The organism is Xanthomonas sp. GPE 39, assembly GCF_000963005.1.
Classification (GTDB): Bacteria; Pseudomonadota; Gammaproteobacteria; order Xanthomonadales; family Xanthomonadaceae; genus Xanthomonas_A.
The window spans coordinates 2,435,511-2,477,711 of record NZ_JZHZ01000007.1 but is presented as its reverse complement, the minus strand read 5'-3'; the positions used below and the strand labels follow the sequence as shown (position 1 = coordinate 2,477,711).

Below are 42,201 nucleotides of genomic sequence, written 5' to 3'. Positions count from 1 at the left end.
CACTTCGTTGTCTTCTCAATGCTCATGCTTGGAAATGCAACGTCTCTACTTCAAAGTTCATAACACGCTCTAAGCTTGTTATAGAGCCATATGTGCTTGGAACTCATCGAAAAGGTGGATTCTTTGAAAGCAAGAAGCGTGAGCCGGGCCGAAGCTTTGCCGGGAAAAGAAATCTCCTTGTTGGACTTGAGTTTTTGAAGCGTTATGCACCTGGGCTGAGATCAAAAGAAAAGGCTGCGCCAGGGAGAATAAATTTTGAAATGCCAGAAAACTGGTCCCCTGCTCAGTTTTTTGGGTTCGCCGTTGCTATGCTTGATTTAGAAAAAAAGTATGGCGAAAGGTGGGCGTGAATATAGACGAATTTGATCGTTATATCCAATTCCTCTGCGACGGAAAGGATGAGCAGATGAGCGCCATAGTTGCAACAGCCAACGGTTCTTTTTTTGCATTTAGTGAGAGCACAGCAGATTTGCGTGAGCTGATCTTTGAGTTGCGAGAACATCTCACATCAAAGGCTAAACTAAGCTCAGAGCTGAGTCGTTTGCCTGGAATGCGCTTTGCAAAGCGGCGTTAGTATGAAAATTTGCGGACAGACTTCCTGGGCATGGAAACGATGTCTCGTCTAATCTTTTTTTTTGGAGCTGCAGCTTGAATCGTTTTTTTACGGTCTGGTGTTAGCTTGGCGGCGTCCCCATTCCTGTTGTCGCGCCTTCCTTTGCGAGGAGCTGCTTTTATGGATGCTACCTCCGTCGATGCACAAACTCTGCCGGGGTTGATGCTGGGTCGAGAGATGGTTTCGTCGTGCATATTCGCGAGCGCTAGATGTTGCTCAAATACCCTGGTCGCCTTCAATGCCTCCCGCTCTGCGCGCTTGGGCGAAACGCGCGTAAGAGCGGCTAAAAAGGCCTTTGTCCAAAATTCATCGGGTGTCATGAGGTTATTTCCGTTTTCGTAAGGCAACACCTATAGGGCAGCGTAAAGCGCTGTCAAGGTCGGCAAACCACGATGGTTGTCTTGGGCTGGTATTCCATGCCTTAGGCATACATCCTCGCCCCCTTCCTCAGCCGTTCTCTGAACTGTCCGCGCATATAGCTCGGCAGCGTCACAGCGGGCTGATAGTGGCCTAATGCTTCAACTTGGATCTTCCGTGTGTTTCCTGCCGATTTGTGGACATAGTTGTCCTGCAGCACGGGGGCTTTCTTGTTGAGGGCATGGCCGGTGATGAGGGCAATGTGCTCAACCCGCACGCCTTTGGCATCCAGCTCCGTGGCAAGCGTATGCCGGAAGGCATGCGACTCGATGCCTTTGCCAAAGCCTAAGCCCTTTAAGTAAGCCGCAAACTGGTTGACGAAGCCCTGGCTGTAGCGCCCGTTCGGTTCACCCGTCTTGCGGCAGGTGCCGGCCGATAGGTTAGGAAAGAGGCGAGGGTGCCCAGACGCCTTGACGTCGGCCAAGAAGTCGAGAAAGCCGGCCTGGATGAGGCTTGGGTGGATCGGCACCTTACGGATCGCGCTCTTGCCTTTCAGGCTTTGCCGGCTGCGCTTACCCGCACTTTGCGCGAGATCTTCGTCCACGGTCTTCTGGATCGAGAAGCACCACACGCCTTGATCTTGGACGACGTCGTTGGCTTTGAGCTGCGCGATCTCATTAATCCGAGCGCCCGTGAAAAGCGCAATGAGCGGACACCACCAGCGGTGCGGATACTTCTTGGCCCAAGGCACGAAGGTCTCGGGGTTGAAGATCTTCTGGATCTCCTCGGCTGAAAGCAGCCGCTCGGGCTCATCCTGATCAGCCAGTAGCTCTTCTCTGGCCGGCTTGAACGCATCTATCGGAGAGTGTGGGATGGCACGAGCTTTGACCAAGGTGTTGAAGAAGGACGCGAGGAAGCGCCGATGCAGTTCCAATGTTGCGTTCGCCGGTTGCGCCCGTCCCTGCTGCTGCCCCTTGGCAATCAAGGCTTCGACGCTCAACCACTGATGCTTTGGGTTGGCCATGAAGTCTTGGGGAGCCCATCGCAGCAAGTCCCACATCTGGTAGATGTGCGTATGATCAATCCGAGCAACGGAGGTGTCGCCACTCACGCGTTGCAGGATGGCAAGCGTGCGGCGGTAGGCTTCAATTGTGGCGGTGCGAAGGTTCTGCCGTTCCTTGTCTTTCAGAAAGTCATCGACCTCCTCGGAGAGCAACCGAGCCGGAGTGGCCAGGGGCAGTGGTTCGGGATAGCGCGTTCCAGATCGGCGAAGCCGTCGCAGCTTTTCATGATGGTCGTAAGTCGCTTGGACCAGATCCTGAAGGTGAAGTGCGCCAGCCCGGTCTTGAACGACGATATCTGTGAATTCGACTTTGCCGATGCGAATGCTTCGGATAAATAACTGGCCTTTGGGGTGTTGCAAATATTGATGAAGTTGGGAATGTTTAAAGCGCATCTACGATCTAATGTTGAGGAGGTAGACGTTTGATAAGGGGAGGGAATTTTCTGTCAATGATAAAATAAGACAGAAATTTCGTGCGTGTGCTTGCCTAAGGTGGTCTCGATAATTCTTGTTCAAACACCTCAATTTTCAGTTTGAATTCGATAAGTTATTTTATCGAGAAACTATATACGTCAATGATTGCGGCTTTATAAATGAGCTTGAAACCATCAATGCGCGTGTTGTTTTTGGGTTCCTTGTTCCGCTTGAAATCTAGGTGGATCAATGGGGTGGGGTGAGTCGGGTTCTGTTCCCATCGCCCGCTCCATGTACTGCAAGCGTTTCGGATAATTTTGGCGCTCCGCAATATTCGAACCGCTCCGCAATCATCGAGTCGGCGTGGTCTTTGCGCCCTTGCGATGGCTTGCAAACGCTCTGTTGTGGTCACCGACGACGGATCGCTCAGCGCATACCACTGCTATAACAAATCAGTTCGTAGCATCGTGGCCAAACTTATGTCAGGCCGGTGAATACTGCCGACGATCAGCATTGGCTAAATACCGTAAGCTGCCGTCAGCCTGGCCTGAAATTCGTACGCCTGTACACCGCCATCGGCTGCGCCCAACGCTGAAGATGCAGGCCCCGCAGTGCGCGGCTTACGCAGCTAGATGATTAGCCGCATCGCCTGAGTAGGCATTCGGTAGGCATTTACAAACCGCCAGAGCTGCGGTTACCAGCCAAATGGCGGTGGGCCGTAGCCGCCTCCTGGATAATAACCACGACCGAATAGCGAGCCTGCACCGCGCTCGACGCTGATGCTGATGCCCATGTGCCGTGGCTTGCCGTCGTCGTTGTAAGAGGTCTTGCACATGTTCAGGTTGGCGGCCTGGTAGTTGCTGTTGCCGCCTTGCTTTGAATAACCGATGCCAGTGGCGACAGCGCCGTGGAGGTCGCCGTTGCAGCGCTCGGCCTGCGCCTGTTCCGCTTCGGCCCGTGCCCTGGCCGCCGCTGCTTTCTGGGCAGAGGCCGAGGTGCCGCTGGTATCGCCGTAGTAGGCGCCCGGCGGGTCGGCTTTGTAGCCGGGTTGGGAGCCGTAGGTGATCGGTGGCGGCTGCGGTACGCTCAGGTCGAGTTTGCGCTTGGCCGCTTCGCTGGCATTGTCGGAAGCGGCGGTCTGGGCCAGTGCCGGACCGGCGAGCAGGGCGCTGACAAAGAGAAGAAGGCTGCGTTTCATCGGGCGTCTGCCAGGGCAAGGAAAGCCGGATGCAGCCGCCATGGACGCACTCCATCCTGTGCCGACGCTACCAAGATCACGTTGAACCCGGCCTGTCGGTGGTGGTGCGGCATGGTTCGTCTGCACTGCCGCAGGGGAGGTTGCATGAGCCGCCGTGCTCGCAAGTCTGGCGGGGCGAACTCAGCCTTGCCCACGTACTACCTCGATCAATTGCTGGCCGTAGCGGGCTAGTTTGCTGCCACCGATGCCGCCGACACGCGCCAGTGCATCCAGGCTGGTCGGGCGTTGCTCGGCGATGTTGCGCAGGGTGCTGTCGTGGAAGATGACGAAGGCGGGTACGTTCTGTTCTTTGGCCAAGCCGGCGCGCAGGTCGCGCAGTGCGTTGAACAAGCCCAGGTCCTGTGGCTGCACCGGCAGGCCGGTGCGCGGGCTGCCGCTGCGGTCGCCGCGTTCGCGGCTGCGGCTGGGCAGTTCGCGGCGCATCATGATCTGGCGCTCGCCCTTGAGTACCTGGCGGCTGGCGTCGGTGAGGCGTAAGCCGCCGTATGCGTCGCTGTCCACTTCCAGTAGGCCGGTGGCGACCAGTTGGCGGAACACGCCACGCCAGGCGCGCACGTCCAGGTCCTTGCCGATCCCATAGGTGCTGAGGCGTTCGTGGCCGAATTGTTTGATCTTGTCGCTGGCGTTGCCGCGCAGGATGTCGATCAAGTGGCCCACGCCGAAGCGCTGGCCGCTGCGGTACACACAACTGAGCGCCTTCTGCACGGCCACGGTGGCATCCCAGGCGTCGGCCGGTTGCAGGCAGTTGTCGCAATTGCCACAGGGTTGCGGGTAGGTCTCGCCGAAGCTGGCCAGTAGCACTTGACGGCGGCACTGTAGCGATTCGCAGTAGCCCAGCAGTTGGTCGAGCTTGCGTCGCTCCACGCGTTTGCGTTCCTCGCCGGCTTCACCCTGTTCGATCATTTGCTTGAGCAGCACCACGTCGCCCAGGCCATAGCACAACCAGGCTTCGGCGGCGTCGCCGTCGCGACCGGCGCGGCCGGTCTCCTGGTAGTAGCCTTCCAGCGATTTGGGTAGGTCGGTGTGGGCGACGAAGCGCACGTCGGGTTTGTCGATGCCCATGCCGAAGGCGATGGTGGCGCACATCACGATGCCGTCTTCGCGCAGGAAGCGGCGCTGGTGTTCGGCGCGCATCTCGGCAGGTAGTCCGGCGTGATAGGGCAGAGCATTGAGTCCTTCGCGGACCAGAAAATCGGCGGTTTCCTCGACCTTACGCCGCGACAGGCAGTAGACGATGCCGGCACTGCCGCGGTGGCCGCGCAGGAAGTCCAGCAATTGCCGGCGGGCGTTGTCCTTCTGCACGACGGTGTAGCGGATGTTAGGGCGGTCGAAGGAACTGACGAAGTGGCGCGCCTGGGCCAGGTCCAAACGTTCGGCGATTTCGCGCTGTGTCGGCGGATCGGCGGTGGCGGTCAGGGCGATGCGCGGGGTGTGCGGCCAGCGCTCGTGCAGCACGGTGAGCTGGCGGTACTCCGGGCGAAAATCGTGGCCCCACTGCGACACGCAGTGCGCCTCGTCGATAGCGAACAGGGCGATGCGGCTGCGTTCGATCAACGATAAAAAGCGCGGTGTCAGCAGTCGTTCCGGTGCGACGTAGAGCAGGTCCAGTTCGCCGGCCAGCAAGGCGCGCTCGACGCGTTGCGCGGTCTCTGCGTCCAGGGTGGAGTTGAGGTATTCGGCGCGCACGCCGACCTGATGCAGCGCTTCGACCTGATCCTGCATCAATGCGATCAGTGGCGAGACCACGATGCCGGTACCCTCGCGCAGCAGCGAGGGGATCTGATAGCACAGCGACTTGCCGCCGCCAGTGGGCATCAGCACCAGTGCATCGTGTCCGGCGGCGACGTGTTCGACGATGTCCTGTTGCAGGCCGCGAAACTGGTCGTAGCCGAAAACGCGGCTGAGCAAAGCGTGGGCGGGGGAAGGCATCTGCCTAGGATACCGCGTGGGTCAAGCGTGGCTGTTGGATGCAGGCGCTGCGTGGCGTCGGGTCGCAGTGATCGGCCGTGGGTCAGTCATTGCGCGGTCAGCGCCGTTGCGATCAGCAGCGGCAACGCCCCGCCGCCGCCGGCAACCTCGGCGTCAAGCGAACGCAGCGTGGATTCCTGCGCGGCCACGCCTGTCTGGCAGGCGTGGCCGTGTGCGGTTTATTGCAGCAGCGAGCGCAGCATCCAGGCGTATTTTTCGTGGGTTTGCAGGCGTTGCGTCAGCATATCCACCGACGGGTCGTCGCCAGCGTTGTCGGCGGTCTTGAGCGCCTTGCGTGCGGTGCGGCATACCGCTTCGTTGCCGACCACCAGTTGGCGCACCATCTCGCGCCAGTCGGCGCTGTCGCTGAGTCCGGCTTCTTCCGGGATCGAGGTCAGCGCGGCGTACTCCTTGTACGAGCCCGGGGCATTGAAGCCCAGCGCACGGATGCGTTCGGCGACGTTGTCCAGCGCCGCCCACTGCTCGGTGTACTGGGTCTCGAACATCAAGTGCAGCGAATTGAACATTGGCCCGGTCACATTCCAGTGGAAGTTGTGGGTCTTCAGGTACAGCGTGAAGGCATCGGCCATGAAATGCGACAGGCCCTCGGCGATCTTCTTGCGATCGCCGCCGCCGATCCCGATATCGATGTTGGGTGCCGATGGCGCCAGGGTTGCCAGCGGTTGGCCTGTCGTGGTCTTGCTGGAGTGCTTGATCTTGTCGTGGGTCTTGGGCTTGGCCATGGTGGGATCCTTATGAGGGTTACGGACGAGATGGCGTCACAATAGACAGACTAAAGCATGTGCGCTGATTCAACGTTCAATGGCATCGGATTGATGAACGCTATCGAAAAACATCCTCTGGCCGCACACCTGCGCGAGCGCCGTGCGGCGATCGACGGTGCGCTGACCCGCGACCGTGGCCGCCTGCTCGGCCTATGGTCGCGCTGGCAGGCCGCGCCTGGCAATGCCGCGCTGGAAACCGCATTCGAACAGGCGCTGGAGGCGTCGCGCACGCGCTGCGCTGCGCGGGCATCCACGCAGCCGGCCATCGTGCTGGATGCGCAATTGCCAATCGCGCGCGAGGCAGAGCGGATCGTCGCATTGATCCGCGCACATCAGGTGGTGGTGATCGCTGGCGAGACTGGCTCGGGCAAAACCACGCAGTTGCCGAAGTTGTGTCTTCTGGCCGGTCGCGGCGCCGCCGGCATGATCGGCTGCACCCAGCCACGGCGCATCGCCGCGCGCGCGGTGGCCGCACGGGTGGCCGAGGAATTGCACACCCCGGTGGGTGACATGGTTGGTTTTCAGGTGCGCTTCAATGATCGGATCGGCGAGCAGACCCGGATCAAGTTCATGACCGATGGCATCCTGTTGGCCGAGATCGCCAGCGACCGCTGGCTGTCCAACTACGACACGATCATCGTCGACGAGGCGCACGAGCGCAGCCTCAATATCGATTTCCTGCTCGGTTATCTGAAGCAATTGCTGCGCAAACGCCCGGAACTGAAAGTCATCGTCACCTCCGCCACGATCGACACCGCGCGTTTCGCCACGCACTTCGACGATGCGCCGGTGATCAGCGTGGAGGGCCGCACCTATCCGGTGGAGGTGCGCTACCGGCCGCTGGAAGGTGAAAGCGGCCAGGACGATAGCAGTGGCGATAACGCCGGCGAGCGCACGGTCAACGAGGCGATCGTGGCGGCGTTGGACGAAATCACTCGGTTGGACCCGCGCGGCGATGTGCTGGTATTTCTGCCCGGCGAACGCGAAATTCGCGATGCGCACCAGGCGCTGGAACGGCGCAAATATCGCGAAACCGAGGTGTTGCCGTTGTACGCGCGGCTGTCGGCCAGCGATCAGGACCGGGTGTTCAATCCCGGCCCACGACGTCGCCTGGTGTTGACCACCAACGTGGCCGAGACTTCGCTGACCGTGCCGCGGATCCGCTACGTGGTCGATCCGGGCTATGCGCGGGTCAAGCGCTATAGTCCACGACAGAAGCTGGATCGGCTGCACATCGAACCAATCTCGCAAGCCAGCGCCAACCAGCGCAAGGGCCGTTGCGGACGCATCGCCGAGGGTATCTGCTACCGCTTGTACGCCGAGGCCGATTTCCAGGCGCGGCCTGCGTTCACTGATCCGGAGATTCGCCGTTCCAGTCTGGCTGGGGTGATCCTGCGCATGCTGCAATTGGGGCTGGGGCGCATGGAAGATTTCCCGTTCCTGGAGCCGCCGGACGAACGCGCCGTCGCCGACGGCTGGCAGCAACTGGTGGAACTGGGTGCGGTCGGCGAACCCGACCGCCACGGCGCGCGCAAGCTCACCGAGATTGGCCGCAAAATGGCGCGGTTGCCGGTGGACGTGAAACTGGCGCGGATGCTGGTGGCGGCGCAGCAGCATGGTTGTCTGCGGCCGATGCTGGTGATCGCCGCGTTCCTGGGCATCCAGGACCCGCGTGAGCGACCGCCGGAAGCGCGCGAAGCGGCGGACAACGCGCATGCCAAATTCGCCGATGCGCGTTCGGAGTTCGTCGGCATCCTGCGCCTGTGGGAGGCTTACCGCCAAGCGCACGAGGAACTCACCCAGTCCAAACTGCGCGACTGGTGCGCACGGCATTTCCTCGGGTTCCTGCGCATGCGCGAGTGGCGCGAGTTGCATCGTCAGTTGCACCTGCTCTGCGCCGAGCTGGGCTGGAGCGAGGAAGCGGCGTCTGCGTCGCTGCAACCGTTGTTGGACGCTGCCGCCGCGCCAGCGCCGGGGCGTGATGCGGAAACCGCGGCGCGCATGACCCGTGGCCAATTGCATCGTGCCGCGCGGCTGGCGCGCGAGGGACGCGGCGCGGCGCAGGCGCTCGCACTCACGCTGAGCGACACCCGCGCGGCCGCACCGATTGCAGACCCCGAGACGCCGCGCGCCAGCGAGCGCGTGCGCGCCGCAGCCTACCAGTCGCTGCATCGCGCATTGCTCGCCGGACTGCCGACCCAGGTCGGCCACCGCACCGAGAAAGGCGATTTTCTAGCGCCCCGGCAGCGACGTTTCCTGCTGTTTCCCGGCTCGACGCTGGCGCGCAAGCCGCCGCCGTGGGTGCTGCCGGCGACCCTGCTGGACACGCAGAAGATTTGGGGCCTGACCAATGCGGCAATCGAACCGGACTGGGTCATCGCCGAGGTGCCGCACCTGCTGGCGCGCAAGCATTTCGATCCGCACTGGTCGCGTGCGCAAGGTCAGGTGTTGGCCTCCGAGCAGATCAGCCTGTTCGGGCTGGTGCTGGCACCGAAGAAGCCGGTGCACTACGGCCGCATCGATCCGTCGGCTGCGCACGAGTTGTTCGTGCGTCAGGCACTGGTGCCGGGCGAGATCAATACCCGTGCCAGTTTCGTCGTGGACAACCAAAAGGTGCTGGCGCAGGCGCACGAAGAGGAAGCCAAACTGCGGCGTGCCGGCATCGTGGCCGACGAGGATTGGCAGGCGCGTTGGTATCTGGACCGGATTCCTGCCGAGATTCATTCCGCCACGGGACTGGATACTTGGTGGAGCGCGTTGTCGCCCGAACAGCGGCGCGCGCTGCACTGGTCCTTGGTCGATTTGTTGCCGGGTGAGGGCAGCGAAGCCGACCGCTATCCCAAGTATTTCGCGCTGGGCGATGCGCGCTTGGCGCTGCATTACCGTTTCGAGCCGGGTGCTGCCGACGATGGCGTGACGTTGGAGGTGCCGGTACATCTGCTCAACGCGCTGGACCCGGCACGGCTATCGTGGCTGGCGCCGGGCTTCGTCGCCGACAAGGCCGCTGCGCTGATTCGCAGCTTGCCCAAGGCGCTGCGACGCAATTATGTCCCCGCACCGGATTTTGCGCGCGCCTTCCACGAGGCGTTCGCGCAGCCCAGTGCCGATGACCTGCGCGGTGAACTGGCGCGGTTTCTGCAGCGCGCGACAGGCGTGCCGCTGAGCTCGTTGGACTTTGACGAAAGCGCGCTGGAGCCGCATCTGCGTATGAATCTGCGCTTGCGCGACGAGGCCGGCAAGGTGTTGGCCGAATCGCGCGATCTGGATGCGTTGCGGCTGCGCTTCGGCGACCTTGCCGGGCGCGCGTTCGCGGCGCGTGCCGGTCGCGAGATGGCAGCGACTGGGCTGCGCGAATTTCCGCTTGCGCCGATCCCGCCGCAGGTGCCGGGCGAAGCTGGCGTGCCGGCGTATCCGGCCCTGGTGGATGAGGGCGATAGCGTGGCCTTGCGCATTTTCGCCGACCGCGCCCAGGCCGAGGCGATGCACCCGCACGGCGTGCGGCGGTTGCTGGAAATCGCCCTGAACGACAAGCTCAAACAGGCGCGCAAGCAATTGCCGGTGTCGCCCAAGACCGGCTTGCTGTACGCGGCCATCGAATCGCAGGAACGGCTGCGCGGGGATCTGGTGGATGCGGCGTTGAACGCACTGTTGGAGCAGGGGCTGGAGACGATCCGCGATGCCGACAGGTTCGCCCAGCGTCGCGACGCCGTCGCCAAGCAGCTATTTGGCGAAGCGATGGAACGGCTGAAGCTGGCCGAGGCGATCATGAGCGCGGCAGCGGAATTGAAACCGCAGTTGGAGTCGCCGCTGATGGGCTGGGCCAGCGGCAACCTGGACGACATGCGGGCGCAACTGGCGGCACTGATGCCACCGGGGTTCCTGCGCGAGACGCCCGCTCACGCGCTGGCGCAATTTCCACGCTATCTGCGTGCGATGCTGCTGCGCGCCGAACGTGCCAAGCGCGATCCGGCGCGCGACCAGGCGCGGATGCTGGAACTCAAGCCCTTCGTCGATGCCCTGGCGGAAGCGGCTGCAGCGGGGCAGTGTGACGATCCACAGTGGCAGGCGCTGCGCTGGGATCTGGAAGAATTGCGGGTCTCCGTGTTCGCGCAGGAGCTGGGTGCCAAGTCCGGCATTTCGGCCAAGAAGCTGGCGCAGCGCGTGGCGGCCCTGCGCTGAGGCGCGCGATTGCCGCGCCATGCTTTTGTCGGCGGTGCTCAGAGTGGTTCACAAAACCTCGCCAGCCGCTGTCGGGCGTGCAGGAATCGCAGCGATGGGGTGTCCACGTCCGTCCGGCGGCGAGGCAGTTGCCCTTGTCAGTGACGCTTACTCGTCGTCCACCCGCTCGCCCATCAGTTCGCGTTGGCGCTTGTCCAGTTCTTCGGCGTAGCGTTTGCGCACGAAGCTTTCGCTCAGCACGCCCAGCACTTTGCCTTGTTCGTCGACCACCGCCAGTTCGTCGCTTTGGGTCAGGTCGAACTGACGCATCGCGGTGACCACGTCGGTGTCGAGGCGCAGGGCGACGTCGCGGTTGCCGGCATAGTCGACGATCGCCGCCTCGGCGTTGGCGCCGTCGGCATAGACGGCGGCCAGGGTCACCAGTCCGGCGTAGTGGCCGTCTTCGTTCTCCAGTATGACCCGGGTTACCGATCCTAGCGGGAAGCGGCGGCGGAACTGCGCCACTGTGGTGGTGGCGGCGAGCGGGTGCACGTCCTTGCGCATCATGCGTCCGGCGTTCAAATGCTTCACCCAGCCCACGTCGCGCGCGCTCTTGATCGTTTCCCCGCGCAGGTGCAGGCGCCAGGTGGAGAACGAGTAACCGAAGATTTGCCGCACGATGGTATTGGCGACCAGAACCGCGACCATCACCGCGCTGGCCAGGACGAAATCATGCGTCCCTTCCAGGACCAGCATGGCCATCGTCATCGGCGCGCCGACCACCGCAGCGGCCATGGCGGCCATGCCCGCCAGTGAGGCGGCGGTACCGTCGATCAGCGCCATGCCACTGCCCAGGTTCAATACCCCAGCGTACAAACCGCCGATCAGCGATCCAATGAACAGCGAGGCGAAGAACAGGCCGCCACGGAAACCGAAACCGAGCGAGATGCCCGATCCCAGGCATTTGAGCAGCAACAGCACGCCCAACCAGCGTAGCGAGGTCGGGCTGGTCAGATCCAAATGCAGGGCCCCATGGCCGGAGGACAACACCTGTGGGGTGATTATCGCCAATGGGATCAGCAGCGCCCCACCGACCATCGGCCGCGCCCAGCGCGGCAGCGGGCTACGGTTGATCGTTTGCTCGATCGCGGCGATCAGGCGCATCACCGCCACCGCCAGCAGCGCACACAGCACGCCCAACAGTGCATAGAGCGCATAGTCGCGGGCCTCTAGTGCCGCTGCCGCGGAGGCTGGCAACAGGTACGGCGGTGTTCCGCTGGCCTGGGCCACGAATACCGCGCCAAGCGAGGCCACCGCCACCGGCGCCAGCGCCGATGGGGAGTACGCGCCGATTACGATCTCGAACGCATAGAACGCGCCTGCCAGCGGTGCGCCGAATGCTGCGGCGATGGCTGCACCGGCCCCAGCACCGACCAGGGTACGGATGTCGGCGCGGCGCAGGCGCAGGATGCGGCCAAGGTGCGAGCCGGAGCCGGCGCCCATCTGCGTGTATGCCGCTTCCAGGCCGACCGAGGCGCCACAGCCGTTGGACAGCAGTGTTTGCGCGGAGACGATCAGGTTGTCGCGCATCGACATGCGTCCGCCGTACAGTGCGTTGGCCTCCACGGCGTCGATCAACTGACGTTTGCGCGCGCGCGCGGCCATCCCCAACAGGCCGACGACCAGCCCGCCCAGCGGCAGCACCAGCAACTGGCTCGTGCTCAGTTCCGGCACCGCACTGAGCCGCGCATCGGCATCCAGGCCGTACAGCCATGCCTGTACGCCGTGGGCCAGACTGCTCTGTAGCAGGGTCAGCAGGCCCGCGATCAGCCCGACCAGCAGCGCGAGTGCGATGAACCACACATCGCTGGCGCGTATCCGCCGACGCAGTGCATCGGTCAGGCTGTGCGAGGCGTGAGCCAAGCCTGGCACGGAGGGCAGGTGCACGGTACGCGTTCCTATTTTATCCGGCGGACTTTGGCGCGGGTGTTGTAACTATCGATTTGCAGATACCACACGCCCATGATGCCCGGGAGGATTTTCACCTTTGGCGCGCTGCGGCGCACGCCGGGCAGGCTGGCCGGTTCGGTCTGCTCCCACTCCTGTCCGTTGGCCAGTAGGTAATGACGCCCTTTGGCGAAGCCAGTGAATTCGCCGACCAGGGTGCTTTCGATGGGGTCCTTGCTGCCGAAATCGAAGAAACCGCGATTGTTGGAAATCACTTCGCGGCGGCCTTCTTCCTTGGCGTTTTCTAGCGCAATGGCGGTTTCCTTGGCGACCTTGCCTTGCAACCAAGCGTTCAGTGCGGCCAATTCCTGTGGCGAAAGTTTGTCCAGGCCGGCGGCCTTGAACGCCTGCGGCGACATCTGCGTTTGCAGGTCACCGGAGACGTGTTGCTGAGCACACGCTGGTGCGGCGGACACGGCGAGCGCCGCGCACAGGACCAGAGGAGTGAGGCGCGCGAGGGACATGGCGGAAATCCAGCGGTGGAATGCGCCGTAGTGTATTCGCAAGTCATGATGCGGGCGCTAGCGCGGCCGATAGCGGCCTGGTTGAGATTGGGTCTGCGCTCAGTCGCCGATGGGCGTAGCGGTGGCGGATGTGCTGCGCGGCGGGCGCCGGTAGACGAAAGCCGGCGCTGGCGCGCTTGCTTCGCGTTGCGTCAATGCTTGCAGGTGCGCATGTTCTGGCGCGCGCTCGCAGACCGGGTCCAAGGTGGCGGCGTTGCCGCTCAGCGCCAGCGCCTGGCAGCGGCAGCCGCCCCAGTCGATCTCGCGCTTCGGACAGTCCTGGCACACCTGCGGCATCCAGGCGCTGCCGCGGAAGCGCACGAACGCTTCGCCGTCTTCCCAGATCGCCGCCAGCGGCCGCGTGCGCAGGTTCTCGAACACCATGTCCGGCAGGGTCTCGGCGGCGTGACAGGGCAGCACGTCGCCGCGCGGGGAAATGTTGACGAAGCGTTGGCCCCAGCCGCCCATGCACGCCTTGGGTCGGTGGGCGTAATAGTCGGGACTGACGAAATCGATGTGCAGGCGATCTTGCAACTGTTCGCGCGCGGCATTCACCACAGCCACGGTGGCCTCGATCTGCGCGCGGCTTGGCAGCAGCGCCGCGCGGTTGCGCAGGCCCCAGCCGTAGTATTGGGTGTGCGCCACTTCCAGGCGTTCGGCATCCAGTTCCAGCGCCAGGGCGATCATCGCCGGCACTCGCTCGGCATTGTGGCGGTGGATCACCGCATTGATCGTCAGCGGCAGGCCGAGTGCGCGGACCGCGCCGGCGAATGCGCGCTTCTTCGCCAGGCTGTCGCGATAGCCCGCGATGCGATCGGCACCAGCGGCATCGGCGTCCTGGATACTTAGTTGCACGTGTTCCAGCCCGGCCTCGGCCAACTGCGCCAGCATCGGCGCGCCGCCGGCCACGCCGGAGGTGATCAGGTTGCTGTACAGGCCCAGTGCGCGCGCATGCGCGATCAATTCGGGCAGGTCCTTGCGCAACATCGGTTCGCCGCCGGAGAAGTGTGCTTGCAGCACGCCCATCGCGGCGGCCTGCTCCAGCGCCGAGCGCCAGCCGCTGGTCTCCATTTCCTCACGCAGGCTCGTCAGTGCGATTGGATTGGAGCAATACGGGCAGGCCAGCGGGCAGCGATGGGTCAGCTCCAGCAGGATCGACAGTGGCGGCGGCACTCGGGCATTCATAGGCGCAGCAGACGCTTGTCGTGCAACTGTTGGATCAGTTCGCACACGTCGCGCTCGACTTCGTCCACGTCGGCGTCGAACGCGTCGGCCAGTTCGGCGGCGATTGCCGCCAGCGGGCGTTCGCCATCGCAGCGCGACACGATCGCATGGGCGAGCTCATCCAACTCGATCACCCGCTCCGGTGCCAGTAGCACCCACTGCGCACGGATCTTGTCGTGCTGCAGGCGTACTCCGGGGGCGAGCCGTGGCTGGCTGTTCGGCATTGCCGTGTTCATGCCACCGCCTGCGTCCGCACTGCTGGGGCGAAGGCGTCCGGCCAGGCGATGCCTGGCTGCACGTAGGCCAAGTGCAGGGCATCCAGTTGCGACCACAGCACGCCGCACTTGAAGCGTAGCGCCTCCTTGACCATGTGTTGTTTCTCTGGCGTATCGGCGTTGCGCTTGACGTAGTCCAGGGCGAAGTCGGAATCGCGCGGCGCTTCGTGCAGCCGATGCTCGAAGTAGGCCAGCGCCTCGCGCGAGACGAAGTCGTAGTGTTGCAGCATGCCGGCGACGCGCCGACCGATGATGCCCGGCGCGAACAGTTCGGTCAGCGAGGAGGCGATGGCTTCCAGCATGCTCTTTTCACGCACGAAATGCAGATACGCTTGCACGGCGAAGCGGGTGCCGGGCAGCAGCGCGCGTCCGGATTGGACCAGGTCGCGGTCCAGGCCAAGTGCATCGGTCAGGTACAACCAGCGGGCGATGCCGCCTTCGCCCTCGGTACTGCCATCGTGGTCGACGATGCGCTGACGCCAGATCCGCCGCAACGCCGGGTCGTCCATCCGCGCCAGAATCGCTGCGTCCTTGAGCGGGATGCAGCGCTGGTATTCGTAGCGGTTGAGTGCCCAGGCCTGGACCTGGCCGCGATCCAGTCGCCCGCTGTGCAGCAGTGCGTGGAACGGGTGTTGGTCGTGGTACAGGCGCGCGCCGATTGCACGTAGCTCCGCCTCGAGTTGGTCGGGACTCAGCAATGTGCTCATGGATTTAGGTTTCCAGACAGTGCATGGTCATAGGGTGATCTCCATGCCATCGTGGGCCACTTCCCAACCGTGCGCGGCCACCGTGGCACGCTCGGCCGAGCCGGCATCGAGGATCGGGTTGGTGGTGTTGATGTGGATGAAGATCTTGCGCGCCACGTCCAGGTCGGCGAACGCACGCAAGGTGCCAGCCTCGCCGTCGATGCTCAGGTGGCCCATGCGCTGGCCGGTCTTTGCGCTGACCCCGAGTTGCACAAGTTCGTCGTCGCGCCATAGGGTGCCGTCGAAGAACACCAGTTCCGCGCCGCGCAGATGCGTGCGCAGCGCGTCGGTCATCCTCGCGCAACCGGGAATGTAATGCAGGCGGTGGCGGCCATCGTCGATGGTCAGGCCCAGGGTTTCCTCTGCCGAACCGGCTAGATCGCCGTTGTGGCGGCATTCCATGAACAGTGGAACCTTGCCCGACACCGCGAACGGCGTCACCTGCAGGCCCAGTAATGACAGTGGCGTGTTCAACGCGAAGGCGTGGCGTTGCACGTAGGCCGGATGCAGTGCGTCGAACACAGGATTCTGCGCGAGCAGATCCAGCACGCGTCCGCTGGCGTAGAGGTCGAAACGCTGGCTTTCGCGCATCGATAACAGACCCGCGATGTGGTCGATCTCGCCACTGGTCAGCAGGACCGCCTCAATCGGCGAATGGCGCAGATCGCGCTGCGGCCACAGCGCCGGTGTGGCCAGCACCTGCTGGCGGAAATCGGGCGAAGCATTGATTAACAGCCAGCGCTCACGGTCGGTGCTGACCGCGATGCTGGCCTGGGTACGGCGTAGGGCACCAGCATGTTGCTGCCACGCGCGTTGACTTGCCGGCGTGTGGCAGTTCCATTGCGGATGCCCTCCGCCTGCCGCCGATCCCAATACGATGAGGTGCATCCGGTCTCCGTGTCTGGCGCTTGGCCGGTCGCGCTCGGTGTCGGGAAGGGAGGGTGCGCGGGCTCAGAGCTCGCCGGAGGCGTAGCAGTTGATTTCCGCGCCGACACAGATCTCGCGAATCACCGGCTTGTTCCACTTCTTCATGGCAGAGTTCCTATTGGTTTGGTCGGGGAGGCGTAGCCGGTCAGAGCGTGTGCACGCGTAGATGCTGATGCGCTCATTGAAGGCGGCGACGCCGTTCTGAGGATAGGCTTCCCTCGCTGCCTGGCATGTAAAATTTTCGTGAGAATGGCTCAAGTCGCAAGCCGGTCACAGTGAGATTGCGGTACGTATAGGCTGCGGATGTGGGCGCGCGTTTGGCACGGTGCAATTGTGAGAACACGGACAAGCGCGCTAGTGTAGATAGCATCGTCTGCTCATCTCCCGTCCGGCCTTGAATCACTCACCTCACACCGGTCTGGACGCATTGCTGCAGCGTCCGGCTGCGGCGACCCTGGCGCCCGCGTTGCGCCAGGCGTTGCTGCAAGCTTGGCAGGCGCATTCCGAGCCGCTGCCGCGACTGCCCTGGCCGGTGCTGGCCGATACCCTGGATGCGTTGGCGTTGCTCTCGGCGGACGAGGCGGCGTTGTTGGCCGCGCTCTTGTTCGACGTGCCGGCGCTGCGTGCGCAGTTGCCGCACTTGCCGGTCGCACCGACGGCGCGTGCGCAGGCGGTGGCCGGCCTGCTGGATGCCCAGGATGCTGCCGACCAGGTTTGGGCGTTGCACGCTGGACGCGAGGCGGGACGCAACAGCGAGGGACTGCGTCGGCTGCTGCTGTCGATCGTGCAAGACTTGCGCGTGGTACCGATCCTGCTGGCGCGGCAGTTGGCGCAGATGCGTGTGGCCGACAAGGCGGGCGAAGAGCAGCGTCGCGCGCTGGCGCAACTCACCCGCGACATCCATGCGCCGCTGGCCAACCGGCTGGGCATCTGGCAACTGAAATGGGAGCTGGAGGATCTTGCATTCCGCTACTTGGAATCGGACACCTACCGGCGTATCGCCCGCGAGGTGGACGAAAGTCGGCTGGCGCGCGAACGCTATATCGAAGCGGTCAAGAAGGCCTTGTCCAAGGCGCTCGCCGCGCAGGGGCTGCGCGCGGAGATCAGCGGCCGGCCCAAGCACATTTACAGCATCTGGCGGAAGATGCAGAAGAAGCGCCTGGCTTTCGATCAACTGTACGACCTACGTGCGGTGCGGGTGATGGTTGACGATGTCGCCGCCTGCTACGCGGCGCTGGGTGTGGTGCATGCGTTGTGGGCGCCGGTGCCCAGCGAGTTCGACGACTACATCGCCCGGCCCAAGGCCAACGATTATCGTTCGCTGCACACAGCCGTGGTCGGCCCGGAAGGGCGCACGATCGAGGTGCAGATCCGTACCCACGAGATGCATGCGCAAGCCGAACTGGGTGTTGCCGCGCACTGGAAATACAAAGAGGGCGGCAAGGGCGCGGAAAAGGCGTTCGACCGCAAAATCACCTGGATGCGGCAGTTGCTGGAGCAATCGCAGGACGGCGAGCAGGGCGGGCTGGCCGGCGCACTCGATGCCGAACTGGTCGAGGATCGGGTCTACGCGCTGACCCCGATGGGCGAAGTGATCGATCTTCCACAGGGCGCGACCCCGCTGGATTTCGCCTATCACGTGCACACCATGGTCGGGCATCGCTGCCGTGGCGCCAAGGTCAATGCTCGCATCGTGCCGCTGACCCACAAGCTGCGCAGCGGCGACCGGGTCGAGATATTGACCGGCAAGGAGGCCGAGCCGCGTCGTGACTGGTTGTTGCCGGCGCATGGCTACCTGGCCAGCGGGCGTTCGCGCGATAAGGTGCGCGCCTGGTTCCATAAGCTTGATCGTGCGCGCAACGTGCAGGCCGGCAAGGAGTTGCTGGAGCGCGAACTCAAGCGCCTTGGGCTGCAACACGCCGATCTGCTGCCGGCGGCCAAGAAATTCCATGCCGATAGCGTGGAGGAGCTTTATATCCAGGTGGCGTTGGGCGATGTCGGCCCCAGCCAGGTCGGGCGCGCCCTGCACGAGGCCGAGCGTGCGGCGGCGCAACCGTCTGCGCCGGCCTTGCCAAGGCCGACCGCGCGACGCACTGATTTGGGCAAGTCCAAGTTCACGGTGCAAGGCGTGGGCAACCTGTTGGTGCAACTGGCGCGCTGTTGCCAGCCGGTGGCCGGCGAGCCGATCGTCGGCTATCTGACCAGGACCCGTGGCGTCACCGTGCATCGCAGCGATTGCGCCGCGTTCGCGCGCTTGGCCGCCAGCCATCCGCAGCGGGTGTTGCCGGTGGAATGGGGGCAAGCCGGCGGTGGTTACGAGGTCGATGTGCTGGTCCGGGCAGTGGATCGGCGCTGGCTGCTCAAGGACATCGCCAATCTGATCGCGCAAGAAGAGGCGCATGTGCTGGAGATCAACAGCGACAACCTGCGCGACAGCGGACGCGCGCAAGTGCGTTTGCGGCTGAAGGTCGGCGATTACGGGCAATTGTCTACTCTGCTCGGTAAGCTCGACGCACTGCCAGGCGTGCACGAGGCGCGGCGGCTTGGCTGAGCGGTTGGCGTCATGGGTCAGTCAGCGTCGATTCCGCTTGTCTCGTCGACGCGGCCGCTGCGTGGGTGCAGCGGCATGTATTCGGCATTCCTCATCACTGCAGCGCTAAGCTTGTGCGGTGAATATGTCGCCAGATCAGCGCAGAGAGGGATCCCCACGCAGGTGGCGCTCGGTGCCGCTGTGGCGTGATCGCCGCGTCTGGCGTTTGGCGCTGGCGTTGCTGCTGTTGGCGGCTGCCGCGTTGGTGGTGTTTCGGCGCCCGCTCGCTGACCTGATCTGGCCGGAGACGCGGATCCAGCAATTGCTCGACCAAGGCCGTGCCGCACTGCACGCGGGTCGGCTGACAGCGCCCGATGGCAGTGGTGCGCGCGAGCGCTTCGAGGCCGCCCTGGCGCTGGATAGCGACCGCATGCAGGCGCGCAACGGGCTGGCCGCGACGGGACAAGCTGCCTTGGGCCAGGCGCGCGTGGCGTTGGCGACTGGCCGTTATGCGCAGGCGCGCACGGCGCTGGCGCTGGCGCGCGAACTGCAAGTGCCACGCGCCGATGCCGATCGCATCGAGGCGGCATTGCATGCACGCGAAGCCGCGCATGCCGGAATCGCGCATCTGTTGCAACAGGCGGCACAAGCGCGCCGCGATGGCCACCTGGACGACGGGCCGGATGCGGCCCTGCCGTTGTACCAACGCGTGCTGGCGTTCGCGCCCGAGCGTACCGACGCGCTGGAGGGACGCGAGGATGCGCTGTCGGAACTGTTGCAGCGTGCCCGTGATGCGTTGGCGCGTGGTGATCTGGCGGCGGCCGCGGCAATGGTGGAGCACGTCCGTACTTACGATCCCGGCCACGTGGAGCTGCCGGAGACGGAGGCGGCGTTGAGCCAGGCACTGGATACCTTGCAGCGCGACGCCGAACAAGCGCTGCGCAGGCAACGTCTGGATGCGGCGGCACGCGCCTTCGCGCGCTGGCGTGCGGCGGTGCCGGATGCCGCTGGCGCGCGCGATGGGATCGAGCGGGTCGCCGCGGCCTATGCGGCGCAGGCCACCCATGCCGCTGCCGATTTTCGTTTCGCCGAGGCCGAGCGCGCCCTGCGCAAGGGCGAAGCACTGGCGCAGGACAATCCTGCGCTGATCGATGCGCGGCAAGCGTTGCGGCGGGCGTTGCAGACGCAGGCGACGCGTTTGTCCTCGACCGAACGCAATCGTCGCTTGCAACGCGTGCTGGCCGATCTGCAGGCGGCGCAGGCGCGGGGCGATTGGCTGACACCGCCGGGAGCCAGTGCCTACGACACCTTGCGGGCGGCGCAGTTACTGGCGCCGCGCGATGCGCGGGTGCGTGCGGCCGAGCAACGGGTGTCGGTGATGTTGCGGCAGTGCTTCGACGATGCCTTGCGCGGTAATCGTGTGCTGGCGGCGAGTGCGTGCTACGACGCCTGGCGCACGTTGGCGCCCAATGGCGCGGGCGTGGCGACGGCGCGGCGGCGTCTGGCGCAGCGCTGGCTCGCGCTGGGCGATGAACGTCTCAGTAGCGGCGATGCTGCATTCGCCTACGAGGCACTGCGGCACGCCCGTGCGATCGATCCAGACACGCCGGAACTGGTTGCGTTCCAGCGGCGGCTACGCAGCGTGTTTCCACAGCGCTAGTGCCAGCCTTGTTGATTCCTCAGTCGAGAAACACCTCGCGCACCGTCTCGCGCGCGGCATCCAGCGAGAAATGCGTGGCGATATTGCGCAGGCCATTGTCGGCCAGCGTCTGCCACAGCGTTGCATCGGTGTAGAGCTGTGCGATGGCGTCGGCGAAGTGCGCCGCGTCGTCGGCGATCAGGACATCCTGCCCATTGCGCAGATGCATGCCCTCCACCGCGCAGGTAGTGGCGACCACCGGCTGGCCGTGGGCCATGCTCAGATTGATCTTGCCCTTGACGCCGGCACCGAAGCGCAGCGGTGCCACCGCGATGCGCATGCCGTCCATGTAGGCGGCGATGTCCGGCACGTGACCGAGCAGTTCCACACCCGCGCTGGCCTTGCCGAGGCTGCGCAGATCCTCGGGGATGTCCGCGCCGATGCAGTGAAAACGTACTTGTGGCAGGCGCGCCCGCAACAGCGGAAATACTTCCTGCAAAAACCAGCGCACCGCATCCACGTTGGGCGCGTGGCGGAAGCCGCCGACGAACACCAGGTCGCGGCGCTGCGCCCATGGCAGGCCGGGGCCGGCGACGTCGTGCAGGTTGGAGATCAGCGCGGTCCGGACTTGTGGCGCTTCGCGTTGCAACTGTTCGCGTTCGACGGCACTGACCAGGATAGTGACGTCCACCTGCGCCATCACTTCCAGCTCGCGCGCGCGGGTGCGTTCGGCCTCGCGCAGCAAGCGCGCATCGCCGCTCAGTTCGGCGCCGCGGCGCTCGCGCAGGTAATGCAGGTCCACGGTGTCGAACAGCCGTCGCGCTTGCGGCGCGAAGCGGCGCAGCAGCGGCAAGCAGGCGTGCGCGAGGTGATGGCGTACCAGCAGTACGCTGTGGAAACGGGGGCCGTGTTGCTGCAGGAAAGCCGTCATGTTTTTCAGGTACGGCGCGTACCACACTTCGACACCGAGCCGTTGCAGCGCTTCGCTGTAGCGGCTGGCATAGGTGCGGCTGCTGGGGACGAAGACCACGTGCGCGCCGTGCTGCAACAGCAGGCGGATCAGATTGAGCTGGCGCAACGAGGCCGAATCGCGATCCGGCTGTGGCAGTGCCTCGTCGACGATCAGCACCTGGAGTTGGTGTCGGTGCAGCCGCGCCGGTGTCGGCAGTTCGCCGGGGGAGAGTTGCCGTTGCAGCGCTGCGGCCCACTTGGTGGCGAAGATCGCGCGGTTGCGCACCTGGTAGGCTTTGATGCCCGTGTTGGTGTCGGTGCCGTTGCTGGTGCCCTCGTCGTGCACCACCCGGCTTGCCGGTTGCAGCAGGGTGCGGCGTCCGCTGGCACGGACCGCAAAGGCGAGGTCGGTGTCTTCGTAATACGCCGGCATGTAGCGGGTGTCGAAGCCGCCGAGTTCCATGAACAACGTGCGCTCGATCGCCAGTGCCGCGCCGCTGCCGTAATCGACCTCGCGCAGATAGGCGTAGCGTGGGTCGTCCGGGGATTCGAAGCGGCCATAGCTCCAGGCGCTGCCGTCGGCGAACACGACACCGCCGGCATCCTGCAGACGCCCATCGGGATACAGCAGTTGTGCGCTGACCAGGCCAGCTTGCGGGACCTGCGCGAAGGTTTCCAGCAGCGCATCCAGCCAACCCGGTTGCGGCACCGTGTCGTTGTTGAGGAACACCAGATAGCGTCCCTGGGCGCGGGCCGCACCGTCGTTGCAGGTAGCGATGAAGCCGCCGTTGCGTTCGCGCACGTGGTAGCGCAGCCCGGGCAACTGGACCAGCCATTGCGCGGTCTCGTCGCCGCTGCCGTCGTCGACGACCAGAATCTCGCAGGGCACGCTGGGCGGATGTGCGGCCAGTGCGCGCAGGCAGGCGAGGGTATGCGCCACGTGGTTGTAGACCGGGATGACAATGCTCGCCACCGGTGCCGGGCTGTATGGCAGCGCGAACGGTGCGAATGGCGCTGGTATCACCGTGTACAGCGCGCGATGCGCTGGCGGCAGGGGTTGCGCATGCACGCGCAGCCGCTGCAAGGTGCTACGCCAGCCGCGTGTGCGCAGGCTTGCCAGGCCGCGCCGCAACAGCCCGCTCAGGCGGTTCAGGGCGTAGCGTGCGTTCGCCCAGGACATCGACATCCGTTACTACTCCAAACTAAACGAAGAGGCCATCGTGCCGCGCGACCTGCTGGGCTGCGCTAGACTCGGCGGAATTTACATTCTCGCATCCCCGTGCCACGACGCTACGACGACCACGATACCGACGCTCAGCACGACGATCACGATAGCCCTGCGGCGCTCTGGCGTCGGCGCTTGCTCACCTGGGGGCTGGCCGCTGTCGCATTGGCGCTGGGGTTCCTGATCCCCTATACGGCGTATCTGAACAAGCAGGTCACGCAACGCTTCGGTGAACTGCGCTGGCAGATTCCCACCCGGGTCTATGCGCGCCCGCTGGTGCTGACCCCGGATGCGGCGATGGATGCGCAAACCTTGAAGACCGAACTGGATGCGGCCAGCTATCGTCCCGATGCCGGCGCCACCCGTCCGGGCACCTATCAGCAGGACGGGGCGCGCTTCTTGATCGCCAGTCGCGGCTACATCGATGTCGATGGCCGGGTGCCACCAAGGCGGGTGGAGGTCGCGCTGGCCGGTGGTCGCGTGACCCTGCTACGCGATCTGCAGACGCGCGCCTCGCTCAAGGCCGTGCGCCTGGATCCGGCGCGCATCGCCACCTTGTACGGGCAGAAACAGGAAGAACGGCGTTTGGTGCGGGTGGAGGAAGTGCCCGAGTTGCTGGTCACTGGTTTGCAGGCGGTGGAAGACCGCGATTTCAATTCCCACCACGGCATCGATCTCAGCAGCATGGTGCGTGCGGCCTGGGTCATGGTGCGTTCCGGCGGCAAGAGTCGGCAGGGGGCCAGTACCTTGACCCAGCAGCTCGCGCGCAGCGGTCTGCTCGGGATCGGCAAGGAACAGACGCTCGCCCGTAAGTTCAACGAGATCCTGTACGCGCTGATCATCGAGGCACGTTACGACAAGCGCACCATTCTGGAGGCCTATCTGAACCAGGTGTACCTGGGCCAGCGCGGTAACCAGGCGGTGCATGGCGTGGCCTCTGGCGCGGAATTCTGGTTCGGTCGCGAACTGGATGCGTTGACCCCGGAGCAAATGGCCTTGCTGATCGGCCTGGTCAAAGGGCCGTCCTATTACGACCCGCGACGCGCTCCCGAGCGTGCGCTGGACCGGCGTAATTTCGTCCTCGGCAAGCTGCGCGAAAGCGAGTTGATCGACGAGCCGACCTATCGCCGCGCCTTGCTCGCGCCGTTGGGGGTGCCGGCCAATCCAGGGCTGGTCGCGGCCAACCGCTTCTCGGCCTATGTCGACCTGGTGCGCCGTCAATTGGCCCGCGATTACCCTGAAAGCGCATTGCAGGGTGCCGGGCTCAGCGTGTTGACTGGTATGGCGCCATCGGCGCAGGCCGATGCCGAGGGCGCGATCATGCGTACCCTCACCGCGTTGGAGACCAACAAGAAACGCCCGCCGTTGCAGGCAGGGTTGGTGCTGACCGACACCCACAATGGCGAGGTGCTGGCGGTCGTGGGCAGTCGCGATGTGGCGCAGCCGGGCTTCAATCGCGCGATCGAGGCGCAACGCCAGATCGGTTCGTTGATCAAGCCGTTCGTGTACCTGTTGGCGCTGGCGCAGCCGAACCGCTACTCCCTGGCCAGTTGGGTCGACGATGCGCCGGTGACGGTCGAACTGGGCCGTGGCAAGCGCTGGACTCCGGGCAACTCCGACGGCCGCAGTCATGGGACGGTGCGCCTGATCGATGCGCTGGCGCATTCGTACAACCAGGCCACCGTGCGGGTCGGCATGCAGGTCGGGCCGGAGCGGGTGGCGCAACTGGTGCATGTGCTCGCCGGCATCGAGGCCGAACCCAATCCCTCGCTGATTCTCGGCGCGACCGACCAGAGCCCGTATGCGATGGCGCAGCTCTACCAGTTCCTGGCCTCCGGTGGCGAAATCCAGCCCTTGCATGCGGTGCGTGGCGTGCTCGATCCACAGGGCAAGCTGCTCAATCGTTACGACAAGAACCCGGCACCGGCGCAGGAGGGTGATTCCATCGCCGCTAATCTGGTCGGCGTGGGCTTGCAGCAGGTGGTCAGCACGGGTACGGCGCGGCAGTTGCTGAGCGACGGCCTGGGCAAGCTGTCCCCGGCCGGCAAGACCGGTACCAGTAACGACGGTGTGGACAGTTGGTACGCCGGTTACACCGGCGATCACCTGGCGGTGATCTGGGTCGGCAACGATCAGAACAAGCAGACCGGCCTGTACGGTGCAACCGGTGCGATGCGGGTGTGGTCGGAGATTTTCACCCGTCTGCCGAGCGCGCCGTTGCAAGTGCAGGGCAAGGGGATGGATTGGCAATGGATGGACCCGGTGGGGTACAACAGCACCGATCCCGGCTGTCCCGGCGTGCGTCGGTTCCCGTTCGTGGTCGGTTTCGCACCCGCTTACGCGCCATGCACGCCAGCGCAGGCGCTCCCTGAACCCGACGCGCCGGCGTCTGCGTCCACGTCGACGTCCACGTCCACTGAGAGCGAACATCCCAGTGGCGGCTGGCGTCACTGGTTCGGCTTGGACAAAAAGAAAGACCCGCCCGCCCAAGCGGCTTCCACGCCGCCCTCGCATTGATTCCTGGATGCCGCTCATGACCCGACAGATTCCCGCCATCGCCGTCCTCAGCTTGCTGCTCGCCTCTTGCGCCAGTGAGCCGCCCCCGCCGCCGCCAGCGCCAGTGGACACCACGACTCCGGCGCAGCGCATCGCCGCGATCGATGCCAGCGGTGGCGTCGACGACACCGAACTGAACGTGCAGCCGTTGCGCGATCCCGCCGTGCAGGATCTGCGCGATAGCGCCAAGCGCAAGCGCGCCGCTGGCGATCTCGCCGGTGCCGCAGCGGCGCTGGATCAAGCGCTGAAGTTGGTGTCCGACGATCCGGCGTTGCTGCAGGATCGTGCCGAAGTGGCCTTGCTGCAGAAGGACAACGCGCAGGCGGAGGCTTTCGCCAAGCGCGCCATCGACCTGGGTTCGCAAACCGGCCCGTTGTGCCGTCGGCACTGGGCGACCATCGAGCAAGCGCGTCTGGCGCTTGGGCAGAAGGAAAATGCGGCCTCGGCGCATACGCAGATCGCCGCATGCACGGTGCCGGGGATCAAGCGCTATTGAGTCCGGGACGCAGGCGCGGGATACCCCGTGCCTGTCGAATTATCTTAGCTCTGGTTTGCGTTGCAGGTGCAATGTGCGTCGCGATCATCGTGCTTTTGCAGAGATCCTCGATCGCGGTCAGGCTGTTGTACAACGCGGCAGCGGTGTCTGCGACCGAGGTGTCTGTATCGAGTCCGCAGGGTGTCTCTGCGCATACGCGGCCACATGCTTGGTTTCCTTGCCTGGCAGCGATAGGGCTGCCGATCGCCTGCTGTGGTTCCGCGTTCCCTCCCGCTCCTGCCGGTGATCCATGTCGCTCGCCCATGCCAGCACCCAAGCGCTCAGCGAAGGCGGCGCACTTGCCCGTCAGTTGGATGCCTTCGTGCCGCGCGCGGCGCAACTGCGGCTGACCGCGGCGATCGCCGACGCATTCGCGCAGCGCGATGTGCTGCTCGCCGAGGCCGGCACCGGCACCGGCAAGACCTATGCGTATCTGGTCCCGGCGTTGCTGTCGGGGCTGAAGACCATCGTCTCCACCGGCACCCGCGCGCTGCAGGATCAGCTCTATCATCGTGATCTGCCACGGGTGCGTGCGGCGCTGGGCATCGGCTTGAACAGCGCGCTGTTGAAGGGGCGCGCCAACTACCTCTGTAAGTACCGTCTCCAACAGGCCAAGGGCGAGCCGCGCTTCACCGCACGCGAGCAGATCGACCAGTTCCAGCGCATCGTCGCCTGGAGTGGGCGCACCCGCTTCGGTGACATCGCCGAACTGGAGGCGTTGCCCGACGATTCGCCGCTGCTGCCGATGGTCACCTCGACCATGGACAATTGTCTGGGCACCGAATGCCCATTCTGGGGCGAGTGCTTCGTGGTGCAGGCACGGCAACGCGCGCAGGCGGCCGACTTGGTCGTGGTCAACCACCATTTGCTGCTGGCCGACCTGGCGCTGAAACAGGAAGGCTTCGGCGAAATCCTGCCAGGCGCGCAGGCGTTCGTCATTGACGAGGCGCATCAGTTGCCGGAACTGGCGGCGAACTTTTTTGGCGAGGGGTTCGGCATGCGCCCGTTGCAGGAATTGCTGCGCGATTGCCTGGACGAGAGCCGCCATGTCGCTGGCGCATTGGCCAGTGTGCAGGCACCGCTGCAGGCGTTGGAACAGACGCTACGCACGCTGCGTGCGGCGATGGAGGGATTGCCCGCACGCGGTACCCAGTGGCGCTTGTTGGCCAAACCGCAGGTGCGCGATGGGTTCGATGTGTTGCTGGCGGATCTGGCGCGATTGCACGAGGCGTTGGCCGTCTTGCGCGAGGCATCGCCCGGTTTCGATGCGTGCGCGGCGCGCGCGCAGGAGATGCGCACGCGGCTGGGTCACTGGCTGGGCGACGAAGCGCCGATTCCCGATTTCGATGCGCCGCCGGAGCCGCCGTCCAACGATGTGCTGTGGTACGAATTGACCACGCGCGGGTTCCGCTGCCAACGCACACCGTTGGATGTCTCCGCGCCGCTGCGCGCGCATCGCGAGGCTTCGCATGCGGCGTGGGTATTCACCTCGGCGACGCTGGCGGTGAAGGGCGACTTCGCGCACATCGCCACTCGCCTGGGCTTGCGCGATCCGATGACCTTGCTGCAACCCAGTCCATTCGACTGGGCACGGCAGGCGCTGTGCTATCTACCGGCGTTGCCGGACCCCAGTGCGCGTGGCTTCGGGACGGCGCTGATCGCCGCGCTGCTGCCGGTGCTGGAAGCGTCGCAGGGGCGCGCATTTTTGCTGTTCGCTTCGCACCGTGCATTGCGCGAGGCGGCCGAGGCGTTGCGCGATGGTCCCTGGCCGCTGTTCGTGCAGGGCGAAGCACCGCGTGCGACCCTGTTGCAACGTTTTCGTGCCTCGGGCAATGGCGTGCTGCTCGGCTCGGCCAGTTTCCGCGAGGGCGTGGACGTGGTGGGCGAGGCGTTGAGCGTGGTGGTGATCGACAAGTTACCGTTCGCCGCGCCGGATGATCCGGTGTTCGAAGCACGCCTGGACGCGATCCGGCGCGAGGGTGGCAACCCGTTCCGCGACGAGCAATTGCCGCAGGCGGTGATCGCGCTCAAGCAAGGCGTGGGTCGCCTGATTCGCAGCGAGACCGATCGCGGTGTATTGGTGCTGTGCGATCCGCGGCTCTTGTCCAAGTCCTATGGCCGCACCTTTCTGGAGTCGCTGCCGCCGTTCGCCAGAACCCGTGACGTGGAAGAGGTAAGGGCATTCTTTGCGCAACCGGCAATGCCATCGGAGTTCGGAGGCGCGATAGCGTATATGGACGCGCATGATGCGCAGGATGTTCCATGAGCGTGCGGTGGATGTTCTATTGCGCTGGCAGTGGTGATGATGCGCAGTGGCAAGGCACGGCGATTTTCTGTGAAATGGCGGGTGTTCTTCGCTTGCGTCGTCCGAGTGTGTGTATTGTCCAGCGCGCGCGGCCGTTTTGCGTTGCGTGTCGCGGCTTCCTCGTCTCGATACAATCGGCATCCCTAGCGCTTTTCCCCGGTCGCGCGGCCTGAGTTCCGGCATCCCATGAACATCCTCGCTTTCGAAACCTCCACCGAAGCCTGTTCTGTTGCGGTCCACGTTGGCGGCCGCGTGCTGGAACGCTTTGAGCTGGCGCCACGGCGGCATGCCGAGCTGGCGCTGCCGTGGGCTGAGCAGTTGCTGGCCGAGGCGGGTATCGGTCGCCGCCAACTCGATGCGATTGCGTTCGGACGCGGTCCCGGTGCGTTCACCGGCGTGCGTCTGGCGATTGCGTTGGCGCAAGGCATCGCCCTGGCGCTGGAGCTGCCGGTGCTGCCGGTGTCCACGTTGCAGGCATTGGCGCTGCGTGCGCCGACGGCGGCACCACGGGTGCTGGCGACGATCGATGCACGCATGGGCGAGGTCTACACCGCCACGTATGCACGACAGGCCGATGGCACGTTGCAGGCGTTGACCTGCGAGCAGGTGCTGCATCCGGACACATTCGTGTTGCCGGAGCCGGATGCGGCTTGGAGCGCAGTCGGCACGGGTTTGGCGGCGGTCGAGGCGACCTTGCAGCGGCGCTTCGGCGCGCACTGGCATAGCGCTGACGCGCAGGCGTTGCCGCATGCTGCGGACGTGTTGACCCTGGCATTGGCTGCGCAGGCGCGCGGCGAGGCGGTCGCGCCGGAACAGGTCGAACCGGCCTATTTGCGCGACAACGTCGCGCTGACCCTGGCCGAGCAGCAGGCGCAGCGCGCCGCTCGGTGAGTCTCATCGCACCGCAGCGCGGCTGCTTCTGCCGCGTTCGGCTGCCGCAGCGCTCAATAGTCGTAGCTGACGCTCAGACGTATCGCTCGCGGATCCTGTCGTACCAGCGCCGCGCCGTACAGGGGATCGCGCTGGCCGGGGTCGGTTTCCGAATACGGGTATCTCCATAGTGGCGTTTGGCTGTTGAAGACGTTGAAAACGTCCAGTGCGAAGGACAGTTTGTGGTCGGCGGCCGCTGGTCGCCAAGACACGCCCAGATCCAGTTGGGTCAACCATGGCAGGCGTCCCTGGCTGCCTGGGGGCGCTGGCTTGCCTTGGTAATAGTGGTAGGCGATGCCGTAACCGGATGGGTCGCTCTGTTGTGGACCGTAGGAGCCGAGCGCACTGAACGGCGTACCCGACAGTAGCTTGAGGTTGCTCGACACCAGCCACTCGGGGGTGAGTTGGTAGTAGCCGTAGAACTTGAACTGATGGGTGTGATCGTTGCTTTGCGGGCCGTTGCTGTGCTCCATCAAGGGCGCGAAATCCCAGGCTTGGGTCGTCGATGCCGCAGTCTGGCCAATGTTGGAGAGCAGTTGGCCTTCGCTGGTGCCGTAGCTACGCGACCAGGTGTAATCGATGCGGCCATACCAGCGTTGGTCGAAGGGATGTTCCAATGACAGGTTGAGCGCGTAGTAGTTGCGTTTGAACGCAGGAAAGCCGAATTGCGCCTTGCTCAGCGGCACACTGACGCGATTTCCCGACGTGTCGATCAGGGTAAAGGTGTTGCTCCTGCCTGGATTGATCAACCAGCAACTGACCGGGTTGCTGTCCAATGTCACCGGATGCCCTTGCGCGGCGGCGGCGGCGAACACGGTGGTGCTATCGCAATAGTCGTCCACGCCGCTACGCAGGATGCGGTAGGTGGCTTTGGCACCGTAGACCCAGGCATCGCCCCAGGCTTTGTTGAAGCCGAGAATGAACTCGTCCTGGTAGGACGGCGCGATGCCCTGGGTGGCGACTGTCTTTGGATCGGGCAGGATGCCGTAGTTGTTATTGGCCGAAACCGCGCCGGAGATTTGGGTCAGGCCGCTCGGGTCGCCATGCGCGTCGATGCCGCTGTAGGTGTAGTACGTCGAAGTTGCCAGGGTCGCGCCGGCGGCGTTGAATGCTGGGTTGAGCGGCAGCGCCAGATAGTAGCGGCCGGCGTTGGCGTACACCTTGAAACGCGCATCGCCGGCGACATCCCAACTCAATCCCAGGCGCGGCGCCCACTGTCCGCTGGTCTGTTTGATGTAGGGGGCGCCGTCGCGGTTGTCGTTGGTGAACTGGTCCAGACGCAGGCCAAGACTGAGCAGTAAGCGGTCGTTGGCCTGCCAGTTGTCCTCGATGTACTGCGCGCGCTGCGCCGAGCGGACCGAGGCCAAGGAACTGTAGACATAGCGACGCACGTAGTAGCCATCCTGGCCGTTGGGATAGCCGCCGGTGGCGGGTACGCCCAATCCGGTATTGATCGGCAACTGCGGATTGGACTGGCCGTAGATCCAGTAGTAGCCGTTGCCCGAGGCCACCGAGCCGCGGTTGAGGGCGCGTGCGTTCTGGTTGTCGATACCGGCGGTGAGGGTGTGTGCGCCGATGGCGTAGTTCAGTTCCAGGCGCAGGTTGTCGGTGCGATTGCCCCGGCGCGGGTCGATCAGCAGCGCGGTGGTCTGTGCGTTGGTGATCGGCGTGCCGCCGGTGTAGGCGGGATTTTGGAACGAAGCGCCGGAGATGTAGGTCAGGCTGCCGTCGTAGCTTGGATTGCCGCTGTAATCGTCGCTGCGCTGTTTGCCGTACTGCGCGCTGAAGGTCAAACGGTCGGTGAGGTAGTTGGTGTATTTGGCGGTCCATAGCTCGCCACCGGTCTTGGTGGTATCGGCGCTGCCGCGCAGTGTGCCGATGTCATCGCCGTTGTAGCCGTAGTACCTGCCGCGAGTGATGTAACGGCTGGAGGCGCCGGTGATTTCCAGCAATTGGCGCTCGCTGATGTTCCAGTCGAGCTTGGCGTACCAACTGGGCTTGCGGTAGCGATAGTCGTAGTAAGACGGATTGGGGTCGCGTGCGCCATAGAATTGGCCGCCGTTTTGCTGCTGTAGTTCGTAGGATCCGAAGAAAAACAGTTTGTCCTGGATCAGGGGGCCGCCCGCGTACACGCTTTGGGTCAAGCGTGTGCTTTTGTTCTCGCTGTCCGGCCGGTACAAGGCGCCATTGCCGGGGAAGGTCGCGTCGCGCTGCGCGCTACGCAGCGCGTTCGGTTCCCAGCTCGTCTGGCCGCCGAAATGCCAGGTGTTGCTACCGCGTTTGCCGACCGCGTTGATCACGCCGCCATCGGAGCGGCCATATTTGGCGCTGTAGCCGCCGGTGTACACCTCCAGTTGTTCGATGCTGCCGTAGGGCAGGGTGAGTCCGCCCAGTCCCCGCAGCGGATCGGTGGTGTTGAAGCCGTTGATGTAGTACGCGTTCTCCGCCGCAGAAGAACCGCCGAAGCTCAGCAGTTGCGCGCCGCTTGGGCCAATGTAGTTTCCGTTGCCGCTGTTGCCGGCCACGCCAGGGGCCAGTTGCGCGATTGCTTCGGCGGAATGTCCCAGTGGCAAGCGCTGCAATTGTTCGGCGTTGATCACGGTGCGCGAATCGACGCTGCCGGTCTCGATCGTTGCGGCGGCGCGGTCCACCTTGACGTTGACGCCGGCCAGGCGGGTGACGGCGGTGAAGGACACATCGGTGACTGTGCCGACGGTCAGAGCCACCCCCTCGCGGTGGTCGAGGACGCTGCCGTCGGCGGCCTCGGCCAGGACGGTGTAAGTGCCCAAGGGAAGTTGGCCGATGCTGTAATGGCCGTGCGCATCGACCTCCACTTCGCGGCTGAGGCCGCTGTCGTTGCGGACCAGGATGCGCTGCGCGTTGGCGGGGGCCTGACCGGCGAGCGCACCTGTGGTGGACTGGGCTCGCGCCAGCGGTGCGCTCAGGGTGGCGCTCAGCGCCAGGGCGAGTAGGGCGGGTCGACGCAGGAGCTGAGGCGTTTTCATCAGGGCATTGGGCTCGCAGGGCGGGGACGGTGAGGCGTTCGCCAAGTGCCGCTCCACTCGTCTGTCGGGTCGGGCGGTGCACGCGGTTACGTTCTCGCCTTATTAACCTTAAGACAAGGCCTGTTCAGAAATGCCGGGTGGTGATGTCGATGGTACGAATGGTTATCTCGGGTGCACCATGAAGAGCCGCGCCGCGTAGTTGCGGCGCAAGCGCGCAGCGTCATTCGACAAGTGGGGTAATGACGGCGGCGCGAAACATCGGCCGTTTGGCTGTGCTGAATCCGGCGCGACTTCGACGCATCGCGCAGCAGGGGTGTCGCTCAGCGGTCGTCGCGCAGGCCGCCATCGGGCAGAAACACCCAGGTGCGGGTGACCTGCAGAATGTCGACGTTGTCTTGGGTGTGTGGCAGTGGTGGGTATGGCTGCGCCAGTCGCACGATCCGCAGCGCGGCGGCATCGAGCATCGGCACGCCGCTGGAGCGCAGGATACGGCTGCTTTCCACGCTTCCGTCGCGGCGCACGCCGACGCTGATCACCACCTGGCCGCCCAATTGGCGGCGGCGGATGTCGTCGGGATAGTTGAGGTTGCCGACGTGTTCGGCACGATCGACCCAAGCGCGCAGGTAATTGGCGTAGGCGTACTCGCGGGTGCTGGCGGACACGAATTTGCGGTTTGGGCGCTTGGCGTACTGCTCCGAGCGCAGATGGACTTCGGCGGCCAGTCGTGCCATCTCCGCGTCGCGCTGTTCGCGCTGCGCGTCCACCGGGCGCAGCGGGTCGTCGGTTAGCGGTCGTGTCTGCGCCAGCGGCAGTGGCTCCTCGCCACGGACGCTGCTGACGACGCGCGGTGTCGGTTCTGGGGCTGCGGCTGCGGTCTGCGCGCGCAGCACCTGCGGTGCCACCCCGTCCTGTTGCTGTGGCACCACGCCGGGCTGGCTCTCGCGTGGACGCTGCGGCGTGGGGTGGTCGCCGCCGCCCTGTTGGTTGGCCTGGGCGAGGAAGTCGGCCTGCTTCGGGGTCAGCGGGGTACTGGTTTGGCTGAAGATCACGTCTAGCGTGGGCACCAGTGGGGCGTCGTCGTCGATTGCAAAGCCGATGCCGAGGATCAGCAGGCCATGCACGATCAACGACAGCACCAACGTGGCGCCGAGCCGTTCGCGCTCGCCGATGCGCGGCGCAGGCATCGCGGTCCCCGCAGTCATCGCGCCGGGTGGGCCTCGATGGCGTCGAACAGCAGTCCGGCGATGTTGAGCCCGTATTGCGCGTCCAGTTCGCGCACGCAGGTGGGGCTGGTGACGTTGACCTCGGTGAGGTAGTCGCCGATCACATCCAGGCCGACGAAGCGCATGCCGCGCCGCTTCATCTCCGGGCCGACCTGTGCGGCGATCCAGCGGTCGCGCTCGCTGAGCGGGCGGCCTTCGCCACGGCCGCCGGCGGCGAGGTTGCCGCGGAACTCGTCGCCTTGCGGGATCCGCGCCAGACAGTAGTCCACCGCGACCCCGTCCACCAGCAGGATGCGCTTGTCGCCTGCACTGATGGCCGGGATGAAGCGCTGCGCCAGCGCCAAGGTGCGCCCGCCGTCGGTGAGCGTTTCCAGGATCACGTTAAGGTTAGGATCGCCGTTGCCGCTGCGGAAGATCGAACGTCCGCCCATTCCGTCCAGCGGTTTCAGCACCGCCTGGCCGTGTTCGAGGACGAAGGCTTTCAGCGCCGCCGCGTCGCGGCTGACCAAGGTTGGCGGGCAGCATTGCGGAAACAGCAGCGCTGCCAGCTTCTCGTTGAAATCACGCAGGCCCTGCGGATCGTTGACCACTTGCGCCCCGGCACGCTGCGCCACGCTCAGTACGTGGGTGTCGTAGAGGAACTCCGCATCGAACGGTGGATCCTTGCGCATCAAGACGACCTGTCCGGGGCCGAACGTCAGGTCGGTGAATGCGTCCAGTTCGAACCAGCCGGCCTTGTCCTCGCGCACCCGCAGTGGCGCGGCCTGGGCCAGGGCGTGGCCGTCGCGCAGGCTCAGACCGCCGGGGCGCACGTAGTGCAGACGATGGCCGCGGCGCTGCGCTTCCAGCAGCATCGCGAACGTCGTGTCTTTGGCAATTTTGATGTTGGCGATGGGGTCCATCACCACGATGACATCGAACGGCATGGCCGGCACTCGAGAGAATCAATCGAGAATGGTAGCGGGTCGGTGGCGATGCCGCGCAACGCTCGCTGCGCGGGTCAGCACGCTGTCACACTGCATCGGTCAAAATGTGACGTGGTTAGCGCTGGGAATTGCTTTAATGCAGACCTGTGATGGCAACCTTGACAGTCATAGCCGGTCCTGTGAAACATGGTGTTTCGCAGCGATGTCCGATTCGATGCAGCATCGCGTTTAGGGGTAAATAAATGAGTGAAAACACGACTGCGGGGCGGGCACTCGCAGGACTTCGGGTCATGGTCATCGACGATTCGAAAACGATTCGTCGTACCGCCGAGACGTTGCTGAAGCGCGAAGGCTGTGAAGTCGTCACCGCGACGGACGGTTTCGAGGCACTGGCCAAGATCGCCGATCAGCAGCCGCAGATCATCTTCGTTGACATCATGATGCCGCGCCTGGACGGGTATCAGACATGTGCGCTGATCAAGGGCAACACGTTGTTCAAGGCGACCCCGGTGATCATGTTGTCTTCCAAGGATGGTCTGTTCGACAAGGCGCGCGGTCGCATTGTCGGATCCGAGCAGTACCTCACCAAACCCTTTACGCGTGAAGAGCTGCTGGGCGCGATACGTACTTACGTCAACGCCTAACCAGGGGAAGGAAGCATGGCTCGAATCTTGTTGATCGAAGACTCACCGACCGACCGGGCGGTTTTCACGCAGTGGCTGCAGAAGGCCGGTTACGAGGTGTTGGCCGTCGACAACGCCGAGGACGGGCTCGCACTCGCCCGCGAGCAGTTGCCGAATTTGATCCTCATGGACGTGGTACTGCCAGGCATGAGCGGTTTTCAGGCGACCCGCGCATTGTCGCGCGACGAGGCAACCCGGCATATCCCGGTGCTCATTATCAGCACCAAGGCGATGGAAACCGACAGGGTCTGGGGTATGCGCCAAGGCGCCACCGACTATATCGTCAAGCCGCCGCGGGAAGAGGAAATTATCGCGCGCATCAATCAGTTGGTCGGCTGACGTGCGCTCTCCATTCGATATCCTCGAAGCATACGAGCGACGCAGCTTGGCCCACGCGGTGCAGATGCCCGCGTTGGCGTTTGACGAGAACGTTTGGCGCGGTGTCGGCTTTCGCGTTGGCAAGCGCCATTTGGTATCGGATTTTCGCGAAGTGGTGGAGATCGTGCGGATGCCGCCGGTCACTCCGGTGCCTGGCGCACAGCCGTGGCTGCTGGGTGTTGGTAACTTGCGCGGCAACCTGTTCCCGGTGATCGATCTGAAACAGTTCTTGCAAGGCGAGCGCACCGCGCTGCAAGAGGGGCAGCGCGTCCTGATCATGCGTCAAAGTGGCGGCGATGTCGCCCTGACCATCGACGAACTATTCGGTCAGCGTAGTTTTACCGCCGCGCAGGCCATGCAGCCGGGTGATCTGGCACAGGGGCGTTATGCGCATTTCATCGACCGCGCTTTCCGCAGCGACGCCCAAGACTGGGGCGTGTTCTCGCTGTCGCTGTTATCGCGCACCCCGGAATTCCGTCAAGCCGCCGCCTGAGCGTGTGGCCTGCTTTCGCATCGAAGATTGAGGTTACATCATGAGTAGTGCTTCGGACGCCCGCAAGGCCAGCAAGTTTGGCAGCGTAGGCACGAGTTCCTGGCTTGGATTGCTGGCGTTGTCGCTGATCGTGTTCGGCGCCAATACCGGTGTCGCCACCTGGCAGGGCAATCGTCTGGCCGGCGCCAGCACCGGCGCGGCCGATTTGCAGGTGTTGTCGCAGCAGCTCGCCAACCAGAGCCGCGAGGCGGTGTCCGGCAACGCCGATAGCTACAAGCAATTCAAGCAGACCAAGCTGCGGGTCGAGCACACCGTCGCCCAGCTCAATGCACGCTATGCCCAGGAGGCGGGGGTGGCGGGGCCGTTGCAGACGCTTGACCACACTTGGGCGCCGTTGGCCAAGAGCGCGCAGCAGGTGGTGGACAGCGAGCCGGCCGTGCTGGCTTTGGCCGGCAATGCCGAACGCTTCGTTTCCAGCGTGCCGCAGCTACAGGCGCAATTGAACGAGGTGGTGCGCGCGATGACCGCCGGCGGCGCGCCCGCCGCGCAGATCTACAACACACTGCAACAGGTGGTGGTGGCTGGCACCATGGCCCGTCGTGTCACCGAAATGCGTGCCGGTGGCCCTAGCGCGGTCAACGCTGGTGATGCGCTGGCACGCGACGCGATGGTATTCGGGCAGATGCTCGATGGCCTGCATAACGGCAATCAGGAATTGGGCATTGTCCCGGTGCGCAATGCCACCGCCCTGTCTGCGTTGGAGCAATCGCAGACACAGTGGATGGGAATGAAAAAGGATCTGGATGCGTTGCTGGCCAGTTCGCGCAGCTTGTTCGCGGCACAGGCCGCAGCCGACGCGCTGATCGATGGCTCGAACAAAATGCTGGACGACAGCAAGAAGTTGTTCGATGCCTTTTCCGCGTTTGGCTCCATCCGCGATACGCGTCTGTTTCCGAATTTCTGGTTGGGCGTGATCTCCGGCCTGTTGGCATTGCTGTCGATCGTCGGCTTCGTCTGGACCAGCGTGCGTAGTCGCAGCCGTGAGCAGGAAATCCGTTATCAGACCCAGGTCGAATACAACAGCCGCAACCAGCAAGCGATCATGCGCTTGCTCGATGAGATCAGCTCCCTCGGCGAAGGCGACTTGACGGTCAAAGCGTCGGTGACCGAAGACATGACCGGCGCCATCGCGGACGCGATCAACTACGCCGTCGATGAGTTGCGGCATCTGGTCACCACGATCAACGACACCTCGGCCAACGTGGCCCTGTCCGCCGAGGAAACCCAGTCCACCGCACGGCAACTGGCCGAGGCCGCAGGTCGCCAGGCCGAGCAGATCGGCTCGGCATCCGTGCGCATCAACGAAATCGCCTCCAGCATCGAACAAGTCTCGCGCAACTCCAGCGAATCGGCCGAGGTTGCGCAGCGCTCGGTGGTGATCGCCGCCGAGGGCGCTGGTGTGGTCCGCGAGACCATCCAGGGCATGGACCAGATTCGCGATCAGATCCAGGAAACCTCAAAGCGCATCAAACGCCTGGGCGAATCCACTCAGGAAATCGGCTCCATCGTCGAACTGATCAACGACATTTCCGAGCAAACCAATATCCTGGCGCTCAATGCCGCTGTGCAGGCCGCTTCTGCCGGTGAAGCCGGGCGCGGTTTCGCTCTGGTTGCCGACGAAGTGCAGCGGCTTGCCGAACGTACTTCCGGCGCGACTCGCCGGATCGAGGGCCTGGTGCAGACCATTCAGGCCGATACCAATGAAGCGGTCAGTTCGATGGAGCAGACCACTTCCGAAGTGGTGTCCGGCGCGCGTCTGGCCGAGGACGCCGGCACCGCACTGACCGAGATCGAGCGCGTGTCCAACGCGCTCAACACCCTCATCAAGAACATCTCCATCGCCGCCCATCAGCAATCGGCGGCGGCGATCGACATCACCCAGACGATGGAGGTGATTCGTCGCATCACCGGGCAGACCTCGCAAGGCGCCGGACAGACCGTCGAATCGATCGGCCGGCTGGCGCAGTTGGCCGCCGATCTGCGGCGCTCCGTCGCCGACTTCAAACTGCCGGCGTGAGCGGATCGGCCTCGGGTGGAAGGAAACGCACATGACGTACCGTGAACAATTCCCGCACATCGTCTTCGTCCTGGTGGGACTGCGTCGTGCATGCCGTGTTGCGGAGACGCCGCGATGAGTGCGCTGCGCGAGGCCATGAGTCATGCCGCGCTGGGCTGGGTCAAGCCGGAATTGGACGAAATCCTGCGCCAGGTACGTGGCGAAATCGAAGCATTCGTCGAGGAGCCCGCCGACACCGGGCGCATGGGTTTCTGCGCCGGCTACCTGCACCAAGTGCAGGGGACCTTGCGCATGGTCGAGCTGTACGCCTCGGCGATGGTGGTCGAGGAGTTGGAGTTGCTGGCGGTCGCGGTGCAGAACGGCCAGACGCTCGACCGCGACGAGGCGTGTGCCACGCTGATGCGCGGTACTGTGCTGCTGCCGGATTATCTGGAGCGTCTGCAGGACGGGCACCGCGACATTCCGATTGTGCTGTTGCCGCTGCTCAACGAAATCCGCGCCTTGCGTGGCGAAAGCGGCTTGGGCGAAAGCGCGTTACTGGCGTTGTCTCCGGATGCCGCTGCGGCCTCCCAGGCCGAACTGGATCATGCCCGTGGCAGCATCAGCGGTCGTAACCGCGAGTTGCTCGACACCGTTGGGACTGCGGTCAAGGAAGAACTGTTGCGGGTCAAGGATGCGCTCGATCTACACCTGCGCACAGGTGCCGATGTTGCCGCTTTGCAGACTCAGGTTGCCGAACTCGCCAGCGTCGCCGACACGCTCGGAGTGATGGGGCTGGAGGTGGCGCGCAGCGTGGTCGTGCAGCAACGCGATGCGCTGCGCAGCATCGTCGACGGCGAGCGTCAGGCCGATGAAGCCCTATTACTGGATATCGCCGGCGCGCTGCTGTACGTGGACGCCTCGCTCGACGATCAAGTGGCCTACCTGGGTGCCAGCATCGACATTCAAGACGATGCCAGCGCGGCAGAGGCGCGGCGCACGCTGGAAGCGTTGGCGCAAGAGGCGATGGCCAATTTCGCCAACGCCCGCGAGCATGTCGTCGCATTCATCGAAACCAATTGGGACCACGACCGCCTGGTCGAAGTGCCGCGCCTGCTCGTCGAGGTTGCCGGCGCCTTGCGCATGCTGCAACTCCCGCGACCGGCCGATTACCTGGAGGGCGTGCGTCGCTACGTTGCCACTGAATTGATCGAGAAGCGCCGCGTGCCCAGTGGCCGGCAACTCGACACCCTGGCCGACGCCATGGCCAGTCTGGAGTATTACCTGGAGGCGCTGCGCGCGCGTCGCCCTGGGCGCGAGGAGATTCTCGACATCGCCCACAGCAGCCTGGAAGCGCTGCGCTACTGGCCGTTACCCAGTGTCGTGTCGACGCCGCAAGGTGAATCGACGCCGTCGCCCGAGCAAAATCGGGCCGAGGCGGTCGCGCCGCCGTCGATCTCTGCCTGGGATCTGGCTCCGGTCGTGGAAACGCCGGGGCCGCAGATGCCCTCGTCGCGACCGCAGTGGACGTTGGACGCGGGCAATGCCCAGGTCGATGTCGACAGCGACATCGATGGCGTATCCGAGCTGGTCGAGGGCGTCACGCTCATGATGACGCCTGCCGACAGCGTCGATGACAGCGCGCAGGCGCTAAGCTTCGATCCGGTTGCCGCCGAGCAGGAAGCGTGGACAGGCACGTCCGAGCCGCTGCACATTGACCTCGACACACTGGAGCTGGAGCAGGCGAGCTTCCGCCCGCAGGCCACTGCCTTGGAGGCAACGGCGGATGCGTTATCGCTGCCGCCTGTGGTTGGTTTCGATCCGGTGGCGGCTGAATATGCCGAGTCTCCCGTGTACACGCCCGATGCCGATCTGGGCGAGCAGGATGATCCGAGTCTTGTCATCGTCGAGATGCCTGCCGCCATGTCGGTGGCGACCGATCCATCCGAGGACACGCTGACGATCGAACTGGACGATGCGCTGGCTTTCGCCGACGTGCCGATGGCTGCGACCGACCCGGCGTATGTACTCGATTGGCACGAAACGTCGCAGCCATCAGCAATTGAGCTGGATGCTGAGGCGCAGCGTATTTTCGCTGACCACGCGCATGCCGACGATGCGGTGTCCGTGCCGCCGGACACGATGGTGCTCGACGAGGATGAGTCCGATCAGGTGGCCGCTGCGGCTCTCGCCGAGACTGACATCGCTCCCGCGCCGTCCGATCACGTTCCCGCCATCGCATTGGCAACGCGCGATATCGATGCGGTTCCACCAGCCGCCACGGCCGCCGAGGTGGGTCGTGTACGCCAGCATGCGTTCAACGAGGCCGTGACGACTGTCGATGCCGGTTTCATTCAAGCCGATGACGCTATCGACGATGACATCCGCGCTGTCTTCCTCGAAGAATTCGATGAAGAACTGGTCAATCTCGGCAAGCTCCTGCCGGCTTGGCTTGCTGCGCCAGGTCACACGGACAACCTACGGCCGATCCGTCGTGTGTTCCACACCTTGAAGGGCAGTGGCCGCTTGGTTGGCGCCTGCGTGCTCGCTGAGTTCAGTTGGAAGATCGAGAGCATGCTCAACCGCGTGCTCGACGGCGCCCGTCCGGCCAGCCCGGCGGTCGTGGCGATGGTCGAGCAGGCCTACACCGTGTTGCCGAAGTTCAACGAGGCGTTGCGTGGTGATGGCGTGCTCCACGTCGAACTCGACGCGTTGCAGGCGGTTGCCGAGCGGATTGCCGCTGGCGAGGAGGCGTATTACGTCGCCGCCTCGCCAGTTCTGGCCGACGCACCGCGCTTGGGCACGCCGGCGTCGGTGGACAGCGTGCTGCTCGAAATCCTAGAGGCCGAAGTCACGGCCCATCTGGAAACGATCCACGCCTGGTTGCAGGAGGCACCGCAGCCGGCGACCGAAGCGCTGCTGCGTGCAGTGCACACCATGAGCGGCGCGTTCGCGATGACCGATGTGCCGGAAATCACCGCTGTCACCGGTCCGGCCGAAAGCTACGTCAAGCGTGCGTTGGCGGCCGGTGTCGTGGTCGATGCCGAGGGCGTGCGTGCGCTTGCCGATGTCGGCGATGCCATTGCCGCCACCATCGAGGAACTACAGGCGCCATCGCCGCTGATTCCACGTTTCACCGAATTGGCGCAGCGCCTGCAAGCACTGGTGGACACATTGCCGCAGGTGCAGTGGCCGACCATCGCTTATCACGAAGACGAAGACGAAGATGCACCGTCCGCGCAGCATGAGTCTGATCTGGATGCGCAGTTGTTGCCGGCGGTAGAGCTCACTTCTGCCGACGATCTTTCGGCGTTCCTGGACGATACTGCGCATCTGCCCGATACCGCGCATGTGGCTGATACGCTAGCGCACGATCTTCGTGGTATCGCGGAAACCGACGCTGCGCCGAGCCTGCAGTTGCCGCACACGCTTGACGTCGAACATGCGCACGCCAACCAGCCGGAGCAGGACGCGCATGTCGCATCGTCGATGCCGCAGACTGACGATGTATCCGCTGCTGAGGTGATGACAGGGGCGCGCGAGGAGGACATGTCGCCGGTAGCGACCGTCCCCGACATCGCCGCGCTGCCGGCCGATCACGAGCCCGCCGAGCCGGTGGTGTCGGTGCAGGACGAGTTGCCCCACGAACCGGCCTTGGCGCTGCCGTTGACTGCCGAATCTGTCCCGGCTGCGGATCCGCCACCGTCGTTGGAGTCGCCCGCCTCGCAGGACAGTGCCGCAAGCGCAACGCACGCGGCGGACGAAGACGAGCCAGGTGACGATCAGCGCCAGGATCACGAGGTGCCTGCGCCGAGCGCGCAAGCGCATGCTGTGGAAGTGCATTGCATCGACACGCACGACGCCACGCAGTTGCCTGTGCCGCATCCGCACGCGACCAACTTCCCCGATGCCTCGGTATCGTCGATGACAGGCCAGGCCGGCGATGCCATGTCGCATCTCCACGATCGGCCGCGCGGCAGCGATACCGAGAGCCGCGCTCTGGAGACTGATGCGGAAACCCACACGTCCAATGCCGGTGATACCGCCGATACCGCTGATGCGGCTGATGCGGCTGATGCGGCTGATGCGGCTGATGCGGTTGGTGCCGGCATAGCCATCGAGCAAGCCTCCGCTGCGCATCATGTCGCCATAGCAGAGGCCGGCGAGGCATTCACGAGGGAGGTGGAGACAGTGCCGTCAACGGCGTCCATGCCGAGCGTCACTGCAGTCGGCGGCGATGACGCAAGCAGTGCCGCAGTCATGCAGGACGAGGCAATAGCGACACTGAGCGCCGACCCTGATTCGGTTGAGGCCATGCAGGCCGAGGCACCTGCCGAGGCTACGTTCGTGGCGGAATCAGATGCCGATGCAGCATCGTGCCAAGATCAAACGAATGTATCGCTCGCCGCCGTTGCGCAGATGGATACGGCGCTGGAAAACGCCGCAGCCGCAGCCGCAGCCGCAGCCG

Annotated in this window: 28 protein-coding genes; 14 read left to right on the top strand and 14 right to left on the bottom strand. The window is 64.5% G+C overall.

Annotation, left to right across the window (positions count from 1 at the left end):
- Both XALGPE39_RS15710 and XALGPE39_RS15705 read left to right on the top strand, forming a co-directional pair.
- Positions 1-350: hypothetical protein (locus tag XALGPE39_RS15710; protein ID WP_235429789.1), on the top strand; the 350-nt coding region annotated here is incomplete at its 5' end.
- Complete coding sequence (locus XALGPE39_RS15705; RefSeq protein ID WP_152624878.1) at positions 347-574, top strand: hypothetical protein; 228 nt, start codon at positions 347-349, stop codon at positions 572-574. The genes XALGPE39_RS15710 and XALGPE39_RS15705, both read left to right, overlap by 4 nt.
- A 460-nt stretch (positions 575-1,034) precedes the next feature.
- Here XALGPE39_RS15705 and XALGPE39_RS10280 read toward each other — a convergent pair whose 3' ends face one another.
- The 4 genes from XALGPE39_RS10280 to XALGPE39_RS10265 form a co-directional block, all read right to left on the bottom strand.
- On the bottom strand, positions 1,035-2,204 hold the full coding sequence (locus XALGPE39_RS10280; RefSeq protein WP_045729138.1) for a site-specific integrase: 1,170 nt from the start codon (positions 2,202-2,204) through the stop codon (positions 1,035-1,037).
- A gap of 937 nt (positions 2,205-3,141) precedes the next feature.
- Positions 3,142-3,645, bottom strand: coding sequence for a hypothetical protein (locus tag XALGPE39_RS10275; RefSeq protein WP_045728092.1), 504 nt, complete (start codon positions 3,643-3,645; stop codon positions 3,142-3,144).
- A 180-nt stretch (positions 3,646-3,825) separates the two neighbouring features.
- Entirely contained in the window at positions 3,826-5,634 is a 1,809-nt protein-coding gene (recQ, locus tag XALGPE39_RS10270) for a DNA helicase RecQ (protein ID WP_045728091.1), read from the bottom strand.
- A 218-nt stretch (positions 5,635-5,852) separates the two neighbouring features.
- Entirely contained in the window at positions 5,853-6,416 is a 564-nt protein-coding gene (locus tag XALGPE39_RS10265) for a Dps family protein (protein WP_045728090.1), read from the bottom strand.
- Between the two features lie 93 nt (positions 6,417-6,509).
- On the opposite strand from XALGPE39_RS10265, the gene hrpA reads away from it, so the two are divergent.
- Positions 6,510-10,637, top strand: a complete 4,128-nt coding sequence (gene hrpA, locus XALGPE39_RS10260) for an ATP-dependent RNA helicase HrpA (RefSeq protein WP_045728089.1) — start codon at positions 6,510-6,512, stop codon at positions 10,635-10,637.
- Positions 10,638-10,784: 147 nt separating this feature from the next.
- On the opposite strand, the gene XALGPE39_RS10255 is transcribed toward hrpA, so the two are convergent.
- The 6 genes from XALGPE39_RS10255 to pqqB all read right to left on the bottom strand — a co-directional run bounded on the left by XALGPE39_RS10255 (position 10,785) and on the right by pqqB (position 16,259).
- Positions 10,785-12,563, bottom strand: coding sequence for a chloride channel protein (locus XALGPE39_RS10255; RefSeq protein ID WP_045728088.1), 1,779 nt, complete (start codon positions 12,561-12,563; stop codon positions 10,785-10,787).
- Positions 12,564-12,574: 11 nt separating this feature from the next.
- Complete coding sequence (locus tag XALGPE39_RS10250; protein WP_045728087.1) at positions 12,575-13,087, bottom strand: hypothetical protein; 513 nt, start codon at positions 13,085-13,087, stop codon at positions 12,575-12,577.
- A 99-nt stretch (positions 13,088-13,186) separates the two neighbouring features.
- Positions 13,187-14,311, bottom strand: coding sequence for a pyrroloquinoline quinone biosynthesis protein PqqE (gene pqqE, locus XALGPE39_RS10245; RefSeq protein WP_045728086.1), 1,125 nt, complete (start codon positions 14,309-14,311; stop codon positions 13,187-13,189).
- On the bottom strand, positions 14,308-14,586 hold the full coding sequence (gene pqqD / locus XALGPE39_RS10240) for a pyrroloquinoline quinone biosynthesis peptide chaperone PqqD (RefSeq protein ID WP_045728085.1): 279 nt from the start codon (positions 14,584-14,586) through the stop codon (positions 14,308-14,310). The genes pqqE and pqqD overlap by 4 nt, the downstream gene beginning before the upstream one ends.
- The gene (gene pqqC / locus XALGPE39_RS10235; RefSeq protein WP_045728084.1) at positions 14,583-15,332 is read right to left on the bottom strand and encodes a pyrroloquinoline-quinone synthase PqqC; all 750 of its coding nucleotides are present in this window, start codon (positions 15,330-15,332) and stop codon (positions 14,583-14,585) included. Before pqqC ends, pqqD begins: the two co-directional genes overlap by 4 nt.
- A 27-nt stretch (positions 15,333-15,359) precedes the next feature.
- A complete protein-coding gene (pqqB, locus tag XALGPE39_RS10230) occupies positions 15,360-16,259 on the bottom strand; it encodes a pyrroloquinoline quinone biosynthesis protein PqqB (RefSeq protein WP_045728083.1) in 900 nt (299 codons plus the stop codon).
- Positions 16,260-16,692: 433 nt separating this feature from the next.
- Here pqqB and XALGPE39_RS10220 point away from each other — a divergent pair, with 433 nt between their 5' ends.
- Positions 16,693-18,849, top strand: a complete 2,157-nt coding sequence (locus XALGPE39_RS10220; RefSeq protein WP_045728082.1) for a bifunctional (p)ppGpp synthetase/guanosine-3',5'-bis(diphosphate) 3'-pyrophosphohydrolase — start codon at positions 16,693-16,695, stop codon at positions 18,847-18,849.
- Between the two features lie 172 nt (positions 18,850-19,021).
- Positions 19,022-20,488, top strand: a complete 1,467-nt coding sequence (locus XALGPE39_RS10215) for a hypothetical protein (protein WP_343123020.1) — start codon at positions 19,022-19,024, stop codon at positions 20,486-20,488.
- A 19-nt stretch (positions 20,489-20,507) separates the two neighbouring features.
- Here XALGPE39_RS10215 and XALGPE39_RS10210 read toward each other — a convergent pair whose 3' ends face one another.
- Positions 20,508-22,604, bottom strand: coding sequence for a glycosyltransferase (locus tag XALGPE39_RS10210; RefSeq protein ID WP_045728080.1), 2,097 nt, complete (start codon positions 22,602-22,604; stop codon positions 20,508-20,510).
- 93 nt (positions 22,605-22,697) lie between these two features.
- Here XALGPE39_RS10210 and mrcB point away from each other — a divergent pair, with 93 nt between their 5' ends.
- From mrcB to tsaB, 4 genes are all read left to right on the top strand, one after another.
- A complete protein-coding gene (gene mrcB / locus XALGPE39_RS10205) occupies positions 22,698-25,160 on the top strand; it encodes a penicillin-binding protein 1B (RefSeq protein WP_045728079.1) in 2,463 nt (820 codons plus the stop codon).
- Positions 25,161-25,167: 7 nt separating this feature from the next.
- The gene (locus tag XALGPE39_RS10200; RefSeq protein ID WP_045728078.1) at positions 25,168-25,695 is read left to right on the top strand and encodes a hypothetical protein; all 528 of its coding nucleotides are present in this window, start codon (positions 25,168-25,170) and stop codon (positions 25,693-25,695) included.
- 289 nt (positions 25,696-25,984) lie between these two features.
- Positions 25,985-28,000, top strand: a complete 2,016-nt coding sequence (locus XALGPE39_RS10195; protein WP_045728077.1) for an ATP-dependent DNA helicase — start codon at positions 25,985-25,987, stop codon at positions 27,998-28,000.
- A 225-nt stretch (positions 28,001-28,225) separates the two neighbouring features.
- Positions 28,226-28,930, top strand: a complete 705-nt coding sequence (tsaB, locus tag XALGPE39_RS10190; protein ID WP_045728076.1) for a tRNA (adenosine(37)-N6)-threonylcarbamoyltransferase complex dimerization subunit type 1 TsaB — start codon at positions 28,226-28,228, stop codon at positions 28,928-28,930.
- A 53-nt stretch (positions 28,931-28,983) separates the two neighbouring features.
- Here tsaB and XALGPE39_RS10185 read toward each other — a convergent pair whose 3' ends face one another.
- The 3 genes from XALGPE39_RS10185 to gshB form a co-directional block, all read right to left on the bottom strand.
- Positions 28,984-31,974: a TonB-dependent receptor gene (locus XALGPE39_RS10185; protein WP_045728075.1), complete on the bottom strand. Its 2,991-nt coding sequence runs from the start codon at positions 31,972-31,974 to the stop codon at positions 28,984-28,986.
- Between the two features lie 320 nt (positions 31,975-32,294).
- Positions 32,295-33,176, bottom strand: coding sequence for an energy transducer TonB (locus XALGPE39_RS10180; protein WP_045728074.1), 882 nt, complete (start codon positions 33,174-33,176; stop codon positions 32,295-32,297).
- On the bottom strand, positions 33,173-34,123 hold the full coding sequence (gene gshB, locus XALGPE39_RS10175) for a glutathione synthase (RefSeq protein WP_045728073.1): 951 nt from the start codon (positions 34,121-34,123) through the stop codon (positions 33,173-33,175). The genes XALGPE39_RS10180 and gshB overlap by 4 nt, the downstream gene beginning before the upstream one ends.
- Positions 34,124-34,365: 242 nt before the next feature.
- Here gshB and pilG point away from each other — a divergent pair, with 242 nt between their 5' ends.
- The 5 genes from pilG to XALGPE39_RS10150 form a co-directional block, all read left to right on the top strand.
- Positions 34,366-34,767, top strand: coding sequence for a twitching motility response regulator PilG (gene pilG, locus XALGPE39_RS10170; protein WP_045728072.1), 402 nt, complete (start codon positions 34,366-34,368; stop codon positions 34,765-34,767).
- 15 nt (positions 34,768-34,782) lie between these two features.
- Entirely contained in the window at positions 34,783-35,145 is a 363-nt protein-coding gene (locus XALGPE39_RS10165) for a response regulator (RefSeq protein ID WP_045728071.1), read from the top strand.
- A 1-nt stretch (position 35,146) separates the two neighbouring features.
- Positions 35,147-35,677, top strand: coding sequence for a chemotaxis protein CheW (locus tag XALGPE39_RS10160; protein WP_045728070.1), 531 nt, complete (start codon positions 35,147-35,149; stop codon positions 35,675-35,677).
- Positions 35,678-35,717: 40 nt separating this feature from the next.
- Positions 35,718-37,754 (top strand): methyl-accepting chemotaxis protein, encoded by a 2,037-nt coding sequence (locus XALGPE39_RS10155; RefSeq protein WP_045728069.1) that lies wholly within the window; start codon positions 35,718-35,720, stop codon positions 37,752-37,754.
- A gap of 114 nt (positions 37,755-37,868) precedes the next feature.
- Positions 37,869-42,201: Hpt domain-containing protein (locus tag XALGPE39_RS10150; RefSeq protein WP_200893875.1), on the top strand; the 4,333-nt coding region annotated here is incomplete at its 3' end.

Bases quoted from the DNA above. Each gene is read 5' to 3' on its own strand.
- pqqD (WP_045728085.1), bottom strand. From the start codon at position 14,586: ATGAACACGGCAATGCCGAACAGCCAGCCACGGCTCGCCCCCGGAGTA.
- pqqC (WP_045728084.1), bottom strand. From the start codon at position 15,332: ATGAGCACATTGCTGAGTCCCGACCAACTCGAGGCGGAGCTACGTGCA.
- recQ (WP_045728091.1), bottom strand. From the start codon at position 5,634: ATGCCTTCCCCCGCCCACGCTTTGCTCAGCCGCGTTTTCGGCTACGAC.
- XALGPE39_RS10155 (WP_045728069.1), top strand. From the start codon at position 35,718: ATGAGTAGTGCTTCGGACGCCCGCAAGGCCAGCAAGTTTGGCAGCGTA.
- tsaB (WP_045728076.1), top strand. From the start codon at position 28,226: ATGAACATCCTCGCTTTCGAAACCTCCACCGAAGCCTGTTCTGTTGCG.
- XALGPE39_RS10195 (WP_045728077.1), top strand. From the start codon at position 25,985: ATGTCGCTCGCCCATGCCAGCACCCAAGCGCTCAGCGAAGGCGGCGCA.
- XALGPE39_RS10180 (WP_045728074.1), bottom strand. From the start codon at position 33,176: ATGACTGCGGGGACCGCGATGCCTGCGCCGCGCATCGGCGAGCGCGAA.
- hrpA (WP_045728089.1), top strand. From the start codon at position 6,510: ATGAACGCTATCGAAAAACATCCTCTGGCCGCACACCTGCGCGAGCGC.
- XALGPE39_RS10165 (WP_045728071.1), top strand. From the start codon at position 34,783: ATGGCTCGAATCTTGTTGATCGAAGACTCACCGACCGACCGGGCGGTT.
- XALGPE39_RS10250 (WP_045728087.1), bottom strand. From the start codon at position 13,087: ATGTCCCTCGCGCGCCTCACTCCTCTGGTCCTGTGCGCGGCGCTCGCC.
- XALGPE39_RS10275 (WP_045728092.1), bottom strand. From the start codon at position 3,645: ATGAAACGCAGCCTTCTTCTCTTTGTCAGCGCCCTGCTCGCCGGTCCG.
- XALGPE39_RS10265 (WP_045728090.1), bottom strand. From the start codon at position 6,416: ATGGCCAAGCCCAAGACCCACGACAAGATCAAGCACTCCAGCAAGACC.
- XALGPE39_RS10210 (WP_045728080.1), bottom strand. From the start codon at position 22,604: ATGTCGATGTCCTGGGCGAACGCACGCTACGCCCTGAACCGCCTGAGC.
- pqqB (WP_045728083.1), bottom strand. From the start codon at position 16,259: ATGCACCTCATCGTATTGGGATCGGCGGCAGGCGGAGGGCATCCGCAA.
- XALGPE39_RS10185 (WP_045728075.1), bottom strand. From the start codon at position 31,974: ATGAAAACGCCTCAGCTCCTGCGTCGACCCGCCCTACTCGCCCTGGCG.
- XALGPE39_RS10200 (WP_045728078.1), top strand. From the start codon at position 25,168: ATGCCGCTCATGACCCGACAGATTCCCGCCATCGCCGTCCTCAGCTTG.
- pilG (WP_045728072.1), top strand. From the start codon at position 34,366: ATGAGTGAAAACACGACTGCGGGGCGGGCACTCGCAGGACTTCGGGTC.
- gshB (WP_045728073.1), bottom strand. From the start codon at position 34,123: ATGCCGTTCGATGTCATCGTGGTGATGGACCCCATCGCCAACATCAAA.
- pqqE (WP_045728086.1), bottom strand. From the start codon at position 14,311: ATGAATGCCCGAGTGCCGCCGCCACTGTCGATCCTGCTGGAGCTGACC.